A 57,326-nucleotide genomic window follows, 5' to 3' on the forward strand; every position below is an offset into this window, starting at 1 on the left:
CTCTCCGAAGGGATGCTGGAATTGTCGGTGACCAATCCCGATCACGGGACGGCGAATGAAGAAGTCGCCGTCGAGTTCGATGTCGAAGCGTTCGAGATCGGCTTCAACGCGCGGTATTTGCTGGAAATCATCTCGCAAATCCGCACAGAGAACGCGCTGTTCCTCTTCAACGACGCGGGTTCACCCACACTCGTCAAGGAAGACGGGGAAACCCAGGCGCAGTTCGTGCTGATGCCGATGCGGGTTTAGGGCCAGAACGCACTTATTTCGCGCTCACGATGGAGACACAAATGGCCAAATGGCAGGAAGAGAGAGCAGAGCGTACCGGGGGTACGGTCAAGCTCTCCGACGCCCCAGTTGGCCATTTGCGTCCCACCCCGGAGGGGCGCGCCGGATTCGGCCATTCGGTGCGTCAAAGTCCGCCCTCCGTATCCCCGATACGCACGACGCACTTTTCCAGCCGGGCTGGCCAAATCCGGCAGCGTCGTGAGTGCGAAATAAGTGCGTGCTGGCCCTAGGCCCGGCGGGCTTCCGATGCCCCAGCGTTACATTTCAAGACTCAGGCTCACCAGCTTCCGCAATTATGCGAGTGCCGCGCTCGATCTCGGGCCGCAGCATGTGGTGCTGACGGGGGAGAACGGCGCGGGCAAGACGAACCTCATCGAAGCGGTATCGTTGCTCTCGCCGGGACGCGGGCTGCGGCGCGCGCCGTTCGATACGCTGGCGCTTTCGGGTTCGGACGGCCATTGGGCCGTCGCGGCGAGCGTCGAGACCGAATACGGACCCGTCGATATCGGCACTGGCGCAGCGGGGGATGCGGGATCGCGGCGGGTGCGGATCAACGGCACCAATGCGCCTTCGGTGACACAGATGAGCGAATATCTGCGCATTCTGTGGCTCACCCCGGCGATGGACGGGCTCTTTTCCGGGCCGGCATCCGAGCGCCGGCGGTTTTTCGACAGGCTCGTGACGACGCTCATTCCCGGCCATGGCGCGGCGGTGGCCGATTTCGAAAATGCCATGCGCCAGCGCAACCGGTTGCTCGATGAAAACGGCGATCCGGGATGGATCTCCGCCATTGAGGCGCAGATGGCCGAATATGCCTCGGCGGTTCATTTCGCGCGCACGGATTCGCTTGCGCATCTGCAGGCGCTGATGGCTTCCTCAGTTGCCGATACCGGGTTTCCCGAGGCAGTTTTGGACCTCTCGCCGCTTTTGGAGGATGCCGATCCCGGAACGGCGTCTGAGCTCGAAGGCGAATTGGCGCTGCGCTGGCGGGCGTCTCGCGCGCTCGACAGGGCGGCAGGGCGGACGACATTGGGGCCGCACAGGGTCGATTTTTCCGTCACCCACCGGCAAAAGGGCATGCCGGCAGGCCTGTGCTCGACCGGTGAGCAAAAGGCGCTCCTCATCGGGCTCGTGCTGATCCATGCGCGGCTGGTCAAGGAGATGGCCAGAATCACGCCCTTGTTGCTCCTCGACGAGATCGCCGCGCATCTCGACCCCAAGCGCCGCGCGGCGCTTTTCGATGCGCTTGAAAAGCTCGATACGCAGTGCTGGATGACGGGGACCGATCCGGTGCTTTTCGCCGATCTGCGCGCGCGCGCGCAGCACTTTTCCGTCGCAAGCGGTCAATTGCACCAAACCGGTTGAAAATCAGCGATTTTTGCCCACTTATTGACCAGAACTTCCGGCAAATTGCTTTGGGAAAACGAGGGGATCGGATACAACGGAACGGTCCCCAACAAAGGCTGATTCTTAAGCTTCATGAGTGACATTACAAATATCTCTGGCGAACCTGAATACGGTGCGGATTCGATCAAGGTTTTGAAAGGCCTCGACGCGGTGCGCAAGCGCCCGGGGATGTATATCGGGGATACCGACGACGGCACCGGGCTGCACCATATGGTCTACGAGGTCGTCGATAACGCGATCGACGAGGCGCTGGCGGGACACGCGGACATTGTGACCGTCACGCTCAATGCCGACGGCTCGGTGACGGTGACCGACAATGGCCGCGGCATTCCCACCGACATCCATAAGGAAGAAGGGATTTCGGCGGCCGAAGTGATCATGACCCAGCTCCACGCGGGCGGGAAGTTCGACCAGAATTCCTATAAGGTCTCCGGCGGCCTCCATGGCGTGGGCGTTTCGGTGGTGAACGCGCTTTCGGTGTGGCTCAAATTGAAGATCCGCCGCAACGGCAAGGTTTACGAGATCAGCTTCACCCACGGGGTTGCCGACAAGCCGCTCGAAGAGACCGGTACATATGAAGGCCGCTCGGGGACCGAGGTGACCTTCATGCCCTCGACCGATACCTTCACGATGGTCGAGTTCGACTACAAGACGCTTGAACACCGGCTGCGTGAACTCGCCTTCCTCAACTCCGGCGTGCATATCATCCTTAAGGACAAGCGGCATCCCGAAGTCATCGAGACCGACATGCTCTATGAGGGCGGGCTTGAGGCGTTTGTCAAATATCTCGACAAGAATAAATCACCGCTACTTGGCGCGCCCATTGGGCTTTCGGCGGAAAAGGATGGGATCACGGTCGAAGTGGCCATGTGGTGGAACGACAGCTACCACGAAAACGTCCTGTGCTTCACCAACAACATCCCGCAGCGCGACGGCGGCACACACCTAGCGGGCTTGCGCGGTGCACTCACCCGGCAGGTGACGAGCTATGCCGACCGGAGCGGGATACTAAAACGCGAGAAGGTATCGTTGACCGGCGACGACACGCGCGAGGGGTTGACCTGCGTGCTTTCGGTCAAGGTGCCAGACCCCAAATTCTCGTCGCAGACCAAGGACAAGCTGGTGTCTTCCGAAGTCCGGCCGGTGGTCGAGAACGTCGTCAACGACAAGCTGTCCCAATGGTTCGAAGAGCATCCCGCCGAAGCCAAGACCATCGTTACGAAGGTGGCTGAGGCCGCTTCGGCGCGGGAGGCGGCGCGCAAGGCGCGTGAACTGACGCGGCGCAAATCTGCGCTAGAGATTTCCTCGCTGCCCGGCAAGCTCGCGGACTGCCAGGAGCGAGACCCGGCAAAGGCCGAAATCTTTATCGTCGAGGGTGACTCGGCAGGCGGCTCGGCCAAGCAGGGACGCTACCGTGCGACGCAGGCCGTATTGCCGTTGCGCGGGAAGATCTTGAACGTCGAGCGCGCGCGGTTCGACCGGATGATTTCCTCCGACCAGGTCGGCACGCTGATCACTGCGCTGGGGACCGGGATCGGACGCGAGGAGTTCGACCCGGAAAAGCTCCGGTATCACAAGATCATCATTATGACGGACGCCGACGTAGACGGCGCGCATATCCGCACGCTTCTTTTGACGTTCTTTTACCGGCAGATGCCGGAGATCATCGAGCGCGGACATCTCTATATCGCGCAACCGCCGCTCTATAAGGTTACGCGCGGGAAATCCGAGCAGTATTTGAAAGACGAGCGGGCGCGGGAGGATTACCTTCTTTCAGGTGGCGTCGAGGATGCCGTGCTGACGACGCGGGCCGGGAGTTCGCATGCTGGCGCAGATCTTTTGTCCATCGTCGAGCAAGCACGCGACCTCGATCATCTGATCGAGGCACAGAATACAAAATACAATCGGCAAATGATCGAACAGGCCGCCGTTGTGGGCGCGCTAGACCCGCAAGCGATGGAGGATGCCGCCGCCGCGCAGCACCTCGCCGAGCGCGTCGCCAATCGGCTGGACCGTATGTCGGACGAAACCGAGCGCGGCTGGACAGGCGCACTCGACGGCGAAGGGGGCTTTGTCTTCTCGCGCGTGGTGCGCGGGGTGACCGAATCCCATTCCCTCGACGCGGCGCTTTTGGGTTCGGCGGACGCGCGCAAGCTGCGCTCGCTGGCAGGCAAGCTCGACGAGATCTATGGCGGTGTCCCGACACTCACGCGCAAGGATATAAAGACCGAGATCTACGGCCCGCGCTCGCTGTTTGCGACGATCATGGCGGCTGGCGGCAAGGGCGTTTCGATCCAGCGCTACAAGGGGCTGGGCGAAATGAACGCCGAGCAGCTCTGGGAGACCACGATGGACCCCAATGCGCGCACCCTCCTGCAGGTCAAGATCGACCAGACGGACGATGCGGATAACATCTTCACTCAGCTTATGGGTGACCTCGTCGAACCGCGGCGCGACTTCATCCAGGATAACGCGCTGGCCGTTTCGAACCTGGACGTGTGATCGGCGGCTAGAAGATTTGTTGCGAATTTATCAGAGTTGGGGGCGGCGCGCATGCCTGCCCCGAACCCGGCACGCGGTTTGATGACTATCCGCCAAAATCCGATGCAGATGCGCAACACTGAGGGGAGCGCGCATTAATTTGATCGGGCCGCTTGCATCGGGCCGTTTTACCTCACATAAACCGGCCACATTTAGGCTCAATAGCAAGAGCCTCGACTTGGTTTGCCGCGCGGGGACGCGCGTGCATCGCCGGCGATTGAGAGGAAGGGACGCCACGCAATCGCCTTATCTGCCCGGAAAGTGAGCTCTATGGACCTTCGCCTCAATCCCGAAGACCGTATCGACGCCGGTAAAAAAGGCGGCAATGGCGCTGGTGCGTCTGGCAAGGCCGCGCGGGCGGAAAAGCCCCAGAAGGCACAAAAGCCAAAAAAGACGCCCAAGGGACGGCAAGCGAAGACCAAGAAGCGGCGCGGGGGGATCGGCGGTTTTCTTGTAGGCGCTGTCTATTTCTGCTTCACGATGGCGATTCTGGGCGCGATCGTGGTGGGTGGTATCATTTTCTATTACGGTCGCGAGCTCGGCGCGCCCAACACATGGGAAGTGCCGCAGCGGCCACCCAATATCCAGGTACTCGCCTCAAACGGGCAATTGCTTTCGAACCGCGGGCAAACCGGCGGCGAGGCGGTATCCTACCACGAGATTCCTTACTATGTGCCGCTCGCGATCATCGCGAACGAAGACCGGCGCTTTTATTCGCATTTCGGCGTGGACCCGATCGGCCTGGCCTCCGTGGCGATTGAATCGCTGCGCGCCGGCGAGTTGACCCGCGGTGCCTCGACGATCACCCAGCAAGTGGCAAAGAACCTGTTTCTGACCCCCGACCAAACGCTCGGGCGCAAGGTGCAGGAAGCGTTGCTGGCGATCTGGCTCGAGCAGAACTACACCAAGGAACAGATCCTCGAACTCTATATGAACCGGGTCCATTTCGGTTCGGGCGCAACGGGGATAGAGGCAGCCGCGCAGACGTATTTCGGCATTTCCGCGCGCAACCTTTCGCTAGGGCAGGCGGCAATGCTCGCGGGTATCCTGCCTGCCCCCTCGGCCTATAACCCCAAGACCCATCCCGATCGCGCCATCGAGCGGCAGCGGCTGACACTGGCGAACATGGTACGCGAAGGTTTCATTACCCAGCAGGAGGCCGACGCGGCGGCGGTCGATCCATCGCGGACAAGCGTGCCCACGCGGCAGGCGGGGGCGGAATACTACGTCGCGGATTGGGTCGAAACGCTCATGAACGCATATCTGGGCGAAGTCAACGAAGACGTCATCGTCCATACGACCATCGACTGGGATCTTCAAAAGCACGCGGAGTTCGTCATCAAGGAAGCGGTCGCCGAATATGGCACGGACCGCAATTTCGACCAGGCGGCTCTCGTGGCCATGGATACCGAAGGCCGTGTGCGGGCCTTGGTGGGCGGCGTCGACTACACCCAGAGCCAGTACAACCGCGCGGTGACGGCACGGCGGCAGCCGGGGTCGAGCTTCAAGCCGTTCGTCTATCTCGCCGCGCTTCAGCAGGGCTACACGCCCGATACGGTGATGATCGACGAGCCGATCGATTATAATGGCTGGTCGCCGAGCAATTACGACCGGCAGTATCGCGGCCCCATGCTGCTGCGCGACGCGCTCGCCAAATCGATCAACACGATCGCTGCACAGCTCGCCATCGATATCGGCCCGGAAAACGTCATCGAGACCGCCTACCGTATGGGCTTTTCCTCGAATTTCCAGCCGGTGCCGTCGATTGCGCTTGGCACGCAGGAGGTCTCGCTGCTCGAATTGACTGCGGCCTATGCGCCCTTTGCCAATGGCGGGCAGGGCGTCATCGCCAACGTCATCACCCGGATCACGACGACGGATGGGGAAGTGCTCTACGAGGCCGTACCCTCGGGGCCGGGACAGATCCTGACCGACGAGCAGGTGGGAATGATGAACGACATGCTGCAGACGGGTGTACGGGAAGGGACCTCGACCCGCGCGGCGCTACCCGGCTGGCCCATGGGCGGCAAAACGGGAACCACGCAGAGCACGCGCGATGCATGGTTCGTCGGATACACAGCGAGTTGGGTCGGCGGGGTATGGGTTGGCAATGACGACGACACCTCGACCGGCGGGCTGACCGGCGGCTCGGTGCCCGCCGAGATCTGGCGGAAATTCATGGTTCAGGCGCATGAAGGGCTTTCGGTCGCCAATCTGCCGGGTCATTACGTGCCCTTGGCCGAGCGTGTAGCCCAGCCCGCGGAAGGACAGGCTGGCACCCAACCGGACGGGCAGCTCGTTGGACCGGCCAATGACCCTGTCGGCGGCCTGCTCAATTCGATTTTCGGCGGACAATAAGGGCGAAAGCGCCAGGTTGGATGCAGCCCGGTGCGAACCCCTTGTTGGAGGCAATTGATCCGCACCAGAACCTGGCTCCGGACCGCATCCGAGGCCGACGCTAATGGGTTCGTATTGCAACGTTATGACATTACATTGCGTTGCATTGCATACGCTCATGCGCTCCGGCCAGGACACTCCCGAGAATAACCGCGTCGGATCTCGCCGGGCGGAAAAAAGGATAGGCGAGACGATGCAGCTGTTCTTGAGGGTGTTCTTAATCAATCGCCATCAATGACTGACCGTGGACCTTGAGCCAGGCCTTGCCCCTCTCATAGTCCGGCAGCGCGCGGGCGAGGGTGTGCCAATAGGCGGGGGCGTGATTCATCTCGAGGATATGGGCGACCTCGTGGGCGGCGACATAGTCGAGCACGAAGGGCGGCGCCATGATGAGGCGCCAATTGAAGTTAAGCACACGCGCCGATGAGCATGACCCCCAGCGGGTAGACTGGTCACGCATGCGGATCGCGGCGATGGAGACGCCGAGAGTGTTCGCATGGACGGCGCAACGCGCCTCGATATCGGACCGCGCCTCGGTTTTGAACCAGTCAATCAGCCTGCGCCTGAAATGATCCGCACCGCCGGGAACCGAGAGCGTGGGGCCGGCCGGACCCTCACCGGCTTCCACAGTGCCGCGAAGGCTGTCGCGGACGAGGAGTGTGTGCTCAATGCCACGGAGCGGCACATTGGCCCCATCCGCCAGCCGCGCGATGCTGCCACGCTTTTCGAGGCGCTTGGAGAGCCAGCCGCGATTGCGTTCAAGGAAGGCTTGCGCTTCGGCCCAGCGCCCCGAGGCGGGGAAGGTCAGGACCGGTTCGCCCTTGCGCGAAACCGCCAGCCGGTAGTGCCGGGCGCGCGGGTTGACCTTAACGGTGACCGCGACGGCGGTCTCGCCAATCACGAGTTCGGTCAAACTGGGAATTTTCGAGGCGCGCAGAAAACCCAAGCCCATTAGGAGTGTCCCCGAGATTACGATTCGGTTGCGTTCAGTATGGCCCAGCCATAGGCAATCAGGGAAAAGAAAAACGGCGCACGCCAAGGGGGGAGCGTACGCCGTCTTCTTACAGCCCCGGCGGAAAGGTCCGGGGCGAAGGTTCGGCAGGGGCGGGAGGCTCATCCCCTAATATGGCGCCGAACCTCGTGTCTTCGCGTTTTCAATACTGGTGCGGCTGGTCACCGCCGCCATTATCTTCGGGACGATTCTGGCGTTCGCGCATGAAGCGGTCGAACTCCTCACGATCCCGCGCCTTGTGGAGGTTGTCGAGATATTCCTCGAACGCGGCGCGTTCTTCATCGAGCCGGCGGCGCTCCTCTTCGAGGCGCCTCAATTGCTCCTCGCGGTAGTCGTCGAACGCGGCGTTGCCAGTCCGGTCAAAACCGCGATAGTGGCGGCCGTGGCAGCGATGGTGCGCGGCCTTTTTGGCCTTCCAATGCTCGCGTTGGTTATGAACCCAGCTTTCGGCCTTCTCTTTCGAGCCGCCGAAATATTCACCCCAAAGGATATAGGCGAGCATCGCCGCGCCAAGGGGCCAGAAGATGATGAAGCCCAGAACCATCAACGCGATGGTTAGGGGCGACCATTCAGGTTTGATAATTGCAGTGCTCATTGTCCGTCTCTCCAGGTTCGAACACGATTATAACTGGGGTCCCCAAATTCGCGGTCAAGGCGGAAATATGCGAATTCTGGGCCTTGAAATACTGTGGTAGAAGGCCCATAGGCCCGGCTTTCCGGGTATTTGCACGGAAGTAGAGTGGTTTTATGTATCCATTGGCCGATAACGACACCCAAGTGCTGACACACCCTGCGCATCCCTTGCGGCTCGATACGCTCATCCTTCTGCGGTGGCTTGCAGTCGCGGGACAAGCAGCCAGCGTGCTCTTCATTCAGTATGGGCTCGGCTATCCGTTGCCGTTGCTGGGGTGTCTTACGCTGATCGGTCTTTCGGTCCTGCTCAATGTCGGGCTCCTGATCCGGTTCGGTCCGGCGCACCGGCCCGGGCGGCGGCTGGCATTCCTTCAGCTTGCTTATGACTGTCTGCAGGTGGGCGGATTGCTTTATCTGACCGGCGGGCTCGGCAATCCCTTTGCACTCCTGTTGATTGCACCCGTCTCGGTTTCCGCTTCGGTGCTGCCCCAGCGCGAAACGGTCCTGCTGGCGGTGCTTGCTGGCGCAATTGCGACCGCTCTGGCGATGTTCCATCTCCCGTTGCCCTGGGATCCGGCGGCGCCCTTTGTGCCGCCAGCGGTCTATCTCATCGGGATGTGGGTCGCAGTTCTGTGCGGTGTGGCCTTTATCGCGGGGTATACGGGCAAGGTCGCGCACGAAGCGCGGCAATTGGTCGACGCGCTGACGGTGACCGAGCTTGCGCTCTCGCGCCAGCAGCAGCTTTCCGCGCTCGACGGCCTTGCGGCGGCGGCGGCGCACGAATTGGGGACGCCCTTGGCGACGATTGCGCTGGCCGCCAAGGAAATGCGGTCGGACGCGCCGACGCAAGAGATGGCGGAAGATATCGACCTTATCCTCGAACAGGTGGCGCGGTGCCGGGCGATCCTCGGTAAGCTGCGTAGCCTCAAGCCTGGCGGCTCAGACATTTTCGATCACGCATCGCTCTCGGATATCGTCGCCGAGCTCGCCAAGCTGCACGAGCATTCGAGCGCGGGCGCGGGCAAGACGATCGCGCTTTCGAAATCCCAACATGGGGGACCCGAGCCTGTGATCGCGCGCAATGTCGGGCTCTTATATGGACTTGGGAACCTCATTGAAAACGCGGTGCAGTTCGCGCGTGAAAAGGTTTCGATCAGCGCCGGATGGGACGGGTCCCGCGTGGTGATCACGATCACCGACGATGGGCCGGGGTTTCCCACCGATCTTTTGAGCCGGCTGGGCGAACCCTATCTCACGACGCGCTGGCGCGGCGGGGATGCGGATCCGCGTCCCGCCGAGGGCGCGGGCGGGCTGGGACTGGGCGTTTTCATCGCCAAGACACTACTTGAGCGCACCGGCGCGCGGCTGCGATTCTTCAACGCGCGGGCGAACGGGCATGCGTGCGTCGAAATCTCCTGGCCGCGCGCCGTGCTGGTCGAAGAAGCGTACCAATAGGCCGCATGGAGCGGCTTTGACCTTTTGGGTGTTATTCGCCATATAAAGGACGGCGAGAGGATAACAAAATGACCGATTTGACCGACCTTGCAGATGAAGCCCGTACGCTTTTGCTCGTTGACGACGACAAGCCGTTCCTGACGCGGCTCGAGCGGGCCATGGACAAGCGCGGCTTTATCGTATCGATTGCAGACAGTGTCGCGGCGGGGCTGGCGGCGGTCAAATCGAATCCACCAGCCTTCGCCGTCGTCGATCTGCGGCTCGAGGACGGGAACGGGCTAGAGGTGGTTTCCACGCTGCACGAGAAGCGTCCTGACGCCCGCGCGGTGGTTCTGACCGGCTATGGCAATATCGCAACGGCGGTTACGGCCGTGAAACTGGGCGCGATGGACTATCTCGCCAAGCCCGCGGACGCCGACGACATCATCAAGGCGCTGCTTGCGGACGAAGAAATCAAGCCCGAACCGCCGGAGAACCCGATGTCGGCGGACCGCGTGCGCTGGGAGCATATCCAACGCGTTTACGAATTGTGCGACCGCAACGTTTCGGAAACCGCGCGTCGTCTCAACATGCACCGCCGAACGCTGCAACGGATTCTTGCCAAGCGCGCACCGCGCTAGCGCACTCTACACATCTTCGGGAGTTCTCCATGACCGTCACCCTGTCGTTTCACGGTGCCGCGGGCACTGTCACGGGCTCGTGCTACCGGATTACGCACGATGCGGGCACGTTTCTCATCGATTGCGGGCTCTTTCAGGGCAACAAGACGGTCCGGGCGCTCAATGCCAAGCCCTTTCCCTTTTCCCCCGCCGATATCGACTTCGTGCTTTTGACGCATGCGCATATCGACCATGTCGGGCTCATTCCCAAGCTCTACAAAGGCGGCTATCGGGGGCCGCTGCACGCCACGGTGGCGACGCACGGGCTCATCGAATTCCTTCTGCCCGATTCCGCTTCGATCCAGGAGAGCGAGGCCGAACGGGAAAACCGCAAGCGGCGGCGGCGGGGCGAACCTCCTGTCGAGCCGCTCTATATGCTCAAGGATGCCGAGCGGGCGCTCGAGCACCGGATCGAGCACCCTTATTGCGAATGGTTCTCGCCCGGTGAGGGGGTTCGGGTACGGTTCTGGAATGCGGGGCATATTCTGGGCTCGTCATCGATCGAGCTGGAAGTCGCCGATGGCGAAGCACCCGTCAGAATCCTCTTTTCGGGGGATATCGGACCGGACGAGAAAGCGTTCTATCTTGAACCAGAGAGCCCGCACGACCTCGATTATGTCGTCTGCGAATCCACCTATGGCGGGCGCGACCGCGCCGATTATACGCTCGAAGCGCGGCGCGCGGCGCTGGGCACGGAACTGCGCGAAGCGCTCGAAAGGGGCGGCAATGTGGTCATTCCCGCTTTCGCGGTCGAACGCAGCCAGGAGTTGCTGCACGATATCGGGGTCCTGATCAAGGATGGTACGATCAACCCGATAGCGGTTTTCCTCGATTCACCGCTGGCGCGGCGGGTGACAGGCGTCTTTCGGAATTTCGCGGATCAATTCGAGGATACCGAACTCAGCGCCGAGGAGCTTTTTGCCGATAAGCGCTTCAAAATCGTCGAGACGGTGGAGGAATCCAAGGCAATCAATATGATTCGCGGCGGTTCGATCATCATTTCGGCCTCGGGGATGTGCGATGCGGGGCGAGTCAAACACCATCTTCGTAACAACCTGCCACGCCACGACGCCACGGTGTTGTTCGTCGGCTATCAGGCCCAGGGTACGCTGGGACAGGTGATCCAGAGCGGCGCGGACGAGGTGCGTATCCACGGGCGCGAAACGGTGGTACGCGCGACGATCCGCACGATTCAGAACTATTCGGCCCATGCCGATCACGCCGAACTCGTCGCGTGGGTCAAGGCACGGCTGCCCGTGCATGGATCGGTGTTTTTAACCCATGGCGACGACGAGGAACGCAAGGCCTTCGCCGTCGCATTACGGGAGATCGGGCTTTCGTCCGATCAGATCATCCGGCCCGAGCTCGACGATCTCGTTGAGCTGCTCGCCGGCGGCGCGGGCGCGGCGGTGCCGACGAAAGCGCCACGGATCGAGCCGGGTCAGATCGCGCATGATTGGCACAATTCCTACGCGGAGTTCATCATCGAACTGAGCCACAAGCTGCGCGAAGCGCCGAACGACACGGCGCGGCAAGAGGTGATGGACGCAGTGAAGGCGGCGTTGGACGCGGCGCAGTGAAGCCCTCCCTACTCCGCCGCCTGCTGCCCCGATGAGCCGTCCTGAGGGCCCAAGGATGCTTCGGCTTTCGGCCCGGTGAACATCAGCCTTTGCTTGCGCTTTTTGCGGGTGATGCGGACCTGGCGTACGCGGCGGGCATCTGCGCGGGTGATCTCGAGTTCGAACCCCTTGAGCTTGGAAATCACCTCGCCGCGCACGGGTACGCGGCCCATCAGCGCAAACACCAGACCGCCCAGAGTATCGACATCCTCGGCGACTTCGCCGGGGTCGAAATCGGGGCCGACGGTCTCGGCCAGTTCGGAAAGTTCGATGCGGGCGTCGGCAAGGAACATGTCCTCATTAAGCGGCTTGAGCATCGCCACTTCATCCTCGTCGTGCTCGTCCTCGATGTCGCCTACGACCGCTTCGAGAAGGTCTTCGATGGTCACAAGCCCGTCGGTGCCGCCATATTCGTCGATCACCACCGCCATGTGCATACGGGTGGCCTGCATGGACTGCAAGAGGTCGATGACCGGCATCGACGGCGGCACGAAGAGGACTTTGCGGACGAGATCGAGCTTGCCGATCTTCTGTTTGAGCGCGGGTGTGACGAATTTCACCGGACTTGCGGGCATGCCGTTGCCATTTCCAGCGCCATTGGTGCCGTCGGCCGGTTTGTCCGCCTTGACCCGTTCGGTAGTGCGGTTGAGCACGTCCTTGATGTGGACCATGCCGATGACCGAATCGAGGCTGTCCTCGAAAACCGGCATGCGCGAATGTCCCACATCGCGAAAGCGTTCGATGACGTGACCGACGGTGACATTGACCTCAACGGCTTCGATATCGGCGCGGGGAACCATGACGTCCTCGACGCGCATATCGCCCAGGTTCAAAACGTTCTGAAGGATAGCCCGCTCGGACGCGGAAAAGCTGTCCGGCATCTCCGCGTCGTAGTGCGATTCGAGGGCTTCCTGCAGGTCGGTACGCAAAGACCCCCCGCGGCCGGGCAATAGGGTTTTGATCCTGGCCCAGAGTGTGGGCCGCCTGTCAGGGGAAGGTTCGGACTGTTCAGTGTCGCCTGAGAGGCGATGCGGCCGGCGCGCCGCGGCGCTAGATTGATCGTTGTCGGTCATCTTGGGGTGCGGTGACTCGTTTCGGTCAACCGTCAGCACTCCTGGTTCATTGCGCGTTTCGGGCTATGGTGCCCCCCTAGATCAGCTCCGCGCCATCATAGGGGTCGGGGTATCCCAACAGCTTCATAATATCGGTTTCTCTCGCCTCCATGACAAGAGCCTCATTCTCGGAAACGTGATCGAACCCGAGAATGTGAAGCATTCCATGGACGAGAAGGTGGACGAAATGGTCCTCGAAGGGCTTTTCGAGATCGGCCGCTTCGCGCACAAGTGTCTCGTATGCAAGGGAAATATCGCCCAGAAGGCCCATCACCGGACCGTCGGGCGCGATTTGCGGGAAAGAGAGCACATTGGTTGACGCATCCTTGCCGCGCCATTGCCGGTTGAGCTCTTTTTGATGCGCGTCGTCGGTGAGAAGCACGCTCAATTCCGCCGGACCGGCCAGAAGCCGACCGGAGTGTTCGAGCGCGGCCCGCAGAGCGGTCTCGGCGAGCGGTTCGAGGCCCTCGGGCCAGTCGCCACCCTCGACGGCGATGTCGATCTCGAGAGGCGCGCTCAAACGTCGAGCCGTCCTTCGCCGAGCGGATCCTTGCCGGTGGCGCCTTCATAGGCGCGCACGATGCGGGCGACGAGCGCGTGGCGCACGACGTCCTTGTCGGTAAAGCGCGTGATGTGGATACCCTCGATCTCCGAAAGCAGGTGCAGCGCCTCGACGAGGCCGGATTTCTCACCACGCGGCAGGTCGACCTGAGTGGGGTCGCCGGTGATGATCATTTTCGAGTTTTCGCCCAGACGGGTCAGGAACATCTTCATCTGCATGGATGTGGTGTTCTGCGCCTCGTCGAGAATGACCGCGGCGTTGGCGAGGGTACGCCCGCGCATGAAGGCGAGTGGAGCCACCTCGATGGTGCGGTTTTCAAGGCAGCGGTCGACGACCTCGGGCTGCATCATATCGTAGAGCGCGTCATAGAGCGGACGCAGATAAGGGTCGACCTTTTCCTTGAGGTCACCGGGCAAAAAGCCCAAACGCTCACCGGCCTCTACCGCGGGGCGGGTAAGGATAATGCGATTGATCTCGCCGCGCTCGAGAAGCGTTGCTGCATGGGCGACCGCGAGATAGGTCTTGCCCGTACCGGCCGGACCGACGCCGAAAACGAGTTCAAACCGGTCCATGGCGCGGATATAGCCGTCCTGGGCCGGATTGCGCGCGACGATGGTCGCCTTGCGCGTGGCGATCTGGGCCATGCGCACCTTGCCCTTCTTCTCGATGGTGGGCAGCGAAAGCTGGCTGTCCTCGGTCTGGACCATGCGTATCACCCCGTCGACATCGCCGACGGTAACGTGTTTGCCTTCCTCCAGCATATCATAAAGCGACTCGAGCGCCCGGCGCGCCTGATCGACAGCGTTGGCGCCGCCGCGCAACATCACGTGATTGCCGCGCGAATTGGCTTCGACGGCGAGCCGCTGCTCGATCAATGCGAGGTTCTGGTCGAATTCACCGTAAAGCTGGGACACAAGCCGGTTGTCTTCGAACGCCAGTTCGAGGTGGGCGGGCGGGGGGGCGTCGCCCTGAGCACGTAAGTTTCGTGTCAAAGTTGGCTGCTCCGGAGGCATCAAATCCGAATCTTTCCGATATCCGATGGTATCAGACCGCTCGCGCCTTGCCTCGGGCAATTGTGCCCGAGAGTGAATTTTTTGCCGTGCCGGTGATTTCGACCGGCAAAATCTGGCCGATCAGGCCCGCATCGGCTTCGATATGGACCGGCTGCAGATAAGGGGAACGTCCTGCGACCTGGCCCGGGTTCCGTCCCGGCTTTTCGATAAGCACAGGAAAGGTCATTCCGACACACCCTGCGTTGAATGCCGTCTGAAGCGCGTTGATTTCCGCCTGCAGGCGTTCGAGACGCTCGGCCTTGATAGGTTCGGGCACTTGGCCGTCCATTTCTGCGCCCGGTGTTCCGGGGCGGGTGGAATATTTGAACGAGAAGGCTGAGGCGTAGCCGACCTTTTTGACGATATCGAGGGTGGCTTCGAAATCCGCTTCGGTTTCACCGGGGAAGCCGACGATGAAGTCGCCCGAAAGAGCCATGTCAGGGCGCGCCTCGCGAATCTTTTCAATCAGTTCGAGGTATTCGGCGGCCGTGTGGCGCCGGTTCATGGCCTTGAGGATACGGTCCGAACCCGACTGGATCGGCAAATGAAGGTATGGCATGAGCTTGTCGAGATCGCGGTGGGCAGCGATCAGCGCATCGTCCATGTCGCGCGGGTGGCTCGTGGTATACCGGATGCGTTCGAGGCCGTCGATTTCGGCGAGCATGTGGCAGAGTTCGCCAAGGCCCACGCTATGGCCGGTCTCATTGAGTCCGTGATAGGCGTTGACGTTCTGGCCTAACAGCGTCACCTCGCGCACGCCGGCATCGGCAAGCGCCTGTGCCTCGGCGACCACCTGCGCAACGGGGCGCGAGACTTCCGCGCCGCGGGTATAGGGCACGACGCAGAACGAGCAGAATTTGTCGCAGCCTTCCTGGACGGTCAGAAACGCCGTCAGCCCGCGCTTGATGGTGGCTTCACGGCGCGGTTGGGGCAGATGGGCGAACTTGTCTTCCTGGGGGAAATCCGTGTCGATCACCCGCTCGCCACCGGCCTTGGCGACGAGCTCGGGGAGCCGGTGGTAGGATTGCGGGCCGAAGACCAGATCGACAGCCGGAGCGCGGCGCATGATCTCTTCGCCTTCGGCCTGGGCGACGCAGCCGGCGACACCGATCAGCATCTTTTTGGCATCGGGACCGCGCTCATCGCGGAAATCGCGGATGCGGCCGAGTTCGGAATAGACCTTTTCGGCGGCCTTTTCGCGGATGTGGCAGGTGTTGAGGAGCACCAAGTCCGCATCGCCCATTTCGGTGGTGGGCGCATAGCCGTGCTCGGACAGCGCGTCGGTCATCCGGTCGCTGTCATAGACGTTCATCTGGCAGCCATAGGTCTTGATGAAGACCTTTTTGGTGTTGGTTTCGCTCATCGCGGGTCGCCATTTTGCTCGTTAAGCGGCCCCTTTACACCCTTATGGGGGGTTATTGCAAAGGCTGGCCGCGATTCAGGGCGACAAGCATGCGCCGAACCTCGCGCTCTGCGGTTTTGGCGATTGTTTTGCGGTCTCCGTCGCCCCTGATGGGATCTCCAAAGGCGATAGTGACGTCCTTGGGGCCCGAGGAGAGGATCGTCTTGAGATTGTCCCCCACCCCCATATCCCCGATCCAGGCGACCTTCGGGCGCTCGTGGCGCGAAAGCGGCAGGCCCGAGAGCGCGGTATAGGCGATGGTCATGGGCTGGACGACGACCTCGCGGCCCGTACCCTCGGCCATTGCCTGACGGGCGGCACCCATCAGCGCGGAGCGGAAAGGCAGGACATGGGTGCCGATATCGGAGGTACCTTCTGCGAAAAGCAGGACATTGCTGCCTTCCTCGATGCGGTCTTTCATTTCGCTTGCGGTGCGGCCCGCGTCCGTGCGGCGGTCCCGGTTGACGAAGACGGTCTTTTGCAGCCGCGCCATGAAGCCGACGACCGGCCAATTGGCGATTTCGGATTTGGCAACGAAACAGACCGGGAATTTCGAAGCGATAGCGGGGATATCGAGCCAGGAGATGTGGTTGGCGACGAGGAGAACCGGGCCGTTTTTGACCGGCGCGCCGACGATCTTGACGCGCAGGCCGAGGCCGAAGGCCATCAGCTTGAAGAACATGCGCGGGAGGATCGTCCAGCCGGGGCGGTTGAAGGCGAGGATCAGCGCCTGAATGGGCAGGCCCACGAGCGTGAACGGCAACACCACGAGGGCGAGGAACAAAAGCCTGAGGATCATGACCTTCGTCTACTCGTCACCATCTTTGGCGATGGGGATGCCATAGAGTTCCAGCCGATGGTCGACGAGCTTATAGCCGAGTTTCTTGGCGATAAGCTCTTGAATCGCCTCGATCTCTTCGTTGCGAAACTCGATGACCTTGCCGGTGCGCACATCGATCAAATGGTCGTGGTGCTCGTCGGGATTCTGCTCGAAGCGCGCGCGGCCATCCTTGAAATCGTGCTTGGTGACGAGGCCGGCTTCCTCGAAAAGGTTGACCGTCCGGTAGACCGTCGAGAGCGAGATTTTCGGGTCGATTGCGGCGGCGCGGCGGTAGAGTTCCTCGACGTCGGGGTGGTCGGTCGCCGCTTCGAGCACGCGGGCGATGATGCGGCGTTGCTCGGTCATGCGCATGTTGCGCGCGACGCATTGCTCCTCGAGCGTGGCCTCGCTGCCCGATTGCGTGCCCATCAAGCATCTCCGAAATATCCGTCGTTGGAATGCGGGTTAGCCGAGATTGGCGCGCATGACAAGGGCGGTGGCGGCCGACCCGTCGGGCTTGGAGTAGTAGCCCTTGCGCGTGGCGATCTCGGCAAAGCCCATGTTTTTATAGAGCTTTATGGCACCCAAATTGGTTTCGTCGACCTCGAGGAACATGGAGCGCACCGGGGTCATGCGCAGATCGGCGAAGGCAGCCGCGAGCAGCGCGCGGCCGATACCTTTGCCCCTGAGCTTTTTATCCACCGCAATCGTCAAGAGCTCGCATTCGTCGCCCGCGATGCGGAGCATGGCGAAGCCGCGGGGCGTGCGGCGGTTATCGAGCGCCACGTAGGACGGGGTCTGAAGCGGATCGGCGAGATAGGCCTCGAAGTCCTCGTGGGGCCAGCCGCGGTAGAAGCCCTGGGCGTGGAGTTTGGCCAGGGTGTCGGCGTGGGCGGGTTCGCCATAGCCGATGAAAAGCCCTGCCGGTGCAGTCCAGTAGCTCATTGGCGCGCGACCTTTCCGCGCGTTTGCGGCTTGGCGTCGGCGGCGCGGATATAATTGGGGACTGGCGGGAAATCGGCCGGATTTGCGGTGGCGGCGAATTTTGTCATCGTGGCGATGTCGATCATGGGGTCGTCCGGGGCGGTGCGGGAGGCGACCTGCAAGGCCTGGTTGAGGTCGACTAGTTCGGGCGCAGAGGCCGGAATTCCGGGGGCCGAGAAGGCCTGACGATAGGCCTCGCCACGCTTGGCATCGACGATGAGATCAATGGGACCATCGTGGGATAGGCTGAGCGCCAGAAGCGAGGAAATGCCGAGGACCGGCACGCCCAAGGCAAGGCCGAGGCCGCGGGCGACGGAAAGCCCGATCCTCAGGCCTGTAAACGAGCCGGGGCCGGTCGTCACCGCGATTTTTTCGATTGTCTGATAGGCCAGCCCGTTCCGGGCGAGGATGGCGACGATGACATCCATGATGATTTCGGCATGCCCGCGCGCGATATCCCGGATCTCGACATCGATTTTTCCGTGCCGATTTACGAGCGCGATCTGGAGGCGCTCGCGGGCGGTATCGATGGCGAGGGTTACGGGCATTGTCATGGAAAAGGCTTTATGCGCAAAACAAGAGCCCCGCAAGCGCGAGGCTCACGGGGCGTCTGTCTTACGGATGTGAGGCCGTTATTCGATAAACTTTCTTCTCGAACCGCTCCAGTCAGATCTGCTGGACCTGCTCGACGCCGGGAACGAAATGGCGCAACAGGTTCTCGATGCCGGACTTGAGGGTCGCGGTCGATGAGGGGCAGCCCGAGCAGGCGCCCTGCATGTGGAGGAAGACCGTGCCTTCCTTATAGCCCTTGAACGTGATGTCGCCGCCATCCATGGCGACGGCGGGGCGGACGCGGGTGGCGAGAAGTTCCTTGATGACTTCTACGGTCTCGGCGTCGCCGTCGTCGAAGAACTCGTCCTCGTCATTGGCCTCTGCCGGCGGCGTGCCCTCTGCAAGGATCGGCTTGCCGCTCATATAATGGTCCATCACCGCGCCCAGGATGGCGGGCTTGATGTGGGCCCAGTCGGTCTCTTCCGCCTTGGTCACCGATACGAAATCGGAGCCGAGAAAGACGCCGGAAACGCCATCGAGGGAGAAGAGCGCGGAGGCGAGCGGAGAAATGCGCGCGGCTTCGGCGTCGCGGAAATCGCGCGGCTCGCCAGCGAGCACTTCACGCCCAGGGAGAAATTTGAGCGTTGCCGGATTGGGGGTGACTTCGGTCTGGATAAACATCGCGTACGGTCCGTTCATGCGCGGGGCGGAAGGCTTTTTAGAACCATTCCAAGTTAGTGCCAAAATAGTCGTTTTGGTGGGGAATGCAAGTCCAGTCATCGGGGATTCAGGGATCAGGTATCAGACGAACCCCATCTGATACCTGATCCCTGACCACTGATGACTGAATCAGCAGAGCGCCGCCAGATCCCCGTCCGAGATCGAGCCGGGGACGATGGTGACGGGGACCCGCAGGGCGTTGGCGCCCCGGGCGGCGATGGAGGAGACGAGCGGACCGGGGCCTTCCGCCGAATCGGCGGCGGCCAGGACAAGGATGGCGATATCGGGATCGTCGGCGAGCTGCCCTTCGATCTCCTCGGCCTTCTTGCCCTCGCGAATCACGCGCTCGACCTTGATCGAGCCGAAAGACGCGATGCGGGCAGCCTGACGGGCCTGCAGCGATTCGAGCGCCTCATAGGCCTCGGTGCGCATGATTTCCTCGACGCCGAGCCAATGCTGGTAGTCGTCGGGCTCGATCACCGAAAGCAGGACGACCGTGCCGCCGGTGCGGCGGACACGCAGGGCGGCAAACGTGACCGCCTTGGCGCATTCCTCGCTGTCGTCCACGATGACGAGGAATTTGCGTTTATATTCATCCGCATAGCGGTCGTTGGTGTCGGGCAAGCGATGATTCCGGTGCCTGTTGCGGGACGCGGCATGCTGCCACAGCGGATTTGAAGGTGGCAAGAGGGTGGATTGAGGGGCGTGCGTCGGGGGGTTGGGCGTTACGCCGAGCGCAGCGATTATGGCTGAATTGGAGTGACTTGCTGACAGTCCGCTTTCCTCCTAGTTTCACAGTCCGGCACTTGGCAGATAAAAAGGTTCAAGTTGGCAATGAACAAAACGCGCCATGACGATGGAAGCGCAGGGGACGTCGACTATGGCGAGATCGGCGGCTCTTATGGACGCTTTCGTCAGCCGGAGCCTGTGATCGCCGCACAGATCCTCGAAGCGTTGGGAAACGCCTGGACCATTCTGAACGTGGGGGCAGGAACAGGGTCTTACGAACCCACTGACCGAGAAGTGACAGCGGTTGAGCCATCGGCGTCGATGAGGGCGCAACGCCCCGCGAACCTTAGCGTTGCGATTGACGCAGTGGCGGAGGATTTGCCTTTCGCAGACGACAGCTTCGACGCCTCGATGGCAACGGTGACAGTCCATCAGTGGTCGGACCTAGAGAAAGGGCTGACCGAGATGCGCCGGGTCACCAGAGGCCCCGTTGTTCTTCTCGTCTGCGATCCCGCTCTGATGGAAGATTACTGGCTCAACGATTACATTCCTGAGGTTCGAGCGATTGAAGCGAGCCGCTTTCCGCCCATTCAGCGCATCGCAACTGCTCTTGGCCAACACGTCGAGGTTAGGTCGGTGCCTGTTCCGCTGCACTGCCGCGATGGCTTCAACGAAGCATATTATGGCCGCCCAGAAGCACTGCTCGACCACGAAGCGCGACTAGCCTGTTCGAGCTGGAGCTTGGTTCCGAGGGCGGCCGTCGAACGCTTCGTCAAGCATTTGTCGAGTGACCTTGCGAGTGGCCGCTGGGACGAAAAATACGGTCACCTCCGTTCCCAGCCGTTCTTTGATGGGCCGTTGCGCCTTGTTGTCGGGAAGCCGGCTTAGCGGACCAGCGTCCGCTCTCAGGTGTACGTCTGTTTGCTTCCCAATGACCGACTTGGGGACGAAATTTGCGGATGAATATAAACGCAAATTCCCCGTAATCGTGGATGACAGCGAGGAATGCGCCAAGGCGGTCACCGCCGATATGTTTCGCGACGCGGCTGTCGCGACAGGCTTGGGGGTATCGGGACGCAATGCTTCTTTGCGGGAAGCACCGCACGGTCCCGGTTGACTTGCGCTCCCGTCTCCATCGTCATCCGCGGGCTTGACCCGCGGACTTAGAGCGCCTTTCGCTCTGATTGATCATTGGCACTTTTCCTCCCCTGTCATCACCCGGCTTGTCCGGGTGATCCAGAGCAGCCCCGGTACCAAGCGCAAATGGTTGCAGAGCTTCCCGCACGCTGGACAGCGCGCTACTGGATCACCCGAATAAATCGGGTGATGACGGGGGAGGGGGCGGGGGGTGCGGCGATCCAATATGAACGCATTGCGGCTCCAGGTGCATCTCCACAAGCACAGTATAGAGGAAAGGCTGCAAGGTCGCCGGGTCAAGCCCGGCGATGACGAGGGGCGGGGGAGTGCCGGCGCAAGAGCCGGGAGCGGCGCGCTGGACGGCCCTTCGCTCACGTTCCAGGCGGGGCGGCTTTCCCATCATGCTACGCCGGGGACAAGCCCGGGATGGCATGCTGGAGGCGCCGCCGCGCTGTGCCCTGAAGCGGATACCAGCGGGTGACCCCGGCGATAACGCGCCGGAGGTAACGGACGCCCGAGCGCCCCTTACCGCACGAACCCCACGATATCCCGGATCTCCGCCATGTTCTTTTCCGCCAGCACCCGTGCCCGATCCGCACCGTCGCGGAGGACGGCCTCGATTTCACCCGGGTCGGCGACGAGGCGCCGCATTTCGGCGGCTTGCGGCCCCAATACCGAGACGGCGAGTTCGGCAAGCGCGGGCTTGAAGACGCCGAAGCCCTGGCCGCCATATTGGGACAGGACCGCGTCGATGGTCGTGTCCGCGAGCGCGGCGTAGATGCCGACGAGATTGGCGGCTTCAGGGCGGGCCTCTAAGCCTTTGGCTTCGGACGGTAAGGGCTCGGGGTCGGTCTTGGCTTTCTTGATCTTCTTGGTGATCGCGTCGGCGTCGTCCATCAGATAGATGGTCGCCATTTCCGAGGACGAATCGGATTTGCTCATCTTTTTCGTCCCGTCGCGCAGGCTCATGACGCGGGTGGCCGGGCCGGTGATGACCGGTTCGGTGATGGGGAAATAGTCCCCATCATGGCCCCTGGCCGCGATCGAGGCGGAAAAATCGTGGTTGAACTTGGCGGCGATGTCGCGGGTCAGTTCAAGGTGCTGCTTCTGGTCCTCGCCCACGGGGACGTGGGTGGTTTTATAAAGGAGGATATCCGCGGCCATGAGCGAGGGATAGGCGAAGAGCCCGAGCGAGACGTTTTCGGAATTCTTGCCCGCCTTGTCCTTGAACTGGGTCATGCGCGCCATCCAGCCCATGCGCGCGACGCAGTTGAATACCCAGGCCAGTTCGGCATGCTCGGCGACCTGGGACTGGTTGAAGATGATCGATTTTTTCGGGTCGAGCCCGGCGGCGAGATAGGCCGCGGCGACCTCGTAGGTGCGGCGCTTGAGGTCCTCGGGCTCCTGCCAGACCGTGATCGCGTGCATGTCGACGACGCAATAAATGCAGTCGAACTCGTCCTGAAGGGGCACGAAGCGCTTGATGGCGCCGAGGTAATTGCCCAGATGCAAATCGCCCGAAGGCTGGATGCCCGAGAATACGCGTTTTGGGAATGGCATGGACGGATGTCCCTGAAAGAAGTCGAATTAAGGCTGGGGCGTTTTGTTTAGTCGCTTAGCCTGTCCGCCGCAAGCGCGCGAGGAGGGTGCCAAGCTTCTGGATGCCGGTTATATGCACGAGCGCGAAGTAAACCACGAGCCCCACCGCGATAAGGGCACCCAGCGCGACGATTTTTTGTAGCGTGCCGGCATTGGCCGCGAGCCAGGGGGCGAGCGGGATGGCGAGGAGCCAGAGGACGAGCGCCATCGCAAGCGCGACACCGAGGATCATGGCGTGGCGCCGGATCTGGCTTGCGGAGAGGCGGAAATGTCCGCGCCGGGCGAGGAGGATGGCGAGGGTTATGGTGTTGACCCAGGCGGAAACGGTGGTCGCAATCGCGATGCCGACGTGCTGGAGCGCGGGGAAGAGCGCAAGCGAGATGGCGATGTTGACCGCGACGGAGACCCCCGCGATGACCGTGGGGGTGACGGTATCCTCGCGGGCGAAAAAGCCCGGCTGGAAGACTTTTATCAAGACGAAAGCGGGCAGGCCGAAGGCAAAGGCGATGAGCGCGTCGGCAGTGGCGCGGGTGGCTTCGGCGTCGAAGGCGCCGCGTTCGAAGAGCACCGAGATGATGGGGGTCGCGAGCGCGGCGAGCGCGGTGGCGGCGGGGAGGCTGAGGAGCATCGAGATCAGCAGCGCATTGTTCTGGCTCGTGTCGGCCTCGGCCCTGCGGCCGCCTTTTAAATGCCGGGAGAGTTCGGGCAGGAGGACGACGGAAATGGCGATGCCGATGATGCCGAGGGGGAGCTGGTAGAGCCGGTCGGCGTAATAAAGGTAGGAAATGGCGCTGTCGGCCTGCGAGGCGATGATGGTGCCCACGAAGATGTTGATCTGGGTGATGCCGCCCGCGAGCATGGCGGGAACGGCGAGGAACCAGAAGCGCTGGACGGATTTATCCACGACCGGCCAGGTGAAGCGCGGCATGAAGCCGGTTTTTGCGAGCGCCCAGATAACGAGCGCCAATTGCACGACGCCCCCGGCCATGACGCCGATGGTGACCCAGATGGCGTCGAAGGCCGGGTCGCTGCTCTGGTAGAGGACGAGGCCGGCGAGGACGATGATCGTGGCGATGTTCAAAAGCACCGGGGCGAAGGCGGCGGCGAGGAAGCGCCCCAGCCCGTTCAGTATGCCGCCATAGGCGGCCATCAGGCTCATGCAGGCGAGATAGGGGAAGCAGATCCGGGTGAGGAGGACCGTCAGTTCGAACTTTTCCGGATCGTTGAGGAAGCCCGGCACGAAGGGGACGAGGAGGGCTTCCATGAAGATTTCCGCGAGAACGGTGACGATCACGAGGAAGACGATGAGCCAGGAGATGATGCGGGTCGCGATCTCGCGCGCAGCCTCCTCGCCTTGCTGTTCGAGCGCGCCGGTAAAAATGGGTACGAAGGCGGTGTTGAAGACGCCTTCGGCAAAGAGCCTGCGGAAGAGATTGGGGAAGCGGAAAGCCGCAAAGAAGGCGTCGGCGACCGGGCCGGTGCCCAGAACGCCCGCCATCAGCATGTCGCGGGCAAAGCCGAAGACGCGGCTTAGCAGCGTCAGCGCGGAGACGGAGAAGAAATTGCGGTAGAGGCTCACGAGTGGATGCCCCGAGCGGGGCACGGTTTCCCTTCTCCCCTTGAGGGAGAGTAAGTCGTGGCCCGAAGGGACAAATCGGTCCGGTGGACCGATTTGAGCGCTGAACGCCGCGAAGCGGTCGGATGAGGGGTGCGCGCCTGAGATAAAACGCGGCTTTTGCGCTGTTTGCGCCGCCGCACACACCCCTCATCCGACCCTCGCTTCGCGAGGCCCACCTTCTCCCTCAAGGGGAGAAGGGAAACCGTGTGCGCGAGGCGTTCGGCGCACAACGCAAACCTCTCCATCACGCCGCGCCCTTTTGCTTTTCAGGCTCGAACACCGCCTCGAGCGCGTCGCGGATGCGTTTCTGGCGGGTTTTGGCTTCGATTTTGCCGCCCGTCAAATCGGTGACGTAGAAGACGTCCACCGCCTTTTCGCCATAGGTGCCGATATGGGCCGAGCCGATGGTGAGGTTGAGGTCCGAAAGCGCGCGGGTCAGGTGGAACAGGAGGCCGGTGCGGTCGAGGCCGGAGATTTCGATCACCGTAAACTTGTCGGAAAGCTTGTTGGAGATGAAGATTTCCGTGGGGACCGAGAAGGGCTGCAGGCGGCGGTTGTAGCGCGAATCGTGGCCGAGATCGTCGGGGAGGTATTTGCGGCCTTCAAGGAGCGCCTTGACCGTTTCTGTGATGCGCGCGGCACGGACCTTTTCGTCCTCGTCGGTTTTGAAGGTGCGGCGCAGGCGGAAGGTATCGAGCGCGTGGCCGTCGCGGGTGTTGAAGATCTGCGCGCCGATGATCGAGGCGTCGGCCATGGTGCAGGCGCCGGCGATGAGCGAAAGGAGCCGGGGGTGGTCCGGGGTATAGAAGCTGACTTCGGTGATCCCCTCGAACGCCTTGATGGCCGTGGTCGCCGCGAAGGCGCCTTTGTTCTCGCCAGCCCGGTCGAGCATTTTGGCGTGGGCGACCTGCAGTTCGGGTTCGGCGCGCAACCAGTAATTGGGGAAGTGGCGCGCGGTATAGGCCTTGAGCTTCGATTTCGGCCAATCGGGCAGCGCGGCGGCCAATTCGTCCTGCGCTTCGGCGATGCGCTGGGACTGGGAGACCTGGGAGTGCCCGCCTGAAAGGAGCGGTTCGGTAGCGTAATAAAGCGCGCGCAGGAGCGAGCCCTTCCATCCCGTCCAGACGCCGGGACCGACCGCGCGGATATCGCAGGCGGTCAGGATCATCAGAAGTGCCAGGCGCTGGGGCGACTGGACGACCTCGGCGAAATTGCGGGCGGTTTCGGGGTCCTGGATGTCGCGCGATTGCGCGATTTCGCTCATGAGCAAGTGATGACGCACGAGCCAGGCGACGGTTTCCGTTTCGGCGGGCGTCAAGCCCAGCCGGGGGCAGAATTTGCGCGCGATGGTTTCGCCGGCGGTCGAATGGTCCTCGGGGCGGCCCTTGGCGATGTCGTGGAGGAAGAGCGTCACATAGAGCAGGCGCACGTCCGAGAGGTGCGGCAGGAGTTCGTGGGTTAGAGGCAGTTCGTCCTTCAAGCCCCCGTTTTCGATTTCGGCCATGACGCCGACGGCGCGGATCAGGTGCTCGTCCACCGTGTAGTGGTGATACATGTTGAACTGCATCAGGGCGACGATCTTGCCGAATTCGGGGACGAATTTGCCCAAAACCCCGGATTCGTTCATGCGGCGCAGGATGCGTTCGACGGATTTGGGTGCGGTGAGGATATCGCGGAAATAGGCGTTGGCACGTTCGTTGGCGCGCAGATCCTTATCGATCAGGCGCATGGAGCGGGTGAGCTCCTTGAGCGCGTCGGGGTGGAACATCACGCCTTCGCGGCCGGCGACCCAGAAGATCTTGATGATATTGACCGGGTCCTTTTCGAAGACGTCCGGCGCCGCGGTGGTGATGCGGCCGTGCTCGAGAACGAAATCGGGCTCGCCGCGGATGGCACGGCGGGTCTTGCGGAACGATCGGAAGACACGGCCGAAGGCGTCGACCTTTTTGGCGTGGGCGAATTCGAGCGAGGTGCAGAAGATGCGGGTCAAATCCCCCACATCCTTGGCGACGAGGAAATAGCGCTTCATGAAGCGCTCGACGCCCAGCATATGCGCGCGGTCCGAATAGCCCAGGCGCTCGGCCATTTCCTGCTGGACCTCGAACGTCAACCGGTCGTCGGCGCGGCGGAGGAGAAAATGGAGGTTGCAGCGGACGGCCCACAAAAAGTCCTCGGCGCGCTGGAAGGTGCGGTACTCGGCGCGGGAGAAGACGCCCTTGTCGATCAATTCATGCGAGGTGCGCACGCGGTAGAAATATTTGCCGATCCAGTAGAGCGTGTTGAGGTCGCGAAGCCCGCCCTTGCCGTCCTTGATGTTGGGTTCGACGACATAGCGGGTGTTGCCCTGGGCCTCGTGGCGGGCGTCGCGCTCGGCCATTTTCGCGGCGATGAATTCCGGGCCGGTCTTTTCGACGATCTCGGTTTCGAACCGGTCGCGCATCTGGTTGAAGAGGCGCTTGTCGCCGGTTAAAAACCGGCTTTCGAGCGTTGCCGTGCGGATGGTCATGTCGGACTTGGCCATCCGGATCGAATCGTCGACCGAGCGGACCGCGTGGCCGACTTTTTGCCCCAGATCCCAGAGCATATAGAGGACGAATTCGGTGACGCTCTCGCCCCAGGGGGTCTGCTTATAGGGCAGGATGAACAAAAGATCGATGTCCGACCCCGGCGCCAGCGTGCCGCGGCCATAGCCGCCGACAGCGGCGATGGCGAGGGCTTCGGCCTCGGATGGGTTTTCGCGCGGGTAGACGTAGCGGGTGGCCCAGATGTGGACGGCGCGGATCACCTCGTCCTGGGCGTGGGCGATGGCCTGGGCGCAGCGGGTGCCCTTGTGGGTGGCGATCAGTTCGGCCTCCGCGTCGGCGCGGGCGGATTTGAGCGCGGATTTGACCTTGTCGAGGAGGACGGCGCGGGCGGCTGGGCTGTCGGGCGCAAGCTCGGCGGTCGCCTCGCGCACATCCCGCACGAGGGTCTCGGCGTCTAGCCCTCCGCGCGCGGGGGCACGCTTTACGTGGGTGTGCGGCTCAGCCTGTGCGGTCAGCATTATGGGCCTTTTTCAGCAAATATATCCATTCGAGCGCTTCGCGCGGGGTCATGTCGTCCGGGGCGACCGCCTCTATCATATCGTGCACGGGGTTATCATCGGGTTGCGATGGCCCGGGGGCCGGCATATGGGCAAAGAGCGGCAGGTCTTCAAGAACCGAACCGGGATCCGATTGCCCGCGCTTTTCCAGAAGCTCCAAAATGGCGCGGGCGCGCTCGACGACGGGGGCCGGAAGCCCGGCGAGGCGGGCGACCTGGATGCCGTAGGAGCGGTCGGCGGCGCCTTTTTGCACCTCGTGGAGGAAAACGACATCGCCTTTATATTCGCGCACGGTCATGGTGTGGTTCGAGACGCGCGACAACGTCTCCTTGAGCGCGGTCAATTCATGATAGTGGGTCGCGAAAAGACCCCGGCAGCGCGTGGTTTCGTGCAGCGCCTCGACGCAGGCCCAGGCGATCGAGAGCCCGTCGAAGGTCGCGGTGCCGCGGCCGATTTCGTCGAGGATCACCAGCGAGCGCTTGGTGGCGCGGTCGAGGATGGCGGCAGTTTCGACCATTTCGACCATGAAGGTCGAATGGCCCTGCGCAATGTCGTCGGAGGCGCCGACGCGGGAGAAGACCCTGTCGATAGCACCGATATGGGCCGCGCGCGCGGGGACGTAGGACCCCATCTGCGCGAGGATGGCAATGAGCGCGTTCTGGCGCAGGAAGGTCGATTTACCGCCCATATTCGGCCCGGTGATGAGCCAGAGCTGACCGGCCTCGGCCGCTTCGGGCGCCGAGAGGTCGCAATCATTGGCAACGAAGCTCTGACCTTCGCGCTCCAAAGTCGCCTCGACGACAGGGTGGCGCCCGCCTTCGATCTCGAAGGCGAGGGACTCATCGACGGTCGGGCGGCAATAGCCGCGTTCGGCGGCCAGCGTCGCGAGCGATGCGGCGACGTCGAGGGCGGCCATGGCGTCGGCGGCGGCCTGCAGCTCTTTGGTTGAAGCCAGCACCGCCTCGCGCAGGCGAGAAAAGATCGCAAGCTCGATCTCGATCGCCATATCCTGCGCGCGGGCAATCTTGCCCTCGAGCTCGGCCAACACGCTTGTCGTGAACCGCATCGCGTTGGCGAGGGTCTGGCGGTGAATGAATTTTTCGCGGTGTTCGTCGAGGAGCTTTTGGCCGTGGCTTGCGGGGACTTCGACGAAAAAGCCCAAGACATTGTTGTGCTTGATCTTGAGCGCCTTGACACCGGTTTCCTCACAAAGCTCGGCCTGGAGCTGCGCGACGACGGTGCGGGATTCGCGGCCCAATTTGCGCTGGGTGTCGAGTTCTGCGTCATAGCCCTCGGCAACAAAGCCGCCGTCACGGATCAAAAGCGGCAGGTCTTCGGCGAGGGCGGAGCCGAGTTCGTCCGCGAGCGCCGAGGGCGATTTGCCCAGCGCCACCGCGATATCGAGGAGCCCTTGCGGTAGTGGATCGAGCCCGCCGACGAGCCCGCCCAATTCCAGCGCGCGGGCGACGCCGGTGCCGATCGCGGCGAGATCGCGCGGGCCGCCGCGTTCGAGCGCGAGGCGGTTCAAGGCGCGGGCGATGTCGGGCGCGGACCGCAATTGAGCGCGGATATCGGTCGTTGTCATCGGGTTGTCGATGAGCGCGGTGACCATATCGAGCCGGGCGTTGACCGCTTCGGGGTCGATGAGCGGCGCAGCGAGGCGGGCCGAGAGAAGCCGGGCGCCGGCGGGGGTCACGGTCTTGTCGATGGCGTGGCGCAGGCTGCCTTTGGCTTCGCCGCGATTGGTCGAAAGCAGTTCGAGCGAATTGCGGGTCGCCAGATCGATCCGCATGTGTTGGGCCGCGTTCTGGGTCCGGGGCGGACGCAGCGCAGGGAAGTGGCCTTTTTGCGTTTCCGCGACATAGCCCACGAGCGCGCCCAAGGCCGCGCGCGCGGCGCGGGAGAAGGCCGTGGGATCGACGCTGCCGTCGGTGAAATGATCGCGCAGGTGCTCGGCGGCGGTTTCGGAATCGAACCGGGCAGGCGGCAGCAGGGTGCAATTGGCGATGAGCGGGGCCGGGATGCCCGCCTCGCGCAGGGCGTCTAAGGTCGTCTGCGTCATCGCCAGCTCGGCGGCGTCGATGCGGCCCAATTCGTCGGCAATAGCGTCGCGGGAAATATCGGTGACAAAGAGGTCGCCGGTCGAGATGTCGGCCCAGGCGAGCGCGAAATCGGCGTCACCGTGGCGGAGCATAGCAAGGGTTGCGAGGAAATTGTGGGCGCGGGCGACGAGGTGGTCGTCTTCGGTGAGCGTTCCGGGCGTGACGAGCCGGACGACGTCGCGCTTGACGACCGATTTCGAGCCGCGCTTCTTGGCTTCGGCAGGATCTTCGACCTGCTCGCAGATGGCGACCTTGTGGCCCAGGCGGATGAGTTTATTGAGATAGTCGTTGGCCGCGTGGATGGGCACGCCGCACATGGGGATGTCCTCGCCCAGATGCTTGCCGCGCTTGGTCAAGGTGATCGAAAGCGCCTGTGCGGCGATTTCGGCATCTTCGAAGAAGAGTTCGTAGAAATCGCCCATGCGGTAGAAGAGCAGATAGCCCGGGTTAACGCCCTTGATCTCGAAATATTGCGCCATCATGGGCGTCACGGTATTCGCCGCGGCAGCGGCGGGTTGTGCGCTATCGATGTCCCTGGACATGATCTGTGGCATCGGGGATGGGGTGGTCCCTACGCGGTGGACGTTTCAAAGGTTGCGAACCTATTGCAGTTTGCGCGCGATTCCAACAGCCGGGGAGCCCGTTCACGCGGCTTTTAAGCCGAATATGAAAAGTGTGTTCGGTACGGCACGGGAACGTTTGCGAGCCGGGTCATGACGAGAACGTCCGTGGTGCCGAAATCGGGATCGATAGCAGCCTCGGCGCTGATATAGGCGCCGAGCGCGAGATAGCCGCGCAGGAGGGGCGGCAAAAGGCGGCGCAAAATGGCTTGGGGCCGGTCCTGCGGGACGATGGGGACAGCCCGGTCGGGATGCGCATGGACGGTCCAACCGGAAGGCGCCGGGGCGGTATTTGCGAGGAAGCCGAGAGCCTTTGCGTGGCGGGTGGGATCGGCGCCGGGGAAGCTCGCGGTGCCGAAATAGACGTCGATGCCCTTATTGCGCGCATAGGCCGCGAGACCGGCCCAGAGCGCGTGCATCGCCGCGCCGCGCCGGTGGGCAGGGGCGATGCAGGTGCGGCCGACCTCGCAGAAGGTTAGCCCCGGATGGCGTGCGAAAAGGGGCGCGACATCGAACTCGGCTTCGGCGTAAAAGTCCGTGCGGGTGGCCGGGGCAGGCAGGAGACGCGCCGTGCCGGCGAGGCTGCCGGTTGTCCGGTCCGCGATGAGGAGGTGGTCGCAGAGAGCGTCGAAGCGGTCGGCATCGGGGAGGCCGAAGACGGTCCGGCGCAAGCTGTGCGCAGCATCGCGGTCGGTTTGGGAGACGGCGAGGCGGACGTCGAAATGACCCGCGCGGACGAGGGGCGGCGGGAGGATGGCACTGGCATCATGCAGAAGGGCCGAGGCCTTCATCCTACCCCTTACCCGATCTCGAACCGGCACCAGTGCCGATAGGGCACGTCCGGTGTCACGATGATCGAGGGGAAGTGGGCATGCGCGAGGGCGCCGGGGAATTTCTGGTCTTCGAGGCAGAGGCCCGAATGCTGACCGTAATAACGCCCGCCGATGCCGGGGACCGGGCAGTCTGTCCAGACCGCGTTATAGAACTGCACGCCCGGACGGTCGGAGAAGAGTTTCAGGGTCAGGTCGCCCTCCGGGGCCGTGACGATGGCGAGGGGGTCGTCGAGATTGCGGGCGGTGGGGAGGACCAGATTGACGTCGTAATTGAGCGGATTGCCCGCCGCGTCGCGGAGCGTGCGGGGTTCGCGCAGGTCATATTGCGTGCCGTAGACCGGCAGAAGCGCGCCGGTGGGCAGAAGGTTCTCATCGACCTCGGAATAGGCGCTCGCCAAGGTCTGAACCTTATGATCGAGGATCGTGTCGGTGGTGCCGAGGTTGAAATATTGGTGCTGGACGAGGCTGATGGGCGTGGGGCGGTCGGGCATGGCCGAGAGCTCGAGCGTGAGCGCATTGCCTTCGAGCCTGTAGACCGCCTCGAAATTGACGTTGCCGGGGAAGCCCATGGCCCCGTCGGGGGAGAAGTGGGTGAACCGGATCGCGTTGGCGGCTTCGTCGGTTTCCATGTCCCAGACCTGGCGCCCGAGCCCCTCGGGGCCGCCGTGGAGGCAGCTGCCGGTCTGGTTTTCCGGCAATGTGTAGGTCTTGCCATCGAGGGTGAACTTGGCGCCAGCGATGCGGTTGGCGACGCGGCCGGCGAGCGAGCCGAAATGGGGGGAATGTTCGGGATAGGGGTCGAAGGTTTCGAACCCCAGCGCGACGGGACGCAAACCGCCGGAGACCGGTACGCGCCAATCGCGCACGGTGACGCCCCAGTTCAAAGCCGAGATCTCGACGCCCGTATCGGAAACGAGCCGCGCCTCGTCGACGCGCTTGCCGTTGAATTCGCCCGCTTGCGTGACCGAAATGGTCATTTTCGTCCCTCCCTCATCGGTAGTGCCCGCATTTCCCCTATCACCATTTCCGCGAAGATGGCGAGCCGAGACTTGACGGATTCGCGGCCGCGCTGCAATGAGTATCGTACCTCAGAACGAGGGAGAGGAGGCTTACAGTGGGCATGGAGCGGTCCGACAGGGTGACGGTGCACGACCTCGCCAAGGCGGCGGGGGTATCGCTGGCGACGGTCGACCGGGTGCTCAATGGGCGCGCCGGGGTACGGCCGGCGACGATCGAAAAGGTCGAGGCCGCGATTGCCGCGATCGGGTACAGGCGGGATTTCACCGCCTCGATGCTGGCGCGGGCGCGCGACATAAGGCTCGTTTTCCTCTTGCCGGACGGGACCAACCAATTCATGGCCAAGCTCGCCGACGCCGTCGAAAGCGCGGGGGCCAATGCGCGGTCCGAACGCGGGCACTTCGCGCTCCAGCGCGTCAAGGCGATGGAGCCGCACGCGCTTGCGGACGCGCTCGATGCGTTGACGCTTCCAGCCTGCGATTGTGCGGTGGTCGTCGCCATCGACAAGCCGGTGGTGCACGCCGCGGTCGCGCGGGCCAATGCGCGCGGGATCAAGGTCGTAACGCTGGTCTCCGACCTGCCCGGATCGGCGCGGCGGGCCTTTGTGGGGGTCGACAATATCGCGGCGGGGCGCACGGCGGCCTCGCTCATGGGACGGTTTTTGCCCGAGGGAAGCGCGGTGGGGCTCGTTGCGGGGTCGATGGGACTGATCGACCACGCCGAGCGCGTCAAGGGGTTCCGGGCGGTTGTCGACGCCGAATTCCCGACGCTGACGGTCAAGGGGCCGATCGAGGGGTATGACGAATTTACCCCGACCTACGAGAAGGCGCTCGCTTTCTTGAAGGAGAACCCGGAACTTGGGGGTATCTACAATGTGGGCGCGGGTAATGCGGGGCTCGTGATGGCGATCAACGAGGCGGGGCGCTCCGATTTGCGGGTCATCGCGCACGAATTGACCGGGCCGACGCGGGCGGCGCTCACCTCCGGGGTGATCGACTGCGTCATCGACCAGGATCCGGACGCGGAAATCCGCGCGGTGTGGGCCGAGGCCAAGCGGCTGGTGCTCGGGCCCGACGCCGCGCCGGCGCCCGGGGAGATCGAGATTAAGGTTTTCCTGCGGGATAATATGCGCTAGGAATTCGAGCTATTCCAAATCCGAGGACAAGCTGCCGGAAAACGGTGCGCGCCTTATGAGGAGTTTTCATTATGATCGATTTTGAGGTACGTGCCTCATGAGTGCTTATCTCGGTCTCGATATCGGGACATCCGGGGTCAAGGCTGTCGTGATCGACGGGGCGGGGATGGTGCTGGGAGAGGCCACAGCGCCGCTTTCGGTGTCGCGGCCCAAGCCGGGATGGTCCGAGCAGAATCCCGCCGATTGGTGGGATGCGGTCCTGAAGGCCGTCGATACGCTGGCCAAGGACCGGCCCGAGGCAATTGCCGCAGTGGCTGGGATCGGGCTTTCGGGGCAGATGCACGGGGCGACGCTGCTTGACGCGGAGAACCAGGTCATCCGTCCGGCGATCCTCTGGAACGATGTGCGCTCGGATGTCGAATGCGCGGAACTCGAGGCGGCGGAACCGCGCAGCCGGGAGATTTCAGGCAATATCGCGATGCCGGGGTTCACGGCGCCCAAGCTTTTGTGGGTCAAAAAGCACGAGCCTGAGCATTTTGCGCGCACCGCAAAGGTGCTGCTGCCCAAGGATTATGTGCGGTTTCTTTTGACCGGCGGGTTCGTTTCGGAGATGTCGGATGCGGCGGGAACGCTGTGGCTCGACGTTCAGAAGCGCGACTGGTCGGACGATCTTTTGCGCGCCACCGGGCTCGAGCGTTCGCACATGCCCGGTCTCGTCGAGGGTTCGGCGGTGTCCGGCACGCTCAAGGACGACCTCAAGTCCCGCTGGGGGATGACCGGTGACGTCGTTATTGCCGGGGGCGGGGGCGACAATGCGGCCTCGGCCTGCGGGATCGGCGCGGTGTCGCCGGGCGAGGGGTTCGTTTCGCTGGGGACCTCCGGCGTGCTGTTCGTTTCGAACGAAAAATTCCGGCCCAATACCGAGGGCGCGGTGCATGCGTTCTGCCACGCCATCCCCGATACCTGGCACCAGATGGGCGTTTTTTTATCGGCGACCGATAGCCTCAACTGGCTCGCCAAGCTTGTCGGGCAGGAGGCGGCGACGCTCACCACGGCGGTGGCCGGGGAATATGCAGGGCCCGGAGAAGAGATATTCCTGCCCTATCTTTCGGGCGAGCGCACGCCGCACAACAACGCGCATGCGCGCGGGTCGTTCGTGGGGCTCTCGCACCTTTCGGACGCGCGGACGATGGCGCAGGCGGTGATGGAAGGCGTGGCGTTTGCCGTCAGGGATTGCCAGCGTGTGCTTTCGGATGCCGGAACGACGATCGAGACGCTGATCGCCGTTGGCGGGGGGTCGCGGTCCGAGCTTTGGCTCGAAATGATCGCGACCAACCTCAAAATGGAAATCGCCGTGCCCGAGGCGGGCGATTTCGGCGGCGCGTTCGGCGCGGCGCGGCTGGGGCTGATCGCGGCGACGGGGGCCGACCCCAAAGCCGTCTGCGAAAACCCCAAAATCGCCAAGACCATTTCACCCAGGGCGGAGCTGATCTCCGCCTATGACGAACAGTACCGGCGCTTTTCCGCGCTTTATCCGGGTATCGAGGAGGCCCGCAAGTAAAATGACCGATTTCTTCAAAGGCATCGAGAAGGTCCGCTACGAAGGGCCCGAGAGCACCAATCCGCTGGCCTTCCGGCACTACAACCCGGACGAAATCGTTCTGGGCAAGCGGATGGAAGACCATCTGCGGTTCGCCGTGGCCTATTGGCACTCATTCGCTTGGGAAGGCGGGGACCCGTTTGGCGGGCGGACGTTCGAGCGGCCCTGGTTCGACGGGGAAATGGATGCGGCGAAACTCAAGGCCGACGTGGCCTTCGAGATGTTTTCGCTTTTGGGCGCACCCTATTTCTGCTTCCACGACGCGGACGTGCGGCCCGAGGGTGAAAGCTTTGCCGAATCGACGAAGCGCTTGAACGCACTCGCCGACATTTTCGAAAAGAAGATGGCCGAGACGGGCGTGAAGTTGCTCTGGGGCACCTCGAACCTCTTTTCGAACCGGCGCTTCATGTCGGGCGCGGCGACCAATCCCGATCCGGACGTCTTCGCCTATGCCGCGGCGACGATCAAATCGAATATGGACGTCACCAAACGGCTCGGCGGCGAGAACTACGTGCTTTGGGGCGGCCGCGAGGGCTATGAAACGCTGCTCAACACCCGCATGGGCCAGGAACTCGACCAGATGGCGCGGATGCTCTCCATGGTGGTCGACTATAAGCACAAGATCGGGTTTACCGGCACGATCCTCATCGAGCCCAAGCCGCAGGAGCCGACCAAGCACCAGTACGACTACGACGTGTCGACGGTCTACGGGTTCTTGAAGAAGTACGGGCTCGAAAACGAGGTGAAGGTCAATATCGAGGTGGGGCACGCCATTCTTGCCGGCCACACCTTCGAGCACGAGATCGCCATGGCGGCGGCGCACGGGATTTTCGGGTCCATCGACATGAACCGCAACGACATGCAGTCGGGCTGGGATACCGATCAGTTCCCCAACAATGTGCCCGAAGTGGCGCTCGCGTATTATCATATTCTCAAGGCGGGCGGGTTCACGACGGGGGGCACCAATTTCGATGCGAAATTGCGCCGCCAGTCGATCGATCCCGAAGACCTGCTTTACGGGCATATCGGGGGGATGGACACCTGCGCGCGGGGATTGAAGGCCGCGGCGGCGATCATCGAGGATGGTGCTTACGATAAATTCCTCGAAGAGCGTTATGCCGATTGGCAGAAGCCCGAAGCGCAGGCGATGCTCAAGGGCGAACGGACGCTCGAGGAGATCGCCGCGCGGGTGGAAGCCGAGAACATCAACCCGCAGCCGCGTTCGGGCCGGCAGGAATATCTCGAAAACCTGATCAACCGGTTCGTTTGAACACAAAGACGAGTCCTTTCACGCGCTGGACAGCGCGTGGCTGGTTTCCGGGGACAAGCCCCGGAATGATGGGTGGGGGGCGATTTGCGGCTGCTTGTCGCTGCTTGCCTCTGCCCCTCCGCGTCGTATCCCCGGGGGCTTGTCCCCGGGGTTCAGTGCCAAGTGCACAGGACTTTATGAGGAGGAGACCCCATGCCCTTGCGCCCCAATCCCATTCTGCCGGGGTTCAACCCGGACCCCTCGATCTGCCGGGTCGGGGATGACTATTTTATCGCGACCTCGACCTTCGAATGGTTTCCGGGCGTGCAGATCCATCATTCGAGAGACCTTGCGAACTGGGAGCTGATCACGCGGCCTTTGACCCGCAAGAGCCAGCTCGACATGCGCGGGAACCCCGACAGTTGCGGGATCTGGGCGCCGTGCCTCAGCCATGACGGGGAGAAATTCTGGCTGGTTTATACCGACGTCAAACGCAAGGACGGCAACTTCAAGGACGCGCATAATTATATCGTCACCGCTACCGATATCATGGGGCCGTGGTCGGACCCCGTTTATGTCAATTCCTCGGGGTTCGACCCGTCGCTTTTTCACGACGATGACGGGAAAAAGTGGTTTCTCAACATGCTCTGGGACCACCGCTCGCGGAACCACCGGTTCGCCGGGATCGCGCTGCAGGAATTCGACCCTGAGGCCGGAAAATTGGTGGGGGAACGCAAGAACATCTTCCGGGGCTCGCCGCTCAAACTCGTCGAAGGGCCGCATCTTTATAAGCGGGAAGGCTGGTATTACCTCCTCACCGCCGAGGGTGGCACCGGGTATGACCACGCCGCGACGCTGGCGCGGTCGCGGTCGATCGGCGGGCCCTACGAGCTCCATCCGGACATGTATGTGGTGACGGCCAAGGACGACCCGCTTCATCCGCTGCAGCGCGCGGGGCATGGCGATATCGTCGAGACGCCTGACGGGGACACCTATATCGTCCACCTCACGGGCCGCCCGACGACGCAGAAGCGGCGCTGCGTATTGGGCCGCGAGACGGCGCTGCAAAAGGCGGTCTGGAAGGACGATGGCTGGCTTTACCTCGAAGCGGGGACGAATTTGCCCCAGACCGAAGTCGAGGTGCCGGGCACCTATGATGACGCCGCGTTCAACGCCGAGCGTCGGTACGCATTTTCCGCCGGACAGCCACTTCCTATCGACTTTCAGTGGCTCAGAACGCCCGAGCCCGAGCGGATTTTCTCGCTCGACGCGGCGCCTGGGAAACTGCGGCTTTACGGGCGCGAATCGATTGCGTCCTGGTTCGAACAGGCATTGGTCGCGCGCCGCCAGCAGCATTTCGACTACGAGGCGGAGACGGAGGTTACGTTTTCACCGCGGGACGAGCGGCAGATGGCGGGGCTCATCGCCTATTACGGGCGGTACGATTTCCACTATCTGGCTCTGACGGCAGAAGAAGACGGCACGCCGCAACTCGAGGTGATCTCCTCAATCGTTTCCCATCCGGAAGGAAGCCTCACCTATTCGGGCGAGCCCGTGCGGGTCGGGCGCGGGCCGGTCAGGATGAAGCTCAGGATAGAGGATTCGAAGCTGCAGTTCTTTTATGCCGAGGGCAGCGAAAGCTGGCGGGAGATCGGGCCCAAGCTCGACGCGTCGATCCTTTCGGATGAGTGCGGCGGGCATGCCGAGCACGGCAGTTTCACCGGCGCGTTTGTCGGGATGGCGGCGCATGACCTCAACGGCAGTGCGCGGGAAGCGGATTTTTCCCATTTCGTTTACCGGCCGGTTTGAGGTGGAAGCGGAGAAGTCCGCTATCTACAGGGCAATGGGGTGAAGCAGTTTCCTGCGGCATTTCTGGACGCACCGCGCCTGCCCCCTTCTCTCTCCGTCGTCCTCGCGCTTGACGCGAGGACCTGCAACACTTCCCATTGTGCAGTAGAAGTCGGGCGCACAGCGCAAGCGCGAAGCCCCCAACGCCTGCTCGGGATGCTTCGAGCTTGCAGGTCCTCGCGTCAAGCGCGAGGATGACGGCGTGGGGGAGGTGTTGGCGCGCAAACCTCTTGCGCAAAGCCGTAAAGCGGACGCATCGCCGGGCAATCGATTCACCCGATTGCCCTGACGCTAGCCAACCCTGAGATTGACCTCGATATTCCCCCGCGTGGCGTGGGAATAAGGGCAGATGATGTGAGCAGCGTCCATCCAGGTCTTGACCTGTTCCGCATCGTGGCCGGGAACGGTGGCGGTGAGGGTGACCTTCAAGCCCAACCCCTGCCCGTCGTCGCGCTTGCCCACCCCGACATCAGCGGACACCCTTGTATCGTCGGGCAGCTTGACGTTGTCCTTGCCGGCGGCCGCGCAGAGCGCGCCGAGATAGCAGGCCGCGTAGCCGGTTGCGAAGAGTTGTTCGGGGTTGGTGCCGTCCCCACCCGGACCGCCCATTTCCTTGGGGCTCGAGGTTTTGACGTCGATCTTGCCATCGTCGGTGCTCGAATGCCCGTCATGGCGTCCGCCGCCGGTGGCGCTTGCGTGTGCGGTATACTGGATTTCCATTATGACCTCCAAAGCCCTGCTGCGTAGAGCCTGTAGAACGCACAGCCCCGCATGGAGGTTCAATGACAAAGGGCGGCCCTGGTGGAGCCGCCCTTTTCTTCGCGAGAGCAGGAACCTCTTACGCGGCCTCGGCGGCCTGGACGTGGAGGTTGACGGCAATATTGCCGCGTGTGGCGTTGGAATAGGGGCAAACGGCGTGGGCGCGCTCAACGATCGATCTGGCGGTTTCGGCGTCAAGACCGGGGATGTGGGCGCTCAAATCGACGGTCAGGCCGAAGCCCTCGCCATCGGTGCGCTTGCCGAAGCCGACGGCAGCCGAAACGGTGGCGTCTTCGGGCAACTTGATCTTGTCCTGGCCGGCGACAAACTTCATCGCGCCCAGAAAACAGGCCGAATAGCCCGAGGCGAAAAGCTGTTCGGGGTTGGTACCCTCGCCGCCCGAGCCGCCCATTTCCTTGGGGGTCGAGAGTTTGACGTCGATCTTGCCATCGTTGGTTCGGGCGTGACCTTCGCGGCCGCCGGTGGATATGGCATGAGCTGTGTAGAGGACCTGCATTGCGGTCTCCTTTCGTGTTTGACCGGCGCCTGACGCGCCGTTTGGGAACAAAGGGACGCTAGCGTGATTTTATATTGTGCGCAATATAATTTTGTGCGATATATTTTTCATGACAGCACAGACTGATACCCGCCGCACATTCCCGCCCGAACAACAGCTTTGCTTTGCGGTTTACGCCGCCGGGCAGGCCTTCACGCGGCTTTACCGGCCGCTTCTGGCGCCGCTCGGGCTCACTTATCCGCAATATCTCGTCATGCTCACGCTCTGGGATGGCGATGGCGTACCGATTTCTGCGATCGGGCATCGGCTGGGGCTCGATACGGGCACGCTGACGCCGCTGTTGAAGCGGCTTGAGGCCAACGGGCTCGTGACACGCACGCGGAGCGCCGAGGACGAGCGGAAGGTGGTGATCGCACTGACGGAGAAGGGGCGGATGCTCGAAAAAGACGCGGCGGGGATTCCCGAGGCGGTGGCCTGCGCGAGCACGCTCGACGTCGGGGGGATTGTGGCGTTGCGGGAGGAGATTCAGGCGCTGACACGGGCGCTCAATGCAGATGCTGCGTGCCGGGTGGGGGAGACGGCTTAGCCTTTGGGGGCCGCTCTGCCCGGCCCTCGCCGCAGGCTCGGGCGTTCGTCGCTCAAAAAGGTCCACCGGACCTTTTTGCCCGCCTTACGGCGGACCGCTCTGCCGGCCCTCCGCTCACGCTCCGGGCGTTCGTCGCTCAAAAAGGTCCACCGGACCTTTTTGCCCGCCTTACGGCGGACCGCTCCTCACCCCCATATACAGATTCTCCATCCGTTGGCCGTCATCTGCCGGAAACCGGTGATCCGCGGGCGGATGTGCGCGCTGGCCGCATTCGCGGCGGGGGCAGATGCGGCAACCCACGCCGATGGGAACGGCGCCGCCGGGGGCGTTCAAATCGATGCCATCGGCATAGATCATCTTGTCCGCATGGGCCGCCGAACACCCCAGCCCGATCGAAAGGTGGCGTTTGGGCGCGTTATAGGCATGACCGCCCTTGGTTTCGGCGCGTGCGATGCAGAAATAGCGCGCGCCATCGGGCATCTGGCTCACCTGGACGTTGATTTGGCCGGGATTCAAAAACGCCGCATAGACATTCCAGCGCGGGCAGGCGCCCGAATGGCGCGGGATATGGATGCCCGAAAGCGAAAAGCGCTTGGAGATATTGCCCGCGATATCGGTCCTCACCAGGTGGAGCGGAATGCCGCTCATGCCCGGGCGCTGGAGCGTCGTCATGCGGTGGCAGACCTGCTCGAAACTCGCGCGGAAGCGCCGGCCGATGCGCTCGATATCGTAACGTGTGTCACGGCAGGCGATAAAGAAGGGCTCATAGGGCATGATGAGCGCGGCGGCGACGTAGGACGCCAAGACATTGCGGGCGAGCCCGACCGAATCGGGCTGGGGCAGGGTGCTCGCTTCAATCAGCGCCATGATTTCAGCCTCCGCGCTCAACAGCGCGGCTTGCTGGGCCATGGCAAAGAGCGCGGATTCGGGCTCGAGGATATCGGCGATGGCGAGGACGCGCCCGCCCTCCTCCATCCGGCGCACGACGCCGGTGGGGAGCGAGGCCAGCCGCACCTCGATGCCGAAGACGTTGAAGAGGTAGGTTCTCAAGCCCTGTTCGAACCCTTCCGCCGCATTATCGATATCGGCGCGCACGCGCGCGGCGGCCGCCTCAAGTGTGGGGAAGTAATTGGCTTCGGATTGAAGGAAATCCGACACCGCCTCGGTCACGAGGTTATACCCCGATTGCGGCGCCTCTTGGTGGGCTTCGGGTCGCTGGAACTGCTTGAGCTGATCGAAGAGTTTCAAGACCGCGCGGCCGACCGCCGGGTGGTTGGCGGCGAGATCGCGGATATCCTGGTTGGTCAAATCACTGTCGGCGAAAATATCGTCGCCGAAAAGCTCCATCAGATCGCCCGCGAGCCGCCCGTCGTCGCTCTCGGCCAACTCTCCCGGCTCGACGCCGAAATAGCCCGCGACGCGGAAGAGGAGCGGCACGGTGATGCGGCGGCGGTTGTGTTCGATCAGATTGAGATAGCTTGCGGAGATCTCCAACGTTTCGGCGAGCTGGGCCTGGCTTAAACCCTTCTGGCGCCGCAAGCGCTTGATCCGCCCGCCGATTTGCGGCTCGGCACCCGCCATTTTCTCCTCCATTTCTTTACCGGATTTACAAAACCGGTGCTGTAAATTTGCAAAGCTTTACAGCTTAACCTCCTGATATTGCGTTTATTCTTGCGTTTTAGCCGCGTGTTGTCAATTCTTTACTCAAGCGAACGCGATGGTGCGTTCCACTGCTTTTGGAGAAGAGACATGCAGGCCCACAGCAACGAGACGGGTCAAACCGAAGACTTCATCACCATTATCGCGCCCTCGATGGCCGAAGTGATGGCGAGCTTCCGCGCACAGGGGCTCGCCGAAAAGCAATACGCCATCGTCCACCGCGCCGGCCGGCACAGCTTTACCGTCGCCCACGGCGAAGAGCCGGCGACGACGCTGTTTAACGGCATGCCGATGATCGCCGCGACGTTCGCGCGGCGGGGATAGGCGGCTCGGCGTTCGCCAAGAACACTCTGTCCTTCTCCCCTTGCGGGAGAAGGTGGCCGCGAAGCGATCGGATGAGGGGTGCCTGCAGCGTTTCCCATAGCCCAACCTCGGTGCTCGATCGCAGCCGCGCACCCCTCATCCGACCTTTCGCTGGCGCGAAAGCCACCTTCTCCCTCAAGGGGAGAAGGGGACATGTGGCAAATGCCCAGTTTCATCATACCCTTGGAGGAGACCACCAATGCTCGATAGACCGAACCCCGAAACCGGCCGTACGGCCTTCCCCACTCCCGAGTGGGCGCCCGATCGCTGGACCAATATCGCCCGGGATTACTCCGCGGACGACGTCAAAAAACTCGCAGGCTCGCTGCCGATCCGGCATTCGCTGGCCGAGAACGGGGCAAAGCGGCTCTGGGAATTGCTGCATACGGAGGACTATGTGCCGACGCTGGGGACCTTCACCGGCAACCAGGCGGTGCAGCAGGTCAAGGCCGGGCTTAAGGCGATCTATCTTTCGGGTTGGCAGGTGGCGGCGGACGCCAACACTTCGGGGAACATGTATCCCGACCAGTCGCTTTATCCCGCCGACTCGGTGCCCGCGATTGTCCGGCGCATCAATAAGGCGCTGCAGCGAGCCGACCAGATCCAGACGATGGAGCGGCTTGAGGGCAAATCCCATGCCGATATCGATTATTTCGTGCCGATCATCGCCGATGCGGAGGCCGGGTTCGGCGGCGCGCTCAACGTCTTTGAACTCATGAAGGCGATGATCGAGGCAGGCGCCGCGGCGGTCCATTTCGAGGATCAGCTCGCCAGCGAAAAGAAATGCGGACATCTGGGCGGCAAGGTGCTGGTGCCCACGCGCACCTTTATCCGCACATTGAACGCGGCGCGGCTCGCCGCCGATGTGATGGGGGTGCCCACGCTCATCATGGCACGGACGGACGCGGAAGCGGCGCAACTCATCACCTCGGATGTCGACGAATACGACGCGCCGTTCATCACCGGGGAGCGGACAGAGGAAGGGTTCTATCGCTTGAAGGGCGGGTTCGATGCCGCGATCGCGCGGGGGCTGGCCTATGCGCCCTATGCGGACTTGATCTGGTGCGAAACCTCGACGCCGAACCTTGCCGACGCGAAGCGGTTCGCCGAGGCGATCCGCAAGGAGCATCCGGATCAGATGCTCGCCTACAACTGCTCGCCCTCGTTCAACTGGGCGAAATATATGGGCGAAGAGGAGATGGCTGCGTTCCAGCGCGAGCTTGGGGCGATGGGGTACAAGTACCAGTTCATCACGCTCGCGGGGTTCCACAACCTCTCTTATACGACCTTCGACCTCGCCCGGCGGTACAAGGACCGCGGCATGGCCGCTTATTCGGAACTTCAACTGGCCGAGTTCGCCGCCGAGGCGCACGGGTTTTCGGCGACGCGGCACCAGAGGGAGGTGGGGACGAGCTATTTCGACGCCGTCGCAACAGCGGTTTCCAAGGGCCAGAGCGCGACCACGGCAATGGCGGGGTCAACCGAGACGGCGCAGTTCCACTGAGGAACGCGAGGACGGCGGGGATAATTTCCCCGCTGTTTTCCACCGGTTCTCCACAGGAAAATGATTCACGTGAAGCATTTTTCCTCGGGCTGATTTCACGTGAATCATCGACGACATCGCGGCACGCCGCGATGTCGTCTTCTTTCCAGCGCAGCTTTGTCGACGAAAAGGGGTTCCCGCTTTTCCGCACGCTGCGTGAGCCCGGACGCGCTGCTCCGGGCTCTTCTTTATGCGGCGGCAGGTATGCGCCGAGCATTCCGAACCGTAATGAAGGCCGCGAGGACGGCGAAAAAGCCTACGCCGATCCCCGAGGCGAAGACGACGATCATCGCCTCACGGATGCTGTCCGCGCTTTGCGCTGCCGCGAGGCCGGCCATGTTGGCGACAAGCCCGGCGATGGCCGCTCCGATGCTGTAGCCTGCGGACTGGATGGTGGGCACTGAGGCCCTGTCGCGCTCGCCGGGGCGGGCGGCTTCCATGATGGTTTGGTTGAGATAGGCCGCAGACGTGCCATAGCCGAAGCCGAGGAGCACCTGCCCGACGATGACGAGCCAGAGCGCATTGCGGGCAACCGCGAGGGTCGCGGCGATGAGGCCAAGCGCCAGCAATACCGGGCCGAGGCGGATGAGGATTTGCCGGCTGCCGACCGAAGCGACGCCGGAGACGAGGATAGCCATCGCGCTCCAGGCGACGGCCATGATCGCCCCGATGGCGCCCGCCAAAGTCGGTCCAAAACCCCAGAGGCTCTGGAGCGTGTAGACGAGATAGACCGCGACGCCCGCCTGCGCGACGGGCATCAGGAGAACGACCCAAAGTCCGGCGCCGACGGTATCGTGGAGGCGGAAGGCGTCCGTGGGGAAGAGTTTTTCCTTTGCGCCAGCGTCGCGGCGGACGATGGCGACCAGACCAATGCCAGCGAACGCCAGGCAAAGCGCCATCAGGAGCGGTTCACGTAGGATAGCGGCGACTGAAATCGCCATGATGGCAGCGCCGATCAGCACGAGCCTCACCAGGGGCAAGCGATCCGCCGAACCGGCTGTGGCGCGGTTGGGAACGATGCGCAAGGTGAGCGCGATGAACGTCGCGCCCAGGGGCAGATTGATCATGAAGGCGGCGCGCCAGGAGACGGTTTCGGTCAGAAACCCAGCGAGCGCGGGCCCGCCGAACGCCGCGAGCGCCCAGATGACCGATTCAGCGCCGAAAACGCGTGGCACGAGCGCCGAGGGGAAAAGCTCGGGGATGAGCGCGTAGCAGATCGCGGCAACGATGCCTTCGCCCAGCCCTTGCAATGCGCGGCCGACGAGCAGTTCGGGCATGCCGCCAGCAGCCGCAGCGAGCACGGACCCGGCAATGAAGACCGTTGCAGCCGCGATCAGCGCCAGGCGCGCGCCGAGCCGGGCCTTGAGGATGGACGCGCCGGCGCCCCCCATGATGGCGAAGACGAGAAAAACCGTGGTTGCCCAGGAGATAAAGGCTACGCCGTCGAGTTCGATTACGGCGGTCGGGATGGACGTCGAAACAAGAAAACCGTTGAAGGCAAGAAGCGCGACGCCGAGGCAGAGCGCAACTGTGGCGCCGAAATAGCGGGGCGAGACGATTGCAGTCCAACCCGTTTCCGAACCTCTGGCCATGACGGTCCCTCCTATTAAACAAGCATATTCTTGTTTAATTAAGAACAACGCGGCGGACAACCGGAAAAAGCAAAGGGCTTCGCAAATCGGCCATTTTCCTATACCAAGCGGGCAAAATCCGCCGGGCCTTGAGACCGACGGAAAGGCCTTGTCCTTCGGAGCGTATTGTTGAGCCAGACCACCGCACCCGCCGGCCATTTGAGCCGGCGTACCTTTGCGATCATTTCGCACCCCGACGCGGGTAAGACGACGCTGACGGAAAAGCTGTTGCTCAATTCCGGCGCGATCCATCTTGCCGGTGAAGTCAAGGAGCGCGGCGAGCGGCGGCGGACGCGGTCGGACTGGATGGAGATCGAGCAGAAGCGCGGGATTTCGATCACCTCCTCGGTGATGACGTTCGAGCATGACGGGCTGACGCTCAACCTGCTCGATACGCCGGGCCACGCGGACTTTTCCGAGGATACATACAGGACGCTGACGGCGGTCGATTCCGCGATCATGGTGATTGACGCGGCCAAGGGCATCGAGGCGCAGACGCGTAAGCTCTTCGAAGTGTGCCGGCTGCGGGATATCCCGATCATCACTTTTATCAATAAGGTCGACCGGGACGCGCGCGATACGCTCGAAATCCTCGACGAGATCATGGAAACGCTCGCGCTCGATACCGCGCCGATGATGTGGCCGCTGGGGTCGGGGGTCGATTTTTCCGGCATGATCGATCTCGAGCGCGGACGGTTCGTCACCGCCGAGGGTAACCCCGACGGCCCCGAGGGCGATGTCGACGCGGTCGTTGCGCGGTTTGCGAATACGCAGAACCACGCGGTTTCCGCCGCGCTCGAGGGGCTCGAGCTGGCGCGGGGCACCCTCCCGGAATTCGATATGGACGCCTATCGCGAGGGGCATCTGACGCCGGTCTATTTCGGCTCGGCGCTCAAATCGATCGGCGTGCGCGAACTGCTCGAAGCGGTTTGCACATTTGCGCCACCGCCACGCGTGCAGCCGGCTCACCCCGCGCCAGTCGATCCGGCCAATGCCAATTGCACCGGGTTCGTTTTCAAGGTCCAGGCCAATATGGACCCCAACCACCGCGACCGCGTCGCCTTCGTACGGCTGGCCTCGGGCACGATGACGCGCGGAATGAAGCTCAAGAATGTCCGCTCGGGCAAGGACCTGCGGGTTGCCAACCCCATGTTCTTTTTCGCCCGCGAGCGCGAATTGGCCGATTCGGCGATTGCCGGGGACGTGGTGGGCATCCCCAATCACGGCACGCTGAGCGTAGGGGATACGCTCACGGACGGGCCCGATGTGACGGTGACGGGGATCCCCAATTTCGCGCCGGAAATTCTCCGCCGTGTGCATTTGTCCGATACATCCAAGACCAAGCAGCTTGCGAAGGCTCTGACCGATCTTGCCGAAGAGGGCGTCGTGCAGGTGTTCAAGCCCTCGATCGGGGCGGGGTATTATGTCGGCGCTGTCGGACCGCTGCAGCTCGAAGTGCTCACGAGCCGCGCCGCGGTCGAATATTCGGTGCCGATCCGGATCGAACCGGCGCAATATGTCACCGCGCGCTGGGTGAAAGTGGGCGACGAGAAGGAATTCGAAAAGTTCGCCGCGCTCCACCGGCTCAACATCGCCGAGGACCGTTATGGCGACCCGGTGTTCCTGGCGCCGAGCCAGTGGGAAATCGACCGCTGCGCCAAGGATTTCCCCTCGCTGACCTTCATGACGACCAAGGATCGCGGGATCGCGGCATAGCACTACAGTTGCGCATTTAAGACGCTCGCAGCGTTCTGAGCACAAGCCGGAGTAATAGAGCGGCCGGATGTCCGGTGCCCTGCGCTCAATCTCTCCCCCGTCATCACCCGGATAAACCGGGTGATGACGGGGGGAGCAAAAAAACCCGCGACAACAAAAATCTAACCCTTTTCCATCACGCGGGCCATACCGATGGAAGCAGGCATGACGGGCTCAAAGCCGTATTTGGCATAGAGATGCTTTGCGTCGCCATCGGCAATGAGCGAAACATAAGCGCCCTCAGGCGCTTCACGTTCAAGATAATCGGTCAGCGCGGCCATGATCGCCTTGCCCAGACCCTTGCCCTGATGGCCGGGATCGACCGCGATATCGGTGATCTGATAGGCCGTTCCGCCATCCCCGATCACCCGCCCCATGCCCACCGGCGCACCGCCGTGCCGGATGACGACGGCGAAAAGTGTGTTTGGGAGGCCCCGTTCCATCGCCTCCCTGCCGCGTGGCGACAACCCGGAGACCGCCCGCAGCATGGCGAAGGTTTCGACATCCGGCACTTCGGCATGAAGCGTATAGCCAGGCGACGGCGACGCGCTTAAGGAGCTACTCATCTCTATGCTCATCGTCCAACGGGCCTCCAAACTCAAGCGTATCCTCCGTCCAGCCGAACGCCGCCAATTCCGCCTTCCGCCATTTGGCATCGTCGGCGACGATGAACTCGTCGAGCTGGGGCGGTTTTATTGCCGTGCCCGCGAGCATGGCGTGCGCCTGCCCGCGATGATGCGTCTGGTGCTGGAAGAGATGAGAAAGCACGTCGTCGAGCCGTTCGACCTGGATGCGGCCGGCGCGCTGGATTTCGATGGCGGTGCCGAGCGCGTCGGCGGTGAGGTTCTGCGTTAGCGCGCAGAGCTCGATGTCACTTTCCCGCTGCGCGGCGTAGAGCGCCTCGGCGGTATCGAACGGCTCCTCATTGTCGAAAGCCTTGAGCCCGAGGACCCCATCCATCATCGCATCGATATAGAACCAATCGACAATGAGGATGTGGTTGAGTGTCGCCTTGAGAGAAGGGAAAAAGCTCACGCGCTTCGCTGCGAACTCGGTCTGCGGCAGGGCCATGACCGCCTGGGCGAGGCGGTAATTGGCCAGCGCGTTGTTGAGCGCAAGCTTGCGGAATGTGCGCATGGGATCTGGGGCGGTCATCCGCTCACCATGTTCAATCGGTAGCTCAGCGCCTCCGCGATATGCGGCCGCGCTACCTTTTCGCTGCCTGCAAGATCCGCGAGCGTGCGGGCGACCTTCAAGACCCGATGATAGGCGCGGGCGGAAAGCTGGAAGGTTTCAGCCGCGCGCAGCAGGAGGTCGCGGCTTTCACTATCCGGGGCGACGACCTGCTCGATGAGCGCGGAACCGGCGCCGGAATTGGTGAAAACGTCGTTGGCACCCAGCGCCGCATAGCGATTGCGCTGGATATCGCGCGCCTTCGCGACACGGTCGGCCACCGCCGCGCTCGATTCTCCGGGTTCGCTGGCGATCATGTCGGCTGCGGAGACCGCGGGGACGTCGATGCGGATATCGATGCGGTCGAGGAAGGGGCCCGAGACGCGGCCCTGATAGTCGGTCGCGCACTTGTCCCCGCGCCGGCAGGTGTGGCCCGGCGTGCCGGCCATGCCGCATTTGCAGGGGTTCATGGCGGCGACGAGCTGAAAACGGGCGGGGTAGGTTACCCGCGCGTTGGCACGGGCGATGACGGTTTCGCCCGATTCGAGCGGCTGGCGCAGACTGTCGAGTGCCTGGGGCTGGAATTCGGGCAGTTCGTCGAGAAAAAGCACGCCGTTATGCGCGAGCGAGACCTCGCCGGGCTTGACCTTGAGGCCGCCGCCAACGAGCGCGGCCATGGAGGCGGAGTGGTGCGGGGCGCGGAAGGGGCGGATGTCGGAAATCTGCCCGCCCTTGATGGCGCCGGCGATGGACTGGATCATCGAGACGTCGAGCAATTCACGCGGACTCAAAGGCGGCAGAATCGAGGGCAGGCGGGCCGCGAGCATGGATTTCCCGGCACCCGGCGGCCCGACCATCAGGAAATTATGTCCGCCCGCGGCTGCGACTTCGAGCGCGCGGCGCGCGGTTTCCTGGCCGCGCAAGTCGGCGAGGTCGGGACCGCTATTGCCGGGCAATGCGGGAACGGGTTGCGGACGCGCGGCAATCTGCCGGCCCGCGAGGTGATTAACGAGCGCCAGGAGCGAGGGCGGGGCGATGATGTCGATCTCCTCGCCCGCCCAGGCGGCTTCGGCACCACAGGGCGCGGGGCAGATGATGCCCATATCCCGGGCGTTCGCGGCGATCGCGGCGGGCAAGATGCCGGTGACAGCGGTGACGCGCCCGTCGAGGGCGAGTTCGCCCAAAACCATGAAGCGCTCGACCATATCGCCGGGGATGGCGCCCATGGCGACCATCAGCCCCAATGCGATGGGGAGGTCGTAATGGCTGCCTTCCTTGGGCAAATCCGCTGGCGCGAGGTTGATCGCGATGTGTTTCGCCGGTAGCGCGAGGCCCGAGGCGATGAGCGCGGCGCGGACGCGCTCGCGGCTTTCGCCCACCGCCTTGTCGGGCAATCCGACGATATTGAATTTCGGCGTGCCGGGCGAAATCTGCACCTGCACGTCGACCGGCACCGCCTCGATGCCCTGAAAGGCCACCGTCGTGATCCGCGTGGTCATCCGTTAAGCCCCCAACGCCAACGCACCCAACTTTTATGCCGTAAAAGCTAGCAGCATCGGTTTATGAGGACAAGAACATTTCAGGAACGGAGTGCAGGACGCGGAATCGGTGCTGACGCATATGTGATTGCATTGCGGGAACTGCGCGGCGCGCAGTTCATTGTGCGGGGGATGAACAGGCGGATGACGCCCGCAAGATGAACAGACCGGCCCCAGATTGAGCGGCGGCCCCGATCGGGGTTGCTCCGTCAGGGTTCAAGGAGATCGACGATGACCATCCATGAGGGCGGTCGCGCGGTGCTCGTTGTCGAAGACGAGCCGCTCGTGCGGCTGGATATTGCTCAGGCACTCGCCACTGCCGGCTTTACGGTCATCGAGGCCGGAACCGCCGAGGAAGCGCTCGAAGCGCTGGCCGGGCGCACGGATATCGATCTGATTTTCACCGATATCGAGATGCCGGGACATCTGAGCGGGCTCGACCTCGTCCGGATCGTGCACGCGCGCTGGCCGGATATGCCGGTGCTCGTGACCTCGGGCATGCGCATGCCCGACGCGTCCGATCTCGCGAGGTTCTTTCCCAAGCCCTACGATGCGGCGAAGATCGTGACCGAGGCTCAGGCGCTGGCGGTTTAGCCTTTGCTTCCCTCCTCCCCGTCAGCGCCGGCGTGGCCCATCGGCGACGCCGGCGCTTTTTTACCTCTCATTAACCAGCCTTCTCAGCGCTTCCTTAAAGGAGAATGGGCGACAAAGCGGATTGATCGTCTTTTACTCAAATTGTCGAGTTCATCCGTTCCATGCCGCATGCCGCCGCGCCCCGCCGCCCCGGTTTTTTCACTCTTGCCAAAGCGATGCTGCCCGTTCTGGCGCTCGGCCTCCTGCTTTCGGCCTGCGCGCGCTATTATTCGGGCGACAACGATCCGCATCCGGGGGTTGCGCGTGCGCATTCCATGCCTGTGCAGGGGATCGACGTCTCGCGCCATCAGGGCGTTATCGACTGGCCCGCGGTTGCGCGCGGGGGCATCCGGTTCGCCTATATCAAGGCGACCGATGGCGGAGATCATCTCGACCCGATGTTCCGCACCAACTGGGAGCGGTCGCGCGCGGCGGGTATTCCGCGTGGCGCTTATCATTTCATCTATTGGTGCCGCCCGGCGAGCGAACAGGTCGCGTGGTTCGCCCAGAACGTTCCCGCGGACCCCGATGCGCTGCCTCCGGTGCTCGACCTCGAGTGGAACCACCAGTCCTCGTGCAAACCCGATCTGACCCGGGACGAGGCGTTGGCGATGATTCGCGAAATTCTCGCCGGCATGGAGCGGCATACGGGCAAGGTGCCGGTCATCTATACCGACATCACGTTCCACCGCGATATTCTGGCGGGCGAACCCTTCGACAATCCGATGTGGCTCAGATCGGTCGCCGCCGAGCCCCATGAGCGGTACGAAAACCGCGCCTATGCGTTCTGGCAGTTCACCCAGACCGGCGTGGTCTCGGGGATCAAAGGCGAGGTCGACCGCAACGTCTTTTACGGGTCGCCCGAGGAATGGGCGCAGTTCTTCCTTACCGGATGCGATCCGCGCACGTTCTACGCGCTTGCCGCGCAGGGGCGATGCCGGGCGATCAAATAGGGGATCAGCTCCCCGTCGCAACGCCCAACAACCCGCTCGCCTTGATGCCGTCGAAGACGAACTGAATGGCGAGCGCGGTCAGGAGAATGCCGACGACGCGGGAGACGACCGAAAGCCCGGTGAGGCCCAAAAGCCGCTGGATGGGGATGGCGACCAGAAGCGTGAGCCAAGCGAGAACCAGTACCACGACCAGTGCGCCGATGACGAGCCAATAGTCGAGATCCGATTTCGCACTGGTGGTCAAAAGGATCACCGCGCTGATGGCGCCCGGGCCCGCAAGCAGCGGCATGGCAAGCGGGAACACCGAAATATCCTCGCGCGCATGACCCTCGGCCTCTTCCTCGTCGGTCGTACCGGTCCCGCCCGAATGGCGGGCGAAGACCATATCGATGGCAATCAGGAGCAACAGGACGCCGCCCGCGGTGCGCAGGGCGGGGATCGTGACGCCGAAAATATCGAGAATCGCATGGCCGGCGAAGGCGAAGAACAAGAGGATCGTCGCGGCGATCACCACGCCGCGTGTCGCGAAGGCGAAGCGCTGGGCATTGGTGTTCTTCTGGGTGAGCCCTGCAAAGATGAAGGCGATGTCGGCGACCCCGACGGTGGCAAAGAGCGTCGCGAAGGCGACGAGAAAGGTCGATGTCATCTGCAATTCTTCGTTTGGTCGCATATGCGCTGACGCGGCCCTTCGGGTCGAACCGGAAAAATCTGTCAACTTTTCCCGAAAAACGCTCCGGAAGGGTCCCCGCGACTCAATTGGCCGCAGACTGGCAGGGGTTCGAGGTTAGGGCAAGACTCACCATATGCGTCCGGGCCATCCCGGCCCACCGGCCAAACTATCGAAAACGGTATCGGCCGAAATCAGAACCAGCCCTTTGGTGATGGCAGTCGCGCCTATGAGCCGGTCGAAAGGATCGCGATGCACCCAATCGAGGGTCGCGGCAAGGAGGCTCGCTTCGGGAGACAGTTCAAGCAGCCTCCCGCCCTGCTCGCCAGCCAGTGCAATCAGCCCATCGAGAAACGGCACCATCTCCGGCCATTTGCCAAGGCGCACTTTCTGACCGATCTCAAACAGGCTTATGGCGCTGATGGAAACCGTCTCCGCCTGCTCCATGGCGGTCGTTGCGGCCGGGGACAGGCGCGCATCGGCGGTCAGGGACCAAGCCCATGCGTGGGTATCGAGCAGAACGTGCCTCACACGTCCCCTTCCCAAAGTGCCAGTTCATCCTCGCCCATGGGCGCGAAGAAATCCGGCCCTGTCCCGGTGAGCTTGCCCTTCAAAAGGCCGATCGTGAACGCGCTATGGGCAATCGGAAGGATCCTGGCAACGGGTTTCTTACCCTTGGCAATGACGACCTCTTCACCCGCCAGCGCGGCCTCGATCAGTTTCGAAAGATTGGTTTTTGCCGCGTGGATAGTGACCTGCACTCCGGCCTCCTGTTAGCTAATGTAGCTAATATAGGGAACAAGCCGGTCGCTGACCACCCCCGGAGCTCTAACTTTACAGTTGCGCATTCAAGACCCGCGCGGCGTTCTGGACACAGGCCGGAATAATTGAGGTGCCGGATGTCCGGTACCCTGCGCACACTCTCTCCTCCGTCATCACCCGGTTTGTCCGGGTGATGACGGTGTGGTGGAAACAGGACAGCGCCAAAGTGCAACTGTAGCGCTAAACGCTCTTGTCGATCCCCTCATCGCCGGGCTTGACCGCCTCTTCGGCTGCGCCCTGCGGCTCAGCACTGCGTTTTGGGCCGCCTTTGGAAACCCCGACCATGGCCGGGCGCAGCACGCGTTCGCCGATCGCGTAGCCGGCTTGCATGACCTGGACGACAGTGCCTTCGGGTACGCTCGGATCGGGCACCTCGAACATCGCCTGATGCCGGTGCGGATCGAACTTTTCGCCCTGCGCCTCGATCGGCTTGACCCCGTGCTTTTGCAAAAGCCGTTGCATTTCGCGCTCGGTCATGTCGATCCCTTCGATGAGGGATTTCAATGTGCCTTCGGCATTCTCGCGGTCCTCGGCCGGAACGACCATCAACGCACGCGCCAGATTGTCGGTGGCCACCAGCATGTCGCGGGCAAACCCGGCTATCGCATAGGCGCGGGTATCCCCGACTTCACGCTCAGTGCGCTTGCGCAGATTTTCCATCTCGGCCGCCGTGCGCAGCAGGCGGTCCCGAAGCTCGCCATTTTCCGCTTCGAGCTGGGCGATGCGCTCTTCGGGTGTCGGCTCGGCCTCAACGCCTTCGCTCTTAGGTGCTTCGGCGCCGGTCTCGATCTCGCTTTCAGGCGTCGCGTTTTCGTCACTCATCATAGTGGCGTGTCCCAATTCGGGTTTGGTGATCAAAGGAAATGACTTTTTGTCATCGTGGGATTGTTCGCGAAAAACCGGTTCCCACTTTTTCGCATCCCACTTTGTCCCCGCATATCGGCCAGTGGGCGAAAAATTTCAAGCCCGGGGATGTGCGGGCTAAACGCCGCCCTTCTTGCCGATCAGCCGGGTGAGCACATGCGCGGTATAATCGACGACCGGCACAATGCGTGCATAATTCAATCGCGTCGGGCCGATGACCCCCAGAACGCCTACGACCTTGTCGCTGGCGTCCTTATAGGGCGAGAGCACCACAGAGGAGCCCGAAAGCGAGAAGAGCTTGTTTTCCGAACCGATGAAAATGCGCACCCCCTGTGCGGTTTCGGCGTCGGCCAAAAGCTCCAGGAGCCCCTTCTTGTTCTCGATCTCGTCGAACAATTCGCGCACCCGCGCCAGATCCTCGGACGCCATGGTGTCGTCGATCAAATTCGCGCGGCCCCGCACGATCAGCGTCGGCGCGCTGGTTTCCCTGTCGATCATCGAGGCGAGGCCCTGGTCGACCAGCCGCTGGGCGATTTCGTCGAGTTCGGCGCGCTGTTGTTCGCTCCGCTTGCGGATCGCGTCCTGCGCTTCCTTGAGCGTGCGCCCGGAAATGTAGTGCGCGAGGAAATTGCTCGCCTGGGTCAGGGCGCTTGCGGTCAGCCCCGGCGGCAGGGCGATGATGCGGTTTTCCACTTGCCCGTCCTGCCCAACGAGGATCGCCATGGCGCGTTCGGCGTCGAGCCGGACGAATTCGATATGCTTGAGGACCATGTCGGCTTTCGCCGCGATCACCATGCCCGCGCCGTGGCTCAATCCCGAGAGCATGACGCTCGCTTCGTTGAGGAGATCTTCGACATTCCCCGTGCTGCCGGCGAAATTGCGCGCGATCCGGTCGCGTTCGGCCTCGTCCATGGCGCCGACTTCGAGCATGGCATCGACGAAAAACCGCAAGCCCTGCTGGGTCGGCGCCCGGCCCGCCGAGGTGTGCGGCGCCGCAATAAGTCCCAAATCCTCGAGATCGGCCATCACATTGCGCACCGAAGCCGGCGAAAGCTGGGCGTCGAGCATTTTCGAGATCGCGCGGCTGCCCACGGGCTCGCCCGTTTCGATATAGCGCTCGACGAGGCGCCGGAAAATCTCCTGGCTGCGCGTCGAGAGCGTTTCGAGAAAATCCTGCGATCGGGTCGGAGTGTGCACCATGAGCACCATTTAAGGTGAATCCTGGGGCAAGCCAATAGCCCCGCGCTTGTTCGGGCCCCTGCGAAAGGTTAACCCGGATTTCTCGCACTGGCTGTGCCCTGCGTCGGATTTTGGCGAGTCGCATGCGGGCACGGAGCGAAAAAGCGTATCGGGCATACGGTTTTCTCGCTCCGTGCCTGTAGGCGGCCGCCAAAATCCGACCCGGAGGGCCGCTTGAAAATGGCGACGGGGGCGTCAGAGAGCTTGCACGTATGTCCAATACGCACTGCGCTCTCTTCCTGCCCTGATCGCCATTTTGAAGCGGCGCAGGCCATAGCCAGTGCGAGAAATCCGGGTTAAGAGGCGGTAACCAATCGATCCGGACTAAGACGAACCAAGGGACCTTCAGCATGCGGCCAAGCGGGCGGACACCAGACCAGATGCGGGCAACAACGCTCGAACGCGGCGTCGCGCCGCAGGCCGAAGGCTCCTGCCTTGTCGCCTTCGGACGCACGCGCGTCCTGTGCACCGCGAGCGTCGAGACCGGCGTCCCCTCCTGGCGGCGCGGGCAGGGGCTCGGTTGGGTCACCGCCGAATACGGTATGCTTCCGCGCGCCACCGGCCAGCGCACCCGCCGCGAAGCCGCCGCCGGCAAGCAATCGGGCCGCACCCAGGAAATCCAGCGCCTGATCGGGCGCTCCTTGCGCGCCGTCGTCGACATGGCGGCGCTGGGTGAAAACCAGATCATCCTCGATTGCGACGTGCTCGAAGCCGATGGCGGCACTCGCACCGCCTCGATCACCGGCGCGTTCGTCGCGCTCAGCGAAGCCGTCGGCTGGATGAGACACCGTGAACTTTTGAAGGGCGATCCGATCCGCGACCACGTCGCGGCGATCTCCTGCGGCGTCTATCGCGGTACGCCCGTGCTTGATCTCGACTATCTCGAGGATAGCGAAGCGGAAACCGACGCCAATTTCGTTCTGACAGGCGCGGGCAAATTCGTCGAGGTTCAGGGCACCGCCGAGGGGGAACCCTTTTCCGCCGACGACCTGGCCGCGCTGATCGGCCTTGCGCAGAAGGGCATCGGCGAACTTGTCGACCTGCAGAAGTCGGTTCTGGGGGAAGACTGAATTATGGGCGCTTGGCCGAAACTTGTGCGCGGCGACACCCTCGTTCTCGCCACCCATAACCAGGGCAAACTCTCCGAATTCCGCGATCTTTTGAAAGATTTCGGGCTCCAAATCACCTCGGCGGGCGAACTGGGCCTGCCCGAGCCCGAGGAAACCGGCACGACCTTCGTCGAAAACGCGCGATTGAAGGCTCACGCCGCGGCAAGGGCGACAGGCAAGATCGCGCTTTCGGATGATTCGGGGATTTCCGTTGATGCGCTCGACGGTGCGCCGGGCGTCTATACCGCCGACTGGGCCGGCGTGCCACGCGACTTTTCCCGCGCCATGCAAAGGGTCGAGGACGAACTCCAAAAGCGCGGCGCCACCGCGCCGGAGCAACGCCGCGCCGCCTTCAACGCCACCTTCTGCCTCGCCCATCCCGATGGCAGGGACGTGATTTTCACCGGCATTGCTCCGGGCACGTTGGTCTGGCCGCCGCGCGGGGACAACGGGCATGGCTACGATCCGATGTTCCTCCCTGATGGAGAGACCCGAACCTTCGGGGAGATGAGCGCTGAGGAAAAACACGCATGGGCGCCGGGCAAGCCGGGTCTTTCGCACCGCGCCCGCGCATTTGCGAAATTTGTCGAGGATATTCTTTGACCGCCAATTCGGACTTCGGGGTCTATATCCACTGGCCGTTCTGCGCGGCCAAATGCCCCTATTGCGACTTCAATTCCCACGTCCATCGCGGTGCATTCGACGAAACCTCGTTCGTTAACGCCTACGCCAAGGAGATCGCCGCCACCGCCGCGCGCGCACCGGACCGGCTCGTCCGGTCGATCTTTTTCGGCGGCGGCACGCCCTCGCTGATGCACCCCGCCTCGGTCGAAGCGATCCTCAATGCGGTTGCGAAGCACTGGCAGATTGCCGACGACGCGGAAATCACGCTCGAAGCCAACCCCACCTCGGTTGAGGCCGAGCGGTTCCGCGGCTATCGCGCCGCGGGCGTCAACCGCGTCTCCCTGGGCGTTCAGTCGCTGCGCCCCGAACCGCTGGCGCGGCTGGGACGCCTCCATACGGTGGAGGACGCGGTGGCCGCCGTCCGGCTCGCGCAGGACATCTTCCCGCGCTCGAGCTTCGACATCATCTATGCCCGCCCCGAACAGACCCTGGGGGAATGGGAAGAGGAATTGACCGATGCGCTCGCGCTCTCGGCGGGACACCTCTCGCTCTACCAGCTCACGATCGAGCAAGGCACGCGCTACTATGATCTCTTTCACGCCGGCAAACTGAAAATGCCGTCGGAGGATTTATCCGCCGACATGTTCGAGATGACCCAGGAGCTGACCGCATCCTACGGCCTGCCGGCGTATGAAATTTCCAACCACGCCCGCCCCGGCCAGGAAAGCCGGCACAACCTCACCTATTGGCGCTATGGCGAATATGCCGGCATCGGCCCGGGCGCGCATGGCCGGCTTCTGATCAATGGCGCGCGTCACGCCACCGCAGCGGAGAAAATGCCGTTCGCATGGTGGGAAAAGGTGATGGAAAAGGGTGATGGGCTCGAGGTGGACGACCTTTTGACCTGGGACGAGGAAGGCGACGAATACCTCGTCATGGGCCTGCGCCTGCGCGAGGGCATCGACCCGAGCCGTTACGCGGCGCTGGCGCGGCGCCAGCTTGCCGCCGGTCAGATCGATTATTTGAAGGATATCGGATTTATCGAGACGCTGCCCAATGGAAGGCTGCGCGTCACCGACAAGGGCTGGCCCGTGCTCGACGCGGTGG

At 62.9% G+C, this 57,326-nt stretch carries 51 protein-coding genes (2 of these 51 cut by a window edge); 21 read left to right on the forward strand and 30 right to left on the reverse strand.

Translation table 11 applies throughout. From position 1 onward, the window contains the following. The 4 genes from dnaN to LG281_RS11490 all read left to right on the forward strand — a co-directional run. On the forward strand, window positions 1–249 hold the final stretch of the coding sequence (dnaN, locus tag LG281_RS11475; protein ID WP_404400773.1) for a DNA polymerase III subunit beta. 870 nt of this gene lie to the left of the window's left edge; 249 of the gene's 1,119 nt are visible here — the last part of the coding sequence; the start codon falls outside the window, past its left edge; it ends in the stop codon at window positions 247–249. A 285-nt stretch (window positions 250–534) separates the two neighbouring features. Then, on the forward strand, window positions 535–1,653 hold the full coding sequence (gene recF / locus LG281_RS11480; RefSeq protein WP_404400775.1) for a DNA replication/repair protein RecF: 1,119 nt from the start codon (window positions 535–537) through the stop codon (window positions 1,651–1,653). A 114-nt stretch (window positions 1,654–1,767) separates the two neighbouring features. After that, a complete protein-coding gene (gyrB, locus tag LG281_RS11485; protein WP_404400777.1) occupies window positions 1,768–4,197 on the forward strand; it encodes a DNA topoisomerase (ATP-hydrolyzing) subunit B in 2,430 nt (809 codons plus the stop codon). Between the two features lie 309 nt (window positions 4,198–4,506). After that, a complete protein-coding gene (locus LG281_RS11490) occupies window positions 4,507–6,594 on the forward strand; it encodes a transglycosylase domain-containing protein (RefSeq protein ID WP_404400779.1) in 2,088 nt (695 codons plus the stop codon). A gap of 256 nt (window positions 6,595–6,850) precedes the next feature. Here LG281_RS11490 and LG281_RS11495 read toward each other — a convergent pair whose 3' ends face one another. Next, window positions 6,851–7,585 carry a M48 family metallopeptidase gene (locus LG281_RS11495; RefSeq protein ID WP_404400781.1) on the reverse strand — a complete coding sequence of 245 codons (735 nt, stop codon included), beginning with the start codon at window positions 7,583–7,585 and terminating at the stop codon, window positions 6,851–6,853. 202 nt (window positions 7,586–7,787) lie between these two features. Next, entirely contained in the window at window positions 7,788–8,240 is a 453-nt protein-coding gene (locus LG281_RS11500; RefSeq protein WP_404400783.1) for a DUF2852 domain-containing protein, read from the reverse strand. Window positions 8,241–8,392: 152 nt separating this feature from the next. On the opposite strand from LG281_RS11500, the gene LG281_RS11505 reads away from it, so the two are divergent. The 3 genes from LG281_RS11505 (at window position 8,393) to LG281_RS11515 (ending at window position 11,972) form a co-directional block, all read left to right on the forward strand. After that, window positions 8,393–9,733, forward strand: a complete 1,341-nt coding sequence (locus tag LG281_RS11505) for an ActS/PrrB/RegB family redox-sensitive histidine kinase (RefSeq protein ID WP_404400785.1) — start codon at window positions 8,393–8,395, stop codon at window positions 9,731–9,733. A 68-nt stretch (window positions 9,734–9,801) separates the two neighbouring features. After that, window positions 9,802–10,353, forward strand: a complete 552-nt coding sequence (locus LG281_RS11510) for an ActR/PrrA/RegA family redox response regulator transcription factor (RefSeq protein WP_404400787.1) — start codon at window positions 9,802–9,804, stop codon at window positions 10,351–10,353. Window positions 10,354–10,382: 29 nt separating this feature from the next. After that, window positions 10,383–11,972: an MBL fold metallo-hydrolase gene (locus LG281_RS11515; RefSeq protein WP_404400789.1), complete on the forward strand. Its 1,590-nt coding sequence runs from the start codon at window positions 10,383–10,385 to the stop codon at window positions 11,970–11,972. An 8-nt stretch (window positions 11,973–11,980) separates the two neighbouring features. Here the strand turns inward: LG281_RS11515 and LG281_RS11520 are convergent, their stop codons facing one another. The 10 genes from LG281_RS11520 to LG281_RS11565 form a co-directional block, all read right to left on the reverse strand. Beyond that, window positions 11,981–12,940, reverse strand: a complete 960-nt coding sequence (locus tag LG281_RS11520) for a hemolysin family protein (RefSeq protein WP_404400791.1) — start codon at window positions 12,938–12,940, stop codon at window positions 11,981–11,983. Between the two features lie 220 nt (window positions 12,941–13,160). Continuing rightward, window positions 13,161–13,643 (reverse strand): rRNA maturation RNase YbeY, encoded by a 483-nt coding sequence (gene ybeY, locus LG281_RS11525; protein WP_404400793.1) that lies wholly within the window; start codon window positions 13,641–13,643, stop codon window positions 13,161–13,163. After that, a complete protein-coding gene (locus LG281_RS11530; protein ID WP_404400795.1) occupies window positions 13,640–14,677 on the reverse strand; it encodes a PhoH family protein in 1,038 nt (345 codons plus the stop codon). Before LG281_RS11530 ends, ybeY begins: the two co-directional genes overlap by 4 nt. 52 nt (window positions 14,678–14,729) lie before the next feature. Continuing rightward, window positions 14,730–16,100 (reverse strand): tRNA (N6-isopentenyl adenosine(37)-C2)-methylthiotransferase MiaB, encoded by a 1,371-nt coding sequence (gene miaB / locus LG281_RS11535; protein ID WP_404400797.1) that lies wholly within the window; start codon window positions 16,098–16,100, stop codon window positions 14,730–14,732. A 52-nt stretch (window positions 16,101–16,152) separates the two neighbouring features. Beyond that, window positions 16,153–16,938, reverse strand: a complete 786-nt coding sequence (locus tag LG281_RS11540; protein WP_404400799.1) for a lysophospholipid acyltransferase family protein — start codon at window positions 16,936–16,938, stop codon at window positions 16,153–16,155. A 9-nt stretch (window positions 16,939–16,947) separates the two neighbouring features. Beyond that, window positions 16,948–17,388 carry a Fur family transcriptional regulator gene (locus LG281_RS11545; RefSeq protein ID WP_404400801.1) on the reverse strand — a complete coding sequence of 147 codons (441 nt, stop codon included), beginning with the start codon at window positions 17,386–17,388 and terminating at the stop codon, window positions 16,948–16,950. A gap of 36 nt (window positions 17,389–17,424) precedes the next feature. Further along, window positions 17,425–17,904, reverse strand: coding sequence for a ribosomal protein S18-alanine N-acetyltransferase (gene rimI / locus LG281_RS11550; RefSeq protein WP_404400803.1), 480 nt, complete (start codon window positions 17,902–17,904; stop codon window positions 17,425–17,427). Beyond that, window positions 17,901–18,497, reverse strand: coding sequence for a tRNA (adenosine(37)-N6)-threonylcarbamoyltransferase complex dimerization subunit type 1 TsaB (tsaB, locus tag LG281_RS11555; protein WP_404400805.1), 597 nt, complete (start codon window positions 18,495–18,497; stop codon window positions 17,901–17,903). Before tsaB ends, rimI begins: the two co-directional genes overlap by 4 nt. A 112-nt stretch (window positions 18,498–18,609) precedes the next feature. Further along, window positions 18,610–19,176, reverse strand: a complete 567-nt coding sequence (locus LG281_RS11560; RefSeq protein ID WP_404406717.1) for a NifU family protein — start codon at window positions 19,174–19,176, stop codon at window positions 18,610–18,612. A 168-nt stretch (window positions 19,177–19,344) separates the two neighbouring features. Further along, window positions 19,345–19,839, reverse strand: a complete 495-nt coding sequence (locus LG281_RS11565) for a universal stress protein (RefSeq protein ID WP_404400807.1) — start codon at window positions 19,837–19,839, stop codon at window positions 19,345–19,347. A 210-nt stretch (window positions 19,840–20,049) separates the two neighbouring features. Between LG281_RS11565 and LG281_RS11570 the strand changes: the two genes are divergently transcribed. Further along, complete coding sequence (locus tag LG281_RS11570; RefSeq protein ID WP_404406719.1) at window positions 20,050–20,832, forward strand: class I SAM-dependent methyltransferase; 783 nt, start codon at window positions 20,050–20,052, stop codon at window positions 20,830–20,832. 774 nt (window positions 20,833–21,606) lie between these two features. On the opposite strand, the gene trpS is transcribed toward LG281_RS11570, so the two are convergent. The 6 genes from trpS to LG281_RS11600 all read right to left on the reverse strand — a co-directional run bounded on the left by trpS (window position 21,607) and on the right by LG281_RS11600 (window position 31,912). Next, window positions 21,607–22,641 carry a tryptophan--tRNA ligase gene (gene trpS, locus LG281_RS11575; RefSeq protein WP_404400809.1) on the reverse strand — a complete coding sequence of 345 codons (1,035 nt, stop codon included), beginning with the start codon at window positions 22,639–22,641 and terminating at the stop codon, window positions 21,607–21,609. Between the two features lie 55 nt (window positions 22,642–22,696). After that, window positions 22,697–24,283, reverse strand: a complete 1,587-nt coding sequence (gene murJ / locus LG281_RS11580) for a murein biosynthesis integral membrane protein MurJ (RefSeq protein WP_404400811.1) — start codon at window positions 24,281–24,283, stop codon at window positions 22,697–22,699. A gap of 259 nt (window positions 24,284–24,542) precedes the next feature. Further along, window positions 24,543–27,341, reverse strand: coding sequence for a [protein-PII] uridylyltransferase (locus tag LG281_RS11585; protein WP_404400813.1), 2,799 nt, complete (start codon window positions 27,339–27,341; stop codon window positions 24,543–24,545). After that, window positions 27,322–30,024, reverse strand: a complete 2,703-nt coding sequence (gene mutS, locus LG281_RS11590) for a DNA mismatch repair protein MutS (RefSeq protein ID WP_404400815.1) — start codon at window positions 30,022–30,024, stop codon at window positions 27,322–27,324. Before mutS ends, LG281_RS11585 begins: the two co-directional genes overlap by 20 nt. 113 nt (window positions 30,025–30,137) lie before the next feature. Then, entirely contained in the window at window positions 30,138–30,893 is a 756-nt protein-coding gene (locus tag LG281_RS11595; protein WP_404400817.1) for a GNAT family N-acetyltransferase, read from the reverse strand. An 8-nt stretch (window positions 30,894–30,901) separates the two neighbouring features. Then, on the reverse strand, window positions 30,902–31,912 hold the full coding sequence (locus LG281_RS11600) for an aldose epimerase family protein (RefSeq protein WP_404400819.1): 1,011 nt from the start codon (window positions 31,910–31,912) through the stop codon (window positions 30,902–30,904). Between the two features lie 143 nt (window positions 31,913–32,055). On the opposite strand from LG281_RS11600, the gene LG281_RS11605 reads away from it, so the two are divergent. From LG281_RS11605 to LG281_RS11620, 4 genes are all read left to right on the forward strand, one after another. Beyond that, on the forward strand, window positions 32,056–33,087 hold the full coding sequence (locus LG281_RS11605; RefSeq protein WP_404400821.1) for a LacI family DNA-binding transcriptional regulator: 1,032 nt from the start codon (window positions 32,056–32,058) through the stop codon (window positions 33,085–33,087). Between the two features lie 97 nt (window positions 33,088–33,184). Further along, window positions 33,185–34,648, forward strand: a complete 1,464-nt coding sequence (gene xylB / locus LG281_RS11610) for a xylulokinase (RefSeq protein WP_404400823.1) — start codon at window positions 33,185–33,187, stop codon at window positions 34,646–34,648. 1 nt (window position 34,649) lies between these two features. Then, window positions 34,650–35,957 (forward strand): xylose isomerase, encoded by a 1,308-nt coding sequence (gene xylA, locus LG281_RS11615; protein WP_404400825.1) that lies wholly within the window; start codon window positions 34,650–34,652, stop codon window positions 35,955–35,957. A 192-nt stretch (window positions 35,958–36,149) separates the two neighbouring features. Then, a complete protein-coding gene (locus LG281_RS11620; RefSeq protein ID WP_404400827.1) occupies window positions 36,150–37,745 on the forward strand; it encodes a glycoside hydrolase family 43 protein in 1,596 nt (531 codons plus the stop codon). A 330-nt stretch (window positions 37,746–38,075) separates the two neighbouring features. Here the strand turns inward: LG281_RS11620 and LG281_RS11625 are convergent, their stop codons facing one another. Both LG281_RS11625 and LG281_RS11630 read right to left on the reverse strand, forming a co-directional pair. Continuing rightward, window positions 38,076–38,504, reverse strand: coding sequence for an organic hydroperoxide resistance protein (locus LG281_RS11625; protein ID WP_404400829.1), 429 nt, complete (start codon window positions 38,502–38,504; stop codon window positions 38,076–38,078). A gap of 118 nt (window positions 38,505–38,622) precedes the next feature. Continuing rightward, complete coding sequence (locus tag LG281_RS11630) at window positions 38,623–39,060, reverse strand: organic hydroperoxide resistance protein (protein ID WP_404400831.1); 438 nt, start codon at window positions 39,058–39,060, stop codon at window positions 38,623–38,625. A gap of 109 nt (window positions 39,061–39,169) precedes the next feature. Between LG281_RS11630 and LG281_RS11635 the strand changes: the two genes are divergently transcribed. After that, complete coding sequence (locus LG281_RS11635; protein WP_404400833.1) at window positions 39,170–39,646, forward strand: MarR family winged helix-turn-helix transcriptional regulator; 477 nt, start codon at window positions 39,170–39,172, stop codon at window positions 39,644–39,646. Window positions 39,647–39,814: 168 nt separating this feature from the next. On the opposite strand, the gene LG281_RS11640 is transcribed toward LG281_RS11635, so the two are convergent. Further along, window positions 39,815–41,227 carry a short-chain fatty acyl-CoA regulator family protein gene (locus tag LG281_RS11640; RefSeq protein ID WP_404400835.1) on the reverse strand — a complete coding sequence of 471 codons (1,413 nt, stop codon included), beginning with the start codon at window positions 41,225–41,227 and terminating at the stop codon, window positions 39,815–39,817. Window positions 41,228–41,395: 168 nt separating this feature from the next. Here LG281_RS11640 and LG281_RS11645 point away from each other — a divergent pair, with 168 nt between their 5' ends. Together LG281_RS11645 and aceA are read left to right on the forward strand one after the other, a co-directional pair. Beyond that, entirely contained in the window at window positions 41,396–41,629 is a 234-nt protein-coding gene (locus LG281_RS11645) for a hypothetical protein (RefSeq protein WP_404400837.1), read from the forward strand. A 238-nt stretch (window positions 41,630–41,867) separates the two neighbouring features. Then, a complete protein-coding gene (gene aceA / locus LG281_RS11650; protein WP_404400839.1) occupies window positions 41,868–43,172 on the forward strand; it encodes an isocitrate lyase in 1,305 nt (434 codons plus the stop codon). A 227-nt stretch (window positions 43,173–43,399) separates the two neighbouring features. Here aceA and LG281_RS11655 read toward each other — a convergent pair whose 3' ends face one another. Then, complete coding sequence (locus tag LG281_RS11655) at window positions 43,400–44,803, reverse strand: MFS transporter (protein ID WP_404400841.1); 1,404 nt, start codon at window positions 44,801–44,803, stop codon at window positions 43,400–43,402. A 168-nt stretch (window positions 44,804–44,971) separates the two neighbouring features. On the opposite strand from LG281_RS11655, the gene LG281_RS11660 reads away from it, so the two are divergent. After that, the gene (locus LG281_RS11660) at window positions 44,972–46,558 is read left to right on the forward strand and encodes a peptide chain release factor 3 (protein ID WP_404400844.1); all 1,587 of its coding nucleotides are present in this window, start codon (window positions 44,972–44,974) and stop codon (window positions 46,556–46,558) included. 161 nt (window positions 46,559–46,719) lie between these two features. Here LG281_RS11660 and LG281_RS11665 read toward each other — a convergent pair whose 3' ends face one another. From LG281_RS11665 to LG281_RS11675, 3 genes are read right to left on the reverse strand one after another with little or no spacing between them, the layout of a single operon-like run. Then, the gene (locus LG281_RS11665; RefSeq protein WP_404400846.1) at window positions 46,720–47,163 is read right to left on the reverse strand and encodes a GNAT family N-acetyltransferase; all 444 of its coding nucleotides are present in this window, start codon (window positions 47,161–47,163) and stop codon (window positions 46,720–46,722) included. Continuing rightward, a complete protein-coding gene (locus LG281_RS11670) occupies window positions 47,156–47,752 on the reverse strand; it encodes a DinB family protein (protein WP_404400848.1) in 597 nt (198 codons plus the stop codon). The genes LG281_RS11665 and LG281_RS11670 overlap by 8 nt, the downstream gene beginning before the upstream one ends. Next, complete coding sequence (locus tag LG281_RS11675) at window positions 47,749–49,269, reverse strand: YifB family Mg chelatase-like AAA ATPase (protein WP_404400850.1); 1,521 nt, start codon at window positions 49,267–49,269, stop codon at window positions 47,749–47,751. Before LG281_RS11675 ends, LG281_RS11670 begins: the two co-directional genes overlap by 4 nt. Before the next feature lie 270 nt (window positions 49,270–49,539). Here LG281_RS11675 and LG281_RS11680 point away from each other — a divergent pair, with 270 nt between their 5' ends. Together LG281_RS11680 and LG281_RS11685 are read left to right on the forward strand one after the other, a co-directional pair. Next, window positions 49,540–49,902, forward strand: coding sequence for a response regulator (locus LG281_RS11680; protein WP_404400852.1), 363 nt, complete (start codon window positions 49,540–49,542; stop codon window positions 49,900–49,902). Window positions 49,903–50,063: 161 nt separating this feature from the next. Then, on the forward strand, window positions 50,064–50,894 hold the full coding sequence (locus tag LG281_RS11685) for a GH25 family lysozyme (protein WP_404400854.1): 831 nt from the start codon (window positions 50,064–50,066) through the stop codon (window positions 50,892–50,894). A 4-nt stretch (window positions 50,895–50,898) separates the two neighbouring features. Here the strand turns inward: LG281_RS11685 and LG281_RS11690 are convergent, their stop codons facing one another. The 5 genes from LG281_RS11690 to hrcA form a co-directional block, all read right to left on the reverse strand. Further along, window positions 50,899–51,540 (reverse strand): MarC family protein, encoded by a 642-nt coding sequence (locus LG281_RS11690; protein WP_404400856.1) that lies wholly within the window; start codon window positions 51,538–51,540, stop codon window positions 50,899–50,901. A gap of 150 nt (window positions 51,541–51,690) precedes the next feature. After that, window positions 51,691–52,092, reverse strand: a complete 402-nt coding sequence (locus LG281_RS11695; RefSeq protein WP_404400858.1) for a type II toxin-antitoxin system VapC family toxin — start codon at window positions 52,090–52,092, stop codon at window positions 51,691–51,693. Further along, window positions 52,089–52,322 carry a type II toxin-antitoxin system Phd/YefM family antitoxin gene (locus LG281_RS11700; protein WP_404400860.1) on the reverse strand — a complete coding sequence of 78 codons (234 nt, stop codon included), beginning with the start codon at window positions 52,320–52,322 and terminating at the stop codon, window positions 52,089–52,091. Before LG281_RS11700 ends, LG281_RS11695 begins: the two co-directional genes overlap by 4 nt. 241 nt (window positions 52,323–52,563) lie before the next feature. Next, on the reverse strand, window positions 52,564–53,208 hold the full coding sequence (grpE, locus tag LG281_RS11705; RefSeq protein ID WP_404400862.1) for a nucleotide exchange factor GrpE: 645 nt from the start codon (window positions 53,206–53,208) through the stop codon (window positions 52,564–52,566). 156 nt (window positions 53,209–53,364) lie between these two features. Then, on the reverse strand, window positions 53,365–54,447 hold the full coding sequence (gene hrcA, locus LG281_RS11710) for a heat-inducible transcriptional repressor HrcA (protein WP_404406721.1): 1,083 nt from the start codon (window positions 54,445–54,447) through the stop codon (window positions 53,365–53,367). Between the two features lie 389 nt (window positions 54,448–54,836). Between hrcA and rph the strand changes: the two genes are divergently transcribed. The 3 genes in view from rph to hemW are tightly spaced (at most 3 nt apart) and all read left to right on the forward strand, a layout consistent with a single transcriptional unit that may run on beyond the window. Then, window positions 54,837–55,556, forward strand: coding sequence for a ribonuclease PH (gene rph / locus LG281_RS11715; protein ID WP_404400864.1), 720 nt, complete (start codon window positions 54,837–54,839; stop codon window positions 55,554–55,556). Between the two features lie 3 nt (window positions 55,557–55,559). Further along, on the forward strand, window positions 55,560–56,198 hold the full coding sequence (gene rdgB, locus LG281_RS11720) for an RdgB/HAM1 family non-canonical purine NTP pyrophosphatase (protein WP_404400866.1): 639 nt from the start codon (window positions 55,560–55,562) through the stop codon (window positions 56,196–56,198). Then, window positions 56,195–57,326 carry the 5' portion of a radical SAM family heme chaperone HemW gene (gene hemW / locus LG281_RS11725; protein WP_404400868.1) on the forward strand. 20 nt of this gene lie beyond the right edge of the window, so 1,132 of the gene's 1,152 nt are visible here — the first part of the coding sequence; its start codon is at window positions 56,195–56,197; its stop codon lies beyond the right edge, outside the window. The genes rdgB and hemW overlap by 4 nt, the downstream gene beginning before the upstream one ends.

Origin of the sequence: Pelagibacterium halotolerans (assembly GCF_044811015.1) — a bacterium.
GTDB classification, from domain to species: Bacteria; Pseudomonadota; Alphaproteobacteria; order Rhizobiales; family Devosiaceae; genus Pelagibacterium; species Pelagibacterium halotolerans_A.

Coding starts and splice junctions, on each gene's coding strand:
- xylA (WP_404400825.1), top strand. CDS start 34,650: ATGACCGATTTCTTCAAAGGCATCGAGAAGGTCCGCTACGAAGGGCCC.
- LG281_RS11675 (WP_404400850.1), bottom strand. CDS start 49,269: ATGACCACGCGGATCACGACGGTGGCCTTTCAGGGCATCGAGGCGGTG.
- rdgB (WP_404400866.1), top strand. CDS start 55,560: ATGGGCGCTTGGCCGAAACTTGTGCGCGGCGACACCCTCGTTCTCGCC.
- gyrB (WP_404400777.1), top strand. CDS start 1,768: ATGAGTGACATTACAAATATCTCTGGCGAACCTGAATACGGTGCGGAT.
- hrcA (WP_404406721.1), bottom strand. CDS start 54,447: ATGGTGCACACTCCGACCCGATCGCAGGATTTTCTCGAAACGCTCTCG.
- rimI (WP_404400803.1), bottom strand. CDS start 17,904: ATGAGCTACTGGACTGCACCGGCAGGGCTTTTCATCGGCTATGGCGAA.
- LG281_RS11640 (WP_404400835.1), bottom strand. CDS start 41,227: ATGGCGGGTGCCGAGCCGCAAATCGGCGGGCGGATCAAGCGCTTGCGG.
- grpE (WP_404400862.1), bottom strand. CDS start 53,208: ATGATGAGTGACGAAAACGCGACGCCTGAAAGCGAGATCGAGACCGGC.
- tsaB (WP_404400805.1), bottom strand. CDS start 18,497: ATGACAATGCCCGTAACCCTCGCCATCGATACCGCCCGCGAGCGCCTC.
- rph (WP_404400864.1), top strand. CDS start 54,837: ATGCGGCCAAGCGGGCGGACACCAGACCAGATGCGGGCAACAACGCTC.
- LG281_RS11655 (WP_404400841.1), bottom strand. CDS start 44,803: ATGGCCAGAGGTTCGGAAACGGGTTGGACTGCAATCGTCTCGCCCCGC.
- LG281_RS11595 (WP_404400817.1), bottom strand. CDS start 30,893: ATGAAGGCCTCGGCCCTTCTGCATGATGCCAGTGCCATCCTCCCGCCG.
- LG281_RS11490 (WP_404400779.1), top strand. CDS start 4,507: ATGGACCTTCGCCTCAATCCCGAAGACCGTATCGACGCCGGTAAAAAA.
- LG281_RS11685 (WP_404400854.1), top strand. CDS start 50,064: ATGCCGCATGCCGCCGCGCCCCGCCGCCCCGGTTTTTTCACTCTTGCC.
- mutS (WP_404400815.1), bottom strand. CDS start 30,024: ATGTCCAGGGACATCGATAGCGCACAACCCGCCGCTGCCGCGGCGAAT.
- miaB (WP_404400797.1), bottom strand. CDS start 16,100: ATGAGCGAAACCAACACCAAAAAGGTCTTCATCAAGACCTATGGCTGC.
- LG281_RS11540 (WP_404400799.1), bottom strand. CDS start 16,938: ATGATCCTCAGGCTTTTGTTCCTCGCCCTCGTGGTGTTGCCGTTCACG.
- LG281_RS11585 (WP_404400813.1), bottom strand. CDS start 27,341: ATGCTGACCGCACAGGCTGAGCCGCACACCCACGTAAAGCGTGCCCCC.
- LG281_RS11690 (WP_404400856.1), bottom strand. CDS start 51,540: ATGACATCGACCTTTCTCGTCGCCTTCGCGACGCTCTTTGCCACCGTC.
- LG281_RS11645 (WP_404400837.1), top strand. CDS start 41,396: ATGCAGGCCCACAGCAACGAGACGGGTCAAACCGAAGACTTCATCACC.
- LG281_RS11495 (WP_404400781.1), bottom strand. CDS start 7,585: ATGGGCTTGGGTTTTCTGCGCGCCTCGAAAATTCCCAGTTTGACCGAA.
- LG281_RS11605 (WP_404400821.1), top strand. CDS start 32,056: ATGGAGCGGTCCGACAGGGTGACGGTGCACGACCTCGCCAAGGCGGCG.
- LG281_RS11620 (WP_404400827.1), top strand. CDS start 36,150: ATGCCCTTGCGCCCCAATCCCATTCTGCCGGGGTTCAACCCGGACCCC.
- LG281_RS11500 (WP_404400783.1), bottom strand. CDS start 8,240: ATGAGCACTGCAATTATCAAACCTGAATGGTCGCCCCTAACCATCGCG.
- LG281_RS11560 (WP_404406717.1), bottom strand. CDS start 19,176: ATGTTTATCCAGACCGAAGTCACCCCCAATCCGGCAACGCTCAAATTT.
- trpS (WP_404400809.1), bottom strand. CDS start 22,641: ATGCCATTCCCAAAACGCGTATTCTCGGGCATCCAGCCTTCGGGCGAT.
- LG281_RS11570 (WP_404406719.1), top strand. CDS start 20,050: ATGAACAAAACGCGCCATGACGATGGAAGCGCAGGGGACGTCGACTAT.
- aceA (WP_404400839.1), top strand. CDS start 41,868: ATGCTCGATAGACCGAACCCCGAAACCGGCCGTACGGCCTTCCCCACT.
- LG281_RS11680 (WP_404400852.1), top strand. CDS start 49,540: ATGACCATCCATGAGGGCGGTCGCGCGGTGCTCGTTGTCGAAGACGAG.
- LG281_RS11510 (WP_404400787.1), top strand. CDS start 9,802: ATGACCGATTTGACCGACCTTGCAGATGAAGCCCGTACGCTTTTGCTC.
- LG281_RS11635 (WP_404400833.1), top strand. CDS start 39,170: ATGACAGCACAGACTGATACCCGCCGCACATTCCCGCCCGAACAACAG.
- LG281_RS11515 (WP_404400789.1), top strand. CDS start 10,383: ATGACCGTCACCCTGTCGTTTCACGGTGCCGCGGGCACTGTCACGGGC.
- LG281_RS11670 (WP_404400848.1), bottom strand. CDS start 47,752: ATGACCGCCCCAGATCCCATGCGCACATTCCGCAAGCTTGCGCTCAAC.
- LG281_RS11625 (WP_404400829.1), bottom strand. CDS start 38,504: ATGGAAATCCAGTATACCGCACACGCAAGCGCCACCGGCGGCGGACGC.
- recF (WP_404400775.1), top strand. CDS start 535: ATGCCCCAGCGTTACATTTCAAGACTCAGGCTCACCAGCTTCCGCAAT.
- LG281_RS11630 (WP_404400831.1), bottom strand. CDS start 39,060: ATGCAGGTCCTCTACACAGCTCATGCCATATCCACCGGCGGCCGCGAA.
- xylB (WP_404400823.1), top strand. CDS start 33,185: ATGAGTGCTTATCTCGGTCTCGATATCGGGACATCCGGGGTCAAGGCT.
- LG281_RS11505 (WP_404400785.1), top strand. CDS start 8,393: ATGTATCCATTGGCCGATAACGACACCCAAGTGCTGACACACCCTGCG.
- LG281_RS11665 (WP_404400846.1), bottom strand. CDS start 47,163: ATGAGTAGCTCCTTAAGCGCGTCGCCGTCGCCTGGCTATACGCTTCAT.
- LG281_RS11600 (WP_404400819.1), bottom strand. CDS start 31,912: ATGACCATTTCGGTCACGCAAGCGGGCGAATTCAACGGCAAGCGCGTC.
- LG281_RS11545 (WP_404400801.1), bottom strand. CDS start 17,388: ATGGGCACGCAATCGGGCAGCGAGGCCACGCTCGAGGAGCAATGCGTC.